The following is a 57,671-nucleotide window of genomic DNA, read 5'->3' on the forward strand; positions in this document are numbered from 1 at the left end:
AGTTCAACTCCTGTGACAACATTGCCTGTTTTCACTTCAAATAGTTGGTTTCCATCTGCGTCATACATTAAAGCTTGATTACTGTGCGTACCAATTGCCAGACGCTTGCCATCCTCCGCTACTGATATGGAGGTAATATTCCCTGCTCCTTCGATGGACCAATTGTCTTTAGCCAAAGCAGCCTGCGGGATAACGCCTAGCAGCAGTAGTAATGCCAAAAACATCCATGCGCTTTTTCTCATGATGGTCCTCCCTTTCTTTCCGTCCTTGTGACGGCAAATGCCATATTCTTATCAATAATGGTAAATCTGCACAGGCTAGTCGCCTGTGCAGATTGAAGCTAACGCATTAACGTTCTGGCGGTCTGCGTTCTGGGTTTTCTATGTCGGACAATTCTCGTTTCATTTCTTTCATAGCAGGTTCCATATACTTATCAATATTAGCTTGAAGCTGTTCCAAATATTGATCCGTTGTTACTTGGCCAGCAAAGAAACGTTGCACTAAACCTACCCAATCTTGAATGGATGGCTGATGATCCCACATTCCGCGAGCAAGATTGTTAGCTGCACTGCTATAACCCTCGGTATTACCGATCGGCTCAAAGTCAGCGAACGCAGATTTCATTTCATCAGGAAGCACAATGTCTTTAAGGGCTGGTGCACCAGACAGAGCTGCATCAGAACTATTCTGAGTAGCCTCAGCATATACGAGGTAACCTTCAGGACTAGTCATATACATCATGAAGTCCATATTCAACTCATTTTGTTTCGCATCCTTATTCACGATACCGTAGAAGCCAACCGGAATTTGAATGGTGCGAGCAGGCGCCATTACCTCTGGGCCTTCCATAGATGGCATATTGAAGAATCCATATTCAAACGGCTTCACGCCGCCTTTCGCACCTGTCTTCGCCTCATCAGCAAAGTCTTTAGGCAATTGCCAGTAAGATCCCGGCGTACCTACCATTGTTGCTGCCTTTCCAGTTAAGAAGAGGTTATAAGCTTGCTCCTCTTTAACACCGAAGAAGCCTTCAGGAACATAGTTAAACAATGTTTTCAAGTTCTCTGAATAAGCTTTCCATTGTGGATTTCCAGCGATTTTGAATGGACCCTCTTTATCTTTAATCGCTTTCCATAGTCTCATTTCGTTTTTCGTTACATTGCTGTTTGAGTCATTAAAAGGATCAGTTAGATCATAAGTATAGGTGTCATCTATACCAGGCACGAATGAGAAGTCTTGTTCCTGGGAACGAGTTACATTAATATAATCCCGCAAATATTGGTCAGCATAGATACGAACCAACCAGCCTGCTTGACCGCTCCACATCGATTTGGCATCGCCTGCAAGAGCTAGCGGTGTGTATCCCGCTTCTTCTACTTTTTTGAAAGCATCAATCAACTCATTGAACGTTTTAGGCGGTTCAGTAATGCCTACCTTTTGGAAGATCTCTTTATTGTATATCCATACAATTTGTACAGATTCGAAGTTAAGATTGAAGAGAGTATCCTCTGTGCTTACTCCTTCCAAGTTAATGCCCATTGCTTTGAGATCAAAACTTTCACTCCAAGGTTTACCTGTGTAATTGTTCGTTTTATCAAAGTATGGATAGTAATTCGTGAATTTACCGTCATTCACTAATCCGCCTACTTCGTTATTATTCACAATATCCACACTTGGTTCGCCTGCTGCGAATTGAGCCGTCAACCACTCTTTGTAGCCATCAGGCGGTTTATTATCCACATTCACCTTGACACCTGGATTTTTTGCCATATAAGCATTAGCAACCGCATTCCAGACCGAGGACGAAGCATTCATTAAGGAGATGTTAATGTTACCGGTCAACGTGGAAGCTGGCGCTTCGGTACCTGCCGGTGTTTCTGTGTCGGCTGGCGCTTTGGTTGCAGCGGCATTGTTCCCACCGTTCTTCCCTGATGAATCATCTTTGGCGCAAGCCGTCAATATGGACAGCAGCATTACGATGCTCAAGAGAATGGCAAATCCTTTTCTTTTGATCATGTTAGTCTCCCCTTGCCCTTATTTTTTTTGAAAATTAAGCGCTTCCATGCTGATTCTAAAAAAATGCGGCGCTCCGTCGAAAAGTATAGATCTTTTTAATTCGTATACTTTACAATACAAAGTATACTGTTATAGGGAGATTTTTGCAACAACTTTTTCAGTAGTAAATGTATGCTTGGGGATCATTTAACTTCTCGTTATTTTTATTCAAAAAAAGCTCCCGCATATTAGGGAGCCCTGATTATTCACTATTTCACTTGCCTTTTTGCTTGGGAAATCGGAGCTGTACTGTCTCTCAAAACGAGTGTGGGAACGATCTCATCCTTCACCAATCGATTCTCGCCATCCTTAAGATCGAACAAGAGAATCTCTGCGGCACGTTCGCCTAGCTTTCTTGTATTCTGGTTAATAGTCGAAAGTCTTGGGTAAGAATACTCACTTGTCTTCACATCATCAAAGCCTATAATACTAATCTCTTCAGGAATTTTCATCCCCAAGCTTCTAGCACCATTCATGGCGCCAATCGCTTTGTAATCACTTGTGGCAAATACAGCTGTAGGTGGATCCGGAAGCGCCATTAACGCTCTGAAACCTTCTTCTCCCATCAATACTCGTTCATGATCTCCAGCCATAACAGCAATAAGATCAGAATCGAATGGCAACTGATGCTGTGACAAGGCAAGACGATAACCCTGCAGCCTTAGAGAGAACTCTTGGTTTAAATCCACTATAGAATTACCGGTCAATATAACACCAATTCGCTTGTGCCCAAGAGACAGCAAATGCTGAGTAGCCAGATACCCTCCTGTAAGGTTATCCACGATGACATAAGGTATACCCAAATGCGGGTAATAGAAGTGAACCGTTAAAATACGCCGATTCTCTTCCTGCCAGGCTGTAAGCCGTGTCAAATCGAACTCCTCACTCATAGTCAACAAGATAATACCGGCATGGGGATCGTCCGGAAGCTCGTAATTCTCACCCATATCCCATATATAGAACGCGATCTCATTCTCATCACATACTTGTTTGATCCCTTCAAACATATCTGTAAAGAACGGGTGGTTAAACGTGTTCACTTCATAGTTGCGATGTGCGAAATAAATCGTACGAATCTTCTGCGTTCCAGTAGAAGTGGGGTTCTCACTAACGAAGCTCCCCTTGCCCCGAACCCGGTAAACAAAACCTTCCTGCACAAGATCGGATAATGCCCTTCGGGAAGTAATTTCACTCGTATTATACTCCTTCGCTAACTCAATTTGAGTTGGAAGAGGATCATGCGGCTTAAGCTCTCCTGCACTAATCTTGCGTTTAATGTCATTCATTATATATTGATACATCGGAGTCTTGTCCGTCTTGTCTGTCTTATCGATATCCATCAAACCATCACTCCTTACTAAATTGAATTAAGTATACTTTAATGTGAGGGTTTAAGCAAGATAAAAGGCAGCGCCAGACCGAAGCGGTCAGGCACTGCCTTTGCAATTACGGGTACAATTCCGCCCCATTCATACAAGTATTTAGTTCAAGCATTCCACTCTTTCAATTACAGCTAGAATACCCGTAACTCGAACTCTCTCTTCATCCGTTACTACTGATATTTCCTCTAGTCCAGGCGCTGTCCACGAGATCCCCTTCGGCAAGGTTACATTATACTTGATCACGCCGTCCTTACCGATTCTCCACTCGGCTTGTATATCACCATGTCGAGTTGGAATATTTCCTTCTACCCATTCAATGCCTGTTACGACTATTGGCTGCAGTTTAATGGCACCAATACCAAGCTCAGATACATCAACCCCAAGCAATTGTTCACTTAGCAAATACGTAGGTGATGCTCCCCATCCATGACATAAACTAACAGGTATAGAGTCATGTAAGTAAGTAGGCGTATGACCTAAGTAAGGACTAGGCGTCGTAACGAATGGCAGGGAAGGATCGAATGTTTCCCACCAAGTTGTAGCCCCTCTATCCAGCATGGATCCCCAATAATTACGAACTTGAGTAATGGCAGCCTCCGCGAATCCGTAGCGGAATAACGTCTCCAATACGATATGGTAGAAGAACGCGCCGCGAATTCGAGGCAATCTCTCCTGCAAATAATAGTCCTGAACAAAGGCCGCCACTTCTGCCTCTTCCATAATGCCTGACCACGCCGCAGCGAAATTAGTCTGTGCAGTCACACTTGCCGATAAACCTTCACTAGTTAGACAGTCCGCATAGATTGTTTCACCTGGTACTCGAAGCAGATTGCGAATGGCTTCACGCAGAATAAGCGCTTTTTCCCGGAAACCTGCACCAGCTTCGCCTTCACCCAACTCTTCAGCCATTAAAGCTGAGGTCATTAGAAATTTATAATAGAAGCAAGAAATGGCTGTCACGCGATCTTTTCGTTCAATATCATCTGACCAGTCGATGAAACACCACCAGCCTTCGCGGTCCGCACTTGCGAACAACCCCGATGCATCCTCCTGTTCAGCAAACCAATCAATGAGTCTATTCACATAAGGCCATACCTCATGCAGAAATCCAGTGTCTTTCGTGTAGGTATAATACTCCCATACACCAAAGAGCCAATGTGCACAAAAATCAGGCAACAGGAATGAATTATGCTGTGGACCCGTTCCCGGTATAGAGCCGTCCTCATTTTGAATTCGTGCTGCTTGCAATAATGACTTGCGAACGAGCGCTGGATCATCGAAAGTTTGATAGACTACCTTGGCCATGACCACCGAATCAGCTACCCACAACGCTCCCTCACGGTGCGGGCAATCTTCAAAATGATTCTGACTGTTAACAATTGTCGTATAACGACCCGTCTCCCAAATTTGGTTCAGTCTTTCATCGCTGCAACGGAAGCTACCCCTGTCAACGAATGGATAATGGACGAACCGAACTTGCAAGCTTTTCACTTCAATCGGAATAGGCGTAGCCATTACAGCAACTTTCATATAACGGAACGCCCGTCTCCCGAACGGAGACAATCGATTATTTCCCTTGCGAAGAAGGTAAGTGTCCATCAGCGCTAATTCCAGTGATTCCCCGTAGAATAATTGCAAAACACCGCCTTCTTCTGCGAACACTTCCAGTTCTGGATAACCTACGATTTCAGCACCAAAGTCATAAGTGATTTGCGGAATAGAACCTGGTACGGACGCATCCATCATGACGAACTCTGTCGTTCCGCGCTGCTCCTTCGCCAACGGCACTTTTGGTGTTCGTATTGCCCCTGTAAAAGGCTCGGAGGACACAACGGAAACAGGTGATACAAGCGTCTCCTTGAGGAAAGGGAGCTCACGCGGCAATAGCCTAGGCCATGGAGAATCAGATTGCTCAGCTTCTGCCACTGTAATAGCAAATGGCCATGAACCATCCTCATAATCCAGTTGCTCCCATCCATCCTCTTGGGAGAGATCCATCATTTCGCGGTAACCACCCCAGTAATGGAGACGGCTCACTTCCGGCTTCCATCGCGGCGAACGTCTGCATTTCCAGTCCGAACTACTCGCAATTGTCCGTATGCTGCTGCCTGCTACCGCATCCTCCTCATATAAGTCTAGCTGACAAATTACACCGCCTGGCCCCTGCAATTGTCCAGTTACAATCATATCCTTGCCGAAGTTATGTGCGAGAACAGCTATGACATTGCTTCCCTCTCGCACATAATCGGATACGTCATACGTATCGAATGAAATCCAGGAAAGATCCGCAGGAGTCGGTCCCCTTCCAACCTCAACGCCATTCACATATAACTTATAGAACTGATTAGCCGAAACTCTCAGCTTCGCTTGGTTGACTGCCGAGTGTATATCAAAACTTTTACGAGCTTCTACATAAACATTGTTATCGAGAGCGGTTCCTGCTGCCCAGATCCACTCCGCCTGCCAGCTTTCCTGTATCATGACGTTCCCCCCCGTAATTAAGCATAAAGATTAGTTGTTAACTGACTCTTTGTTTATTTAACAAGTTTATATATATAGTTCAATCTTCCTTCGGGCGCTACATCGCCATATTGAAAGAAATCTGTAATTTCACCCTCATTCTGCATATAATCTACCCATTTGAACTCTAACCAAAGCCCCTCGGTCGTCTCATCCATTCCCAACAAAATGCGCGGAAGCTCAAGATGCAATTCATTCCCTTTGCAGGCGTACCGCAGTTCTCCCATTGGCTGCCAATTCCAACCGCCTGTGCTCCGCTCTAGCCAAGTTGTTGTATCACTTATAACGTTCCTATTAATGATATATTGATAGCCTTCCCATCCCTTGCTGCTCTCCGTTCTAACACGGATCAGAAGCATCATCCAGTGCCGATCTGTGAATGGTGAAATCGGTTCCTTCGTTTGTGCATAAAAGTAGATACTTTCCTCGGTATGTGCCGCTTTTAGTGTTACAAAGTCATTTCTCCCCGTATCATTCGTATAATGAAGGTCTCCATAGCCGGGATGATCGCGAAGCACTGTGTCTCCGGCAAAATCTCGGTACTGCTGAGTAACTTGCTGCCATGCGCTGAAATCTGGTCCTATCAAGAGTGGCTTATTCAGTTGGAAGTGGTCTTTGCCTTGCTCCGACATTCCCTTGAACCGGCGTATATAACCGATTAATTGCATGTAGTAAAGGTCACCGTACCCGCCCTTCATGGGCTCGATGTCTCTACTGAAGTTCAACGTCGCCTGATCGACGAACATCACAGGACGCTCCTCAGTTCCCGTTAATCGCATAGCGATCCACTCATTCCATCCTGTGACGGATACAATCTGTGGATCTTCCTTAAGCGCGAACTCCCACTGCTCTGCGATATTCATCCCTTGATTTATCATATCAAACGACGAGCCCGCTTCCCCTGACTCAATTCCATCATGATAATCTCTGCCCCAATTATCACCATATCCATAAAAAGGCGTATCACTCATCGCGACGCTTGGATGCTGCGCGACAGAGACATTAATGATTTCCTTCTGACCCTCATCGTTATAAAAAACACGTTGCGGACGTTGAAATTCAATCCATGGGAAACCATTCGTCTTCGCGCCTTCATTAGGCCATTGATTCAAACGGAATGTGAAAAATTGCTGTTGTTCTTCATCACATTCATCAGGATTGCCGATAATTAGAGGCTTTCCTTTCCACCGAAACCATAAATGCTCGTAATGACCTGGCTTATAAATATCCTCATAAATTTCCGAGACGGTCTTGCCGGATTCCGTATTGGTGTAAAAAACAAATTGAGGCACTTTGAAACCCTGTCTATAAATATCATCCATGATCTGGAACAGGACATCATAGACTTCCTTGTAAATGACTTGATTTGTAGTATCAAACACAAGAAAATCGATACCGGAACTCGTCAGCATTTGTACATGCTTGCGAAGCACCCATGCATCATCATTTAAGTAATAGCCATACAAGGGTTCACCCCAAAAGTGAAATGAGCTCGGAGGACCCCAAGCCGGATGTTCCGGATCATGTACAGCCTCTGGCCAATTAGCAATGATATGGGTGTTGTCATAAGGGCCTGATGTCCCATGCTGTCCCAACCAAAGAAAATAAAATAGACCTACGTAACGATCAGGGCGTACCGGGCCTGCTTCCTCCCTTGACGGAAGCTCTCTTCCAAGACCGTCAATCCCTCCCCATTGATCGACTAAATGGAGATCATCTCTATTGTACATCTTGATTTCCTCCCCTCAATTTAGATGCAAGCTCACTTCTTATAACAACAGTTCTACAATCCATGAATTAAGTTACTATTTTTTAGCTCCATTTTTCATTCAACAAAGTATTCTTTACTTAATTAATAATATACTTAATTTAATTTAATTTCAACTAAATATACTCGAGTTAATACCAGTATATTTATCAAGAGGTTACCTTTTCGACAAAAAAAGGACAGCCTGCCCTAGTCTAGGCGCAGCAGTCCTTTTCGTTGCCTGTCGCAGTATGCACGCTGCCAGAACGATTAATGAATATAAAATTCAGTCGTTATGTCCCTTGCTGGTAAAGCCGATGGTCCCAATACCGCCTCGTATGTTCCTGCATCAACATCCTTCTGCATAGCTATACCAAATATATTGCTCCCTGTTTGATTAAACAGTCTGTATTGAACCGTTACGCCGGTTGCGGTCGTTCTAAGTACTAATGCATATCCGTTCACAGGATCATCATTACCGATCAGCAGCTCATAAGCGTAATTTGAACTACTTGGTGAAGCTCCCCAATGCCGGTCCGCACCCAGATATTTCGTCCAAGAACCGGATGCGGTCGTACGGTAGTAAATATCATCCAGACTAGCATCTAAAGGTCTATTCATAAAAAATACTGGCAACTGAACAAAATCGCCTTGAATCGGACGTGCTACACTCGAGAGGTTGTATACTTTGCTATTCTTGCTTGATCAGTGTCAGTAAGCAGAACGCGATGAGTGCGATCCAGACTTGATTCATCACTGCGTTTTCACTAGTGCCGTAGAAGGTTTTATGTGCTGCTTCATCCACTTGAAGAACGTTTCGATGGCCCAGCGACTGCGATACATCTCACCGATTTCATCGGCGGATAGATCAAAGCGATTCGTGATTAGAAATAGCATATTGCCTTCCGAATCCTCTGTTTGAATCATACGCAGTGGATGCTTCATGCGTTTTTGCTGCGTTCCAATTTGAACTTTTTCATCGAGTGAAACCTTGCTGCCTTGTGGCAAATCATACGTATGTAACGGCTCAATTACGGCATTTTTCTTCAGACGCATAACGAAGGAAATGTCATTCTCACAATTGCGGTCATAGGCGGCGTAATCGACGTATCCTCGTTCAAACACATACGTGACGCTTTCTTCGTCAATGAGCGCGTCCATTTGGGTTCTGTCGTTGTCTTTCGCTGGCGTTATCGTGACCTTATCTGGATAAACGTCTTGCTCATTCACAAAGGCGATACGCGTGTGAACCTTAATGCCAGCCTTTGTCTTGCGAAATTTTGCCCACTTGAATTTTTGCAAACAAAGCAGAATCGTTGTGGAATCAATGATTTTGAAATCCCTTCGAATAGCAGAAAGACGCGATTGCGAGTGAATACGCTCGACCAATGACACAAAAACCTGTTCGAGCAAGGCGGGGTCGACTTGATTATGTTTCCGACAAATTTGCGCGACCGATATCGATTTCAGTCCAAGCTCTTTCTGTAATTCTTCGCATAAAACGTCGTCTGCAATGTCCCGAAGTCCGTCGCGTCCTTGCAGTTTTGCATGAAGAATGAGTTTGAAGTATGCCAGTGTTGTGAGCTTTTTGACGTATTTATCTTGAGCGGTTTCGGTCACTCGATCTATGAACATTTTCGTACAAATAGGCGCTAGCCATTTACCAAATGAAGAAAATAGGGTATCCTTGTCCATGCGTGTAATCCTTTCGGTGGATTATGGACAGGAGCTACCTGCCATTCCATTGTAAAGGATTTTCTGGCTACCATGACTTACACTTGTATATACATAATTACTATATCCTAAAGAAGATGACACCCCGATAGCTGCCGCATTTGTGGTCCCTCCATAAAATCTCGCTCCCATGATCCGATGCTATTTGTACATATACAAGAAATCGCCGCTCATCTTCCGTCAGCGGAAGCGAGCGGCGACAGTAACGCCGGATACGCCTATCGAGTCATAAAAGGCTGTGATGGGGAAAGCTCTAAAGAGCGCAGCCGGGACCGGGAAGCCACTCTAGCGAAGCGGCTTTCCTTATCTAAACCGGATCAGGTTGCATCGGCAGCCGGTCGATCAGGCCCACCGCGTTAGTTTGCCCAACTTTGAATCAAGCAATAAATTCAACTATGCCTGGCTTCCATCTCCGCTGTCGCTTCGGAACCACTCGCTCGCCTCACCGTGGGGAGGCCCGTTGCCGCTGGCGTTCCAGGCTGCGGTGACCGATCCGTTCCGGACGGTTGGCCGAAATCAGCTTTACTTTTTCTCCAAACGCCTATTCAAAGGACGCCTGTCCCTCTAGCTTCTCGTTCTCCGGAAGATTGCCTTCGCCCGTGTTTTTAACGGTATCCAATATTTTTGAGATTGTCCGTTCTTGATAAGTGAATACCGCTTTGACCGCGCCTTCGGATGGAGGCGTGTACGAGTTCACGGTGAGTACGAACGTCTTGCTCTCCCCGGTTCTGATGCCGCCCGTTTGAAGCGCGGACCGGTCGAAGACGATGTTCCCTTCGCCCGAAACGGCAATTTCACCGTTTATCGCAATCTCGTCATGATTGGTGACTTTCACTTCGATCTGCGCTCCGGCTTCCAGTTTCGAAGATAACAGCTTCGCATCGATGGCGATATTCCTGTAACCGCCGACCGGCGCAACGGTTTTATGGAATCCGACGTCGTCGATCAGGAACGATCCCGTCCAGCCTGTCGGAGACGTCGACCTTACCCATACTTTGATCCGGTCGATGGCGCCTGCGCCGCTCCAATCTGTCAAGTTCAAGGAGACGTGATTCCAGTTCAGGGGATCAAGGACCGCCGTGCCTTCCGTAATGTTCTTCCCGCTGTATACCTTCACTTTGGCATAGTAGGTTTTGTTCGCATCGGCATCCGGAACCTTGACGGTCATCGTCAGATTCGGCGCGCCTACCGCATTGAGCGGCTGCGGGAATCTCACATCCGCCCCCTTCCATTTCAGCGCGGAGTAATCGCTGAACTTCACCTTGAGCGAATGGTTGCCCGAATAGGCGTCCTGATCCGTAGTCTCGATCGATTGCGCATTGTCCGCGGCATACCAGCCGCCCGTTCCGTTCTCGAAGCCTTCCAGCTGCAGAGGATTATTGCCCTTCTTCACTAAGGAAACGCCGTTGACGGCCGGCACGTTCCGGTCGGCCAGCTTCGAAGGATCGAAACCGGGTATGACATCCTCCCAATTCGCAATACCGATGACCGACTTCGCGAAGTCCGTTACCGCGAGCGATTGATCGGTATCGATATATTTGAAGACATCGTACACCTTCTTATGCTCGAGCGGGTTAGCGATGCTGCCCGGCAAGACCCTCCACAGCCCCAGATTCAATCCGCCCTCCTGCTCATGATCGACATGACGGTGCAGGATGAACGAATCGATGCCGTCGAGGAACTTGATCTTATAATAGGCGTATGCGTAGGCAGCCGCTTGAATAAGCTGATCCGGCTGAGAGTCGGTCATGCTGTTCAAGCCCTGCTCGGACAAAATGATCCGGCGCATATTCCCTTCGTACTGATAGTCTTGCTGCTGCAAGTATTGCACGAGCACCTGCAGGTTCTTGAATGTAATCCGAACGGTGTTAAAGTCGTTCGTAGGAGTAGAATCATTCCAGAATCTCGCATCGAACAGATTCTCTGGATACGGATGGAAGGCCATGTTCCAATTGAAATTGCCTTCTTCCTTCGCCAGCTTGTTCAGCATATCGACAATGACTTTATTGTCGTACTTCCAGAGCGCTTCCATAGAAATTTCTTCGTTCCAAAAATGGTCCAGAGAGATATACGACCGCGCATTCGCATAACGGCTCTTCACGATCGTATCGATCAGACGCAGCGTCTGCGTATATTCACGCACATACTTATCGACCGTCTTGGGCCCCATGTTGTTCCACACTTGGTTCTGGCCGACCTCATTACCAACGATGAAACCGACTGCCTGGCCATAAGCTTCATCCGGCCGTGAATAGCGCTCGGCAAGGAACGTCGTGATGGCCTTGACGTATTTGACGCCAACCTCGTTCTGCGTATTTAACGCATACACAATTCCGCCCGGCTGGGAATCCGGATGAATGAGCTGCGCGTTAGGCGTATCCGCCGGCAGGTCGCGGTACATGATCAGAATCAAGTTGACAATCGTATCATTGTCAGACAAGCTCTTGATTTGCGAATCCAAGCCATTGACCGCGCTCTTCTTGAAATAGAACGTCTCGCCATCGACCACATACGGAATGGTATTGCTAGGATTGCTGTTCGCAGCATAGAGCATGGCATTATAAGAGACGTTGATGGCCGCATGGCTGACGCCAAGCTCCTCGGCGTCGTCCGTCATCTGCACTTGAAGACCTTTAATGCTCTTCGCTTCCGGGAACGGCTCCTGATTCGGTGCCAGCTTCTCGGCATTCGTAATATAGTGCGGTGCATCAACCAAGGTGTACTCTCCCGCCGCGTTGCGCGAAGCGACAGCGAACTTGGAGTAGAGCCGGTTATGGCTGCCGTCCTTAAGGTCCAGATCGAAGGAGAACTCCGCTGCGATATCCTGATCGGCAAGCGGGGCATAGCCCGTCAGGTTAGCAGCATCAGCATACGTAGGAAGCTCGAAGATCGCGAGCTTGTCTTCCGCATGTGCGGCCAAGAACTCCGGCTTCACCGTGCCGGCAATCGTAATGCCGCCGCCGTCATTGATAACGGAAGCCGTAATTTTACCTTCGTATGGCTTCTGGGCAGGCGGGAACTTCTTAAAGCGGATTTCATCGAACGCAACCGAACCGCTGTCAGCCGGAGCAGAGATACGGAACTGCTTGATCATGCCTGACCAGCCCGCCATGTCCGACATATTGAAGTCGATCGTCTGCGTGCTTGCGTTCGGTTCAATGTCGAATTCCTTGGACTTCGCATCGTCCCATGACGGATCGCTTTCGGTAATCCAGGACATCTTCACCTTGGATCCGGCAGTATGGTTGTCCAGGTTGACCGACACGCCGTTCCGGGTTTCCGTATCGATATGCAGTACGGGGGATTCAACATATGCGCCTGCGCCGCCGATTCCGAAGGTTGCTTTGCCTCCGGCGGTGGATAACGTTCCTTCGCTGGCGATGAATCCTTCTGAATCACCGTCACGGGAAAATCTCATATCCATCGTTTTGGTCGCCATAATGTAATCAATCTGGAACTTGCCGTCCCAGAAATCATAGCCGGGCGCGCCTGGGCTGAGTCCTTCCAGATCGAAGTTCAGCACGAAGGAGATTTCCATCTTCGTAATTGCATTGCGTTGCTCCCAAGGTGATATGTCGATAAAGACGCGGGACCACCGGTCGCTGTTTGTCTTGGCAATGGATTCATAGACGTCTTCCCCGCTGTAGAGACGCACCTTCATAAAGTATCCCGTTGCCTGCCATCCCCAAGAGTCGGCTGCAAAGGCGAGATACCGTTGGGCGGACAGATCGAGCGGCGTGGAGAAGTCGCGGTAAATTGTTCTCCATTCGTAGGCCTTCACTTTCTCCGGTGTCTGCTCCAACGTTCCTGACCCTTCGAATGGTCCGCCAGGGCCGTTCAGAAGGAAGGTCGTATAATCAATCGCTTTGGTGTTGACGCCTTTCTGCCACATCGCCACCTGAGATGCCGTATTGAAATCATTGATAATCACATCAGGGTAAAATTCCGATCCGACAGATACATGGCTGGACTGCTGCAAATCCGGGTCATAAGGACCTGCGAAAGCGGTTGCAGCAGTGAATAGAAGCTGGAGCAAAAGCGCGGCGGCAATTGCCCCCGAGGTAAACTTCACGCGTCTTCTCATTCTTGACTGACCTCCATTACATGCATTTTTCACTTCGTCAATTGCTTGGTGTCTTACGCAAACTGATAAAGAATTCTTAATTGTTACAAAGATCATAATTAAGATGATTATACTTTTAACCACCCCCAAACCATCAAATATTCATTGTAACGTATACATTATACAATAATTGGTATACTAGAACAACCCTAATCTTGTGCAGATTGAGAAATTATTCCTTCACCTTCCCCTTATAAACGCAAATAAAAACGCACAGCCCAGCCAGCGAGGCTGTGCGTTATTCACATAGACCGACTTATCGCGCGCGAATAGCTGTGACCGCTCACTTTCATCGCACTCGGCTCCGCTTCTCTTCATTGGCGAACGAGATCGTGAATGCCGTTCCTTTCCCCGGCTCGCTCTTGGTTTCGACATCGCCCCGCATGGTCCGAAGGATCGAGAAGAATACCATGGTGCCGAGCCCGGTCCCTTTCTCTTTCGTGAAGAAGAAGAGCGTCCCTAACCGGCTCAGCTGTTCCTTGGTCATGCCGATGCCGGTGTCTCGAATGCAGATGACCTGGCCTCCTGCGTGCAGCTTCGTCTCTATCGTCAGCATCCCGCCATTCGGAATGGCTTCAATGCTGTTTTTGCACAGGTTGATCAAGGCTTGGCGGAACTTCGCCCGATCCCCGGTTACCTGCAGGTCGTCCCCGCATCGTTCCTCGACGATCTGCACGTTCTGCATATGGGGTCCCGCCACATTCCCATCAAGCTAAAATATTCGAATACCCCCAAAACGAAAAAAGCTATTCTTTTTAATAATAAAGGATAGCTTTTTTCGTTTTGGGGGTGTATTAATTTACTTAGATTGATGGGCAGTGGTGTGACCCCAATAAGCGGGGATGTGTTTTCACCGATTAGACTGGGGTCCTGCCAACCAAGTGCCGTAAACCCATGCTATGACATTAATTACGTATGCTCCATTTGCCATGCCGAGGACAAAAGCAAAAAACAAAGGAGTGTTTTTTAGAGGGGGCTTTCATCCAATCCCGTTAAAAATTCCGAATGGAATCCGGTGGTTTTCCGGGGTGTAAAAAAGGCCGCGGGGCGATCCCGCGGCCATTAAGTTTCCGTAAACATAGCAATATCTTCAGTGATTGTCATATTTGATGCTCACATAGACGAAAACCTTCTTATCCCGACTATAATCATTGCCAGTATGTCCCTTAACTCTCCACTCTGCTCTGTAACCTCCGGGCACCTCGGTAGCACTGTATTCGGTAACATTTGTGAGTAACGTCGTATCTTCCGGCAATCGGTTACCATCGACCACGGTCTCCAGACTAAGGTCATAATCTTCCCCTTCCGGGGAAGCCATGGAGACCTTAACGACTCCATGGAAACCTTCAGGGGGGCTCCAAGATCCACTCAACTCTTGTCCTGAGGACGAAATGTACCCGTAATATAACAAAAACTCATAATTGGATCCGCCGTAGGAATAAGTTTTGGAATCGGAAAGCTGAAAAGGAGCCGTATATGCGGTAGTGACCGTCACTTCTTGTTTCACACTTTGGTTGTCATAGGCATCGATGGCGACTAGAGAAAAGAGGTAGGACGAATTTGGAGACAGCCCCTTCACTTCATAGCTGTTCACGTCCCCGTTCAGGGTATCAAGCAGCGTATTATCTTGGTATACCAAGTACTTGTCTACACCCGTTTCATCCGTGGCCGGAAGCCAATTCAGCTTTACGCTGTTATAGGTCACGTCGGTAACCGTTAGCACTTCGCCTGCAGGCCACTGTGGCGCTTCAGGATTGGCAACTTGTACGGGAATATAACGGTCTGTCGTTGTTCCATCGCCAAGTTGTCCCTGGCGATTCCATCCCCATGCCCAGGCGGTTCCGTCGCTTTTGACTGCCAAACTATGACCAGAGCCCGCAGCGATGGCTGCCACCGAACTGAGACCTTGCACTTGAACGGGAGTGTAACTGTATGTCGTTCCATCGCCAATCCCACTGCTAAAGCCCCACGCCCAGGCAGTTCCATCTTTTTTGAACGCTAAACTATGCGAATAGCCTGCTTCAATAGCGACTACCGAACTGAGACTCTCCACTTGAACGGGAGTGTTGTAAGAAGAGTATGTCTTATTTCCATCGCCGAGTTGACCACTGCTATTGTCTCCCCACGCCCAAACGGTTCCATCGCTTTTGACTGCCAAACTATGGTAATATCCCGCAGCTACGGCTACTACCGAACCGAGATCCTTCACCTGAACGGGATTCAAACGATACTGGTCCCAATCGGTACTTCCATCACCGAGTTGACCATCGTGATTGGCTCCCCACGCCCAAACCGTCCCGTCACTTTTGACTGCCAAACTATGGCTATAACCCGCAGCTACGGCGACTACCGAATCGAGACCCTGCACCTGAACGGGAATCGAACCTTGATATGTTGGCTCGTCATTGAGTCCCCACGCCCAAACCGTCCCGTCACTTTTGAGTGCCAAATTATGCCAAGATCCCGCTGCAATCGCCACTACCGAACTGAGACCTTTCACCTGATCGGGAGTTAATCGATCATTTGTGGTTCCATCGCCGAGTTGGCCAAATTTATTGCTTCCCCATGCCCAGACGGTTCCGTCGCTTTTGAGTGCCAAACTATGCTCACTACCCGCAGTGATGGCGACAACCGATTCGAGACCCTGCACTTGAACCGGAGTATAACCGTCTGTCGTACTTCCATCGCCGAGTTGGCCATATACATTGTTTCCCCACGCCCAAACCGTTCCGTCCTGTTTTAGAGCGAGAGTATGATGCCCTCCTCCTGCAACCATCGTTACACCCGATTTCATATTCTCTGTTGCCACCGCGGAACCGGCCTCAGCGGCTGCTGCCTGAAAGGGAACAAGCAGCGTTAGCATCAGAAACCCGTAAACCAAAAGCATAAACCGCCGTTTCATCAATCTTCACTCCTATCTTTGATCTACATTAAATCTACCATATTACGGAAACCTATTGATCTGCCCGTTGCACTATTAATCTGGTGCAATTATCATAACAGAGGGTAAAGATAAAAGACTAAAGATTGTCCCAACAGCACTTTATTATCAATAATTTTGGACGCATGGAAATTGGCAGTCTTGAAAATAGCTTGCGATAAATGATACTACTGGATAATGTTTGTTGTTATTAAGTTATACTGTAAGTACATGTGTATGTCATGTTTAACAACGCAACGAAACAAATAACGGGTGAAACTTATGAACAAGGAGCGATTTCTTAACTCGCAATTACTCGCCCGATCATTTTTCTCTGCCGTCTATCCTTGATTTTCCATATATCTCCCCGCTGGTAATCACCGATGCACAATTCGAAATACAACGAGGTTATAAATAAATTCCCAATTTAATCCATACATTTGCCCCTGGTGTCAGCGACGCTGGTATTACCCCATGCCCATCAAGCTAAGAAGAATCTATACCCCAAAATGGGAAAATAGGCTATCCTTTCTATATCAAGCATAATTCCATAGAAAGGATGGTTTTCCATGAATTATATTCCACTTTCTATCAGCGAAGAAATGCATTTACTAGCTCAACAGCTTCAACATCATTTTTCTTCTACCCAACTTGAGGAGCTCGCAAGAAAAGCTGGATTCGTCCAACGAAAAAGCAAATATACCGCGCAGGATTTGGTTTCCTTATGTGTCTTTTTAAATGATCATGTATCGATGACTCCCCTCGCAAGATTATGTAGCCAACTGGATGCCTCCAATCATCTTTCGATGAGCGCAGAAGGATTGAACCAGCGGTTCAATCCTTCTGCAGTTGCCTTCCTTCAATCCCTTTTTTCAACGCTTCTCCAAGAAAAAATCTCGACTTCCTTCTCGCTGCCTTGTGAATGCAACTCCTATTTTCATCGAATCCGTATTCTGGATTCGACTGTTTTTCAACTACCAGATCCCTATGCCGACCGTTACCAGGGTTCCGGAGGAAGTTATCATACGGCTGGTATGAAAATTCAACTCGAATACGAGCTAAAAACCGGAGAATTCTTACAAGTGGATGTTGGCCCCGGAAAAAACAACGATGGTTTATATGGTTCAAAACGAGCGAAAACGGTGGAAATGAACGATCTTTGTATTCGAGATTTGGGCTACTTTTGTTTAGAAGACTTCGAAGAAATGGAGCAGCGTGGAGCTTTTTATGTTTCGCGGTTAAAATTGAATGTCCGCGTATATGAACAAAATAAGGAAGTTGAACAATTCAAAGATGGCAAGGTAAAAAAGCAATCGTTGTACAAAGAAATCGTTTTGGAAGCTATTATGAATCGTCTTCAATCCGGAGAAATAGTAGAACTTCCCGAAGTGTATCTGGGTCTCTATAAAAAATTTCGCACGCGGCTTCTCATTTGCAAACTTACAGAAGAACAGACTCAAAAGCGGCTCCTGATGCGTGCTAAACAGGAGAAAAAGAAAAACATAACCTATAAAGAACGAACAAAGCGTTTAAGTGCCATCAATATCTACATGACCAATGCCCCTGATATCTACTTAAAAAAAGAGCAAGTCCATGACCTGTATTCCCTACGCTGGCAAATCGAGATTTTATTTAAAACGTGGAAATCCATCTTCCATATTGACCGGTGTAAGCCAATCAAAACTGAACGATTTGAATGTCATGTATATGGGCAGTTGATCGCCATTTTGCTTAGTTCTACTCTCATGTTTCAGATGCGCAGGCTTTTGCTAATGAAAAAAAAGAAAGAAGCCAGTGAATTTAAAGTAATCTGTATCTTAAAAGAATATTTACTTTCTCTACGTGATGCCATGAAAAAACAAGCGGATGATGTCCAGCGAGTGCTCCTCCAACTCTTTCGGATGATTGAAATGAATGGACGTAAATCACATCGGTATGAGAAGAAAACCGTATTTGACATTCTAGGTGTAGTCTATGAGTGTAGACAGAAATCACGATCTGCTGCCTAGAAATTTTAAATTTCAAAAAATGAAACGGCGAAGGCTTGTTTAAGTCTGTACAAAATCCAGTACTAAGCTAATTGATTTGGATCAAGTGACGGACAGTAGCATCCGTTCCTTTTTCTTTGTTCTTAGCTTGATGGGCATGTGGCTGGACCCCTTTTAGAAGTTTAAATATCCAATTTATTACGATAGGAAGGCTCAAGATCACCACAGCAAATAATTTGTCCTCCCACCCCTTTATTGTTCCAGAAAACAATGCCATAGCAATCATCCCATAAATCGCAAATCTTGTGGGCATACCAACTGCGGGAAGCCAGTTTACGCATGCCGAAAGCGATCGCACAGTCGGTTTCCATCGTAGGAACGCTGGTTATCGGTACAGCAGCAGTCGAGGCCGAAATTGTATCCGCGTCGCATTACAAATGCCCCCTCGCAGGCAAGCGATTCGGCTCGATGGATAAACTAATTCGCGCTGCCATCCCGTATCTAATAAAAAGCTCGACCAACGGCAAGAAGCAAAAAGACGAACTGGATGCGATCCGGAAGCGCGAGAAAGAGCCTAAGTATTTCCTGTGAATTAATGTTACCTAACTTTCCCCTTAAACATTAATATCCGGTCCCAAAAAAAGAACCGGACAATGCTACTTTTTGAACTACAAACAGATCAATCAAATTACCGTAACCATAGAGTCCTGATGACTTACAAATGGGATCCTCCACTAGCATCAATCAATTGCCCGGTTACCCAGCGGCTGTCAGGAGAGGCTAGAAAAGCAGCGACATCTGCGACATCTTCTGGTTGTCCCCATCTTCCAAAGATAGAAAAATCAGCACCGAATTTCCTTCCCGCAGGATCCTGCAGCATAGCAGCATTCATGTCCGTGGCAACGAATCCCGGTTGGATTGCATTGATCGTAATCCCTCGTGGGCCGAGTTGGTTGGATAAGGCGAGCGTTAGTGTATTGATTGCTCCCTTGGTCATGCTATACGCGGGAATGGCGGGCAGGGAAATTCTAGTTATAGAGGACGACAGATTAATAATACGACCTTCGTCTCGTAAACGTGGCAGAGCTTGTTGAGTCAGGAAAAACGGTGCTTTCACATTTATTGTCATGATTTCGTCGAAGGCTTCTTCCGTAGTCTCTTCGATGGATGCTGCTAGGGCGATCCCCGCGTTGTTTACTAGAATGTCAAAGTAAGTGTCACCCGTGCGTTCTTTCAATGCTTCATCCAATGCTTCAAAAAGAACCTTTACACCATTTGATGAACCCAGTTCCGTACCGAGCGTGAACGCGGACCCTCCGCTCCGCTCAATCTCACGAACTACTTCTTCTGCATTATCCCGGTTCTTGCCATAATGAACGGCTACTAATGCACCTTCTTGCGCCAAGCGTATCGCAACAGCACGTCCAATACCTCGGCTTGCGCCCGTAACTAATGCAACCTTGCCCTTCAACTTACTCATATTCCCATCTCCTCTTGTTTAATAGGTACTTCCCTATTTGATAATAGTTATAACACAAGGTTTATTTTGTAATGTTGCTCTCTAATTCTTGGAACCAAAAATTCGGATCAATAACAAAGTATCCCTTCCAGTTCTGCATATGCCTCTTCAAGTGAATCTTCTTGTCTGAATAGATTTCCTTTGCTAGGAGTACCGCTAAGGAAAAATCTTATGTTATTGGCTATACGCTCCATTTGCTGGGCATTGATTAGATCTCACTCTTTTTGAACTATAAAGCGAAATTCTTAGCGCAATGGACACTAGATCAAACACCAGGAATAATAAGCCGCCCCAAATAACATAATGAGTCCCCATGCCTGCTATAAATGACCCGCCAATTAACGTACCGACCGTTACGCCTAGATTCGCAAAGGCAACAAACAACCCGTTAGCAAAGTCAGGTGCTTCTGGAGCTGCAGAAGTAATCCAGTATTGAGATATATTGAGTCCGAGAGTGAAAAGAACGCCCCATACCGCGATAATAAGCACCATTGGAATTGAGAAATTCCCCAAGTAATACACAAGCAGATAAATCGCTCCGAAGACAAATGGATACACGAGCGCTGTTTGCATCGCTTTATTGCTAAGCAATTTACCAGCCAGCAGATTGCCTGCAATACCGGTTACACCGAATAAAACCAACATGAGACTGATTTGTTTTCCATACATGTGAGTGATTGTATCTAGATACTCGGCGAAGAAACTATAAACGGCATACATCACTGATTTAATAAAAACGACAGTCAAAATGCTTAACCAGACTAGAGGTTTTTTCAGGACGCTTAACTGTGCCCCGTAGGATAGTTTTTCCTTTACTGGCATAGTCGGAACAAAAATGAGAATGGCTAAAAATGCAATTGCATTGACCACTGCAAAGAACCAGAGCGAAGCTAAGGCGATCTTCATCTATTTCATACCTCAATCCACTCATTTTACTGCCTACTCTACGAAACAAAGCCCCGGAACCGGGGCTTTGTCAACAGTCTGAAGACAGTATGGTTGCCCATACTGACTTTCAGTGCATTGCGATGCTGTTACGTTACTTCGTTACGCCGCCTCTTAGATAAGCGATGTCATCGAGCAGCAGCTGTGCGAATTCCGCGCTGATATGCTTGCCAGACTGCGCTCTGACCTCATTCTCGAGGGCGTTCCATGCATTCAATTGCTGCTTGCCTTCATCCGTCTGCTTCTGCGCTTGCTCCACTTTGGACTGCAAGCTGCGGAGGATACCCTGGTTGTCGATCCATCCTTTGGCGGCTCCTATTCGCAATGCTTCAACCAAATGGTCTGCATCGAGCAGGACGTTCAGTACGTATTCGGTCTTCGCCTCATTGCCGGCGGCGTCCGCTGCGACAACACGGATCGTATGCGCACCGGCTCGAAGAGACAGCGGATCGAGCACAGTCGGGTTAACGACTGCAACTCCGTCTATTTCGATCGCCGCGCTTGCAACGCCGCTCAACGCATCAGAGATGTCGAAGCGCACGTTGATCGCTTCCGTCTGGTATACCGCCAGCGATACCGTCGGTGTGATGACCGGCGCGGTCATATCGATGTTAACGCCGGTCGTCTTGACGGCTTCCTCATTCCCCGCTCTGTCAACGCTGTAATACTGCAAGGTATGGCGACCTTCGCTGCTTACCGTTACCGCCGTTCCTTCCGCCATAAGGCCGTCATCCAAGCTGTATAACGTCCGGGTAACACCGGCGCCGGTGTCGGTAGCGGTCAGCTGTACCGTCTGCGCGGTCCGCTGCCAGCCGGTCCCGGCATCGTCCGTCGTTAAGGGAGCAATGGTGTCGACAACAACGCTGACGGTATCTTGAAAGCCTCCATCCTTTGTTGTTACAGTTACGATAGCCGTTCCGTCTCCAACCGCCTTCACGATTCCCGCTTGATCGACCGTTGCAACCCCGGGGTTGGAGGACGTCCATGTGACGGCTTTATTCGTGGCCGATTCGGGAAGCACGGAAGCCATTAATTGCAGCTCACCGCCCGCCTTCAGCACGACCTCCTTCGGTAAAGCTTGCACCCCGCTTACGAAGATAACGTTCACATCCTGTAGCAGCAGCTCTTTATTTAGACCTTTGACCTTTACTTTTACCTTAACTGTATAGCCGCTGGCCTGCGGCAACCCGGCAAAGATGATGCTGCCGTTCAGGTTGCGCGTTACTTGTGTGGCGGTGTCAAGCCCCCCTAGGGCAATTGACGCTTCGATCTTTTCCACCGCATTGGCAACGCCTGCCGCAGCAACTATGGAAGGAACATCAATCGCGATCGTGTTGGTCTCGACAGTCGCCGTTGGCATAGCGTTTAGCGTCTCAACCGCAGGTACCGCCGTCACATACCGCAGATTGGCGATATAGCTGTTCGGATCGTACAAAGCCATCGACTTAAATACTACGGTCGCCATCTGCGCGGTACCGATGAAATTAGGATGAATATTGTCGTTTAACCAAATGCTCTTAATATGACTTACGTCCTTCTCCGCTTCCGTCCAATATTTGTAGTGATCGACAAGCAGCACTTGTTTGTCCTGTGCCACTTTTCTGATCGTATCGACGTAAGCAGGAAGATTCGAATATCTGCTCGTATCAGCCGATTTGATCGTATTGATCGTTTGAAGGATCGGGATTGCCCCAAGCGCCCTTACTTTATCCACTGCCGTCCGCAGATTGGCTTCGAACTCGCTGAGCGGTACCAGCTTATTGCTGCTGTCGTTCATGCCAAAAGCAATAAATACGACATCAGGGTTATTTCTGGCAATCCATCTGTCAAAATTATCCAACAGGTCGCGAGTTGTCATACTCGACACTCCCGTGTTAAGGACATGATCGCGTGCCCTTGCCGGAACTTCTGCAGCAAGCTCCCCTTTTACCCGCTCTGCGAATAGCTCCGCAAAAGATTTGTAGCCTTTCGTATGCAAGGCGCCATGAGTAATGCTGTCTCCGCTGAAAAGCCAGGTCAAAGGCTTGTCGCTATGAATGAGTGCAGCCAGATCAACAGGAATGTCGATTTGGGATGGCGCTTCCGAATGAATATATGCCGGATTGACCTTCACGTACTTCTGTTCGCCGGACAGTTTGGCTTTTACGGTTAACACGTAGGGTTTAACCTCATCGATGCTGCCCAAATTCACAATTCCCGTTACATCGGCAGTCTCCCTTCGGTATTCCCCGTCCCCCGCGTCTAACGTAACGACCGCTTGTTCGATTTGGGTCATGCCCCGCAATGTTTCGCCAAGGTTTACCGTAAGCGCGCCTCCCGTTACCGTATAGACGATATCGCGATCCACGACCTGCTCGAAAGGCTCCTTAACATCCATAAAGCTGTTTATGCTCCATGTGTACCCGTTGCCGCCTATATCGAACAAGGTCATCAGATCCTTGGCAAGCTTCAGGTGCCCCAGCTCATTCGGCATCGTACCGCCCGGTCCAAGTAATGAGGACAGGTTCGGATTCGTTTTCCAGGCATCGAAATGGTTGGCAAGCACGACGCTGTCTTCGGATGAAACCGCCTTAACCGCGTCGACATACGGGGCAATCTTTGCCGCAAACGCCGGATCTGTCGAATACGGAGTCGTTTGCAGCGCAGGGACCGCTCCGGCCTTTCTGATCTCGGCCACTATCGCTTTCAAATTTGTCTTAAACTCGCTCAAAGGCGTTTGGTTTGCGGCGTCTCCCCCGCCAAGCATAACAAACACGGTCTTCGGCTTCAGATCGCTGACCAGACGGGAGAAATCCGTCAACAGCTCCGCCGCCGTGAGGCCCTTCATCCCCGTGTCAAAAACGAAATCTTGCCGCATGACGGCGCCTGATGACCCTGCAGTTCCTGTCATTTCCCAGCGAATTCGTTCCTCAAAGTGCTGCATGTAATTTCGGTACCCGCCGGCTTGTCCCACTGCAAAAGCAATATCGTCGCCGGTAAATACGAACGTTGACGGCTCGCTTGTCGGCTGGATATACGCCTTTATTCGGGCAAGATCCGCATTCACAGAAGGGATGACGACATTTGCAGTGAGGGAAGCCAGCTCCTTGTCATCGAGCTTTCCGTCATATACCTCGACTGTCTCAATGTCGCCTTTGTAATACCACTCCGGAACGCTCTTGAAATCGCGGTTGGCGCCGATCAGGAATGTATTCATGCCAGGGATGGCGCTCGCAAAATCGAAGCCGGGAGCAGTTCCGATCTTGTTCCCATCCGCATAAATGATGGTCGATGAACCATTTATGCTTACCGCCACCTTATGCCAGGCCCCGTCGTTGTAGATCGTTCCTTCCGGACTCGTAAATTGGGCGAGATAAGAACGGTTTGACGTATAGGCCGTCGTTTCTCTCGACTCTATATACAGCTTGCCGCTGTTTATTGCAACGGTCAAGTTAGAAGCGTCTGCGGCAGCGTTCGAAAGGCTCATGATCGTTCTCGCATTGCCACCATCCGTCAGCTTAAATTTGGCAAATATCGTGCCTTGCTTCAGGTCTTTGACCTTTGCCAGCTCACCGGTCATATCGACAAAATCGCTGGTCCCGTTAAAGGAGCGGTTTATATTGCTCGAAATGACGCGCTTCGCTATCGATGTTGCCGACAAAGCCTGATTCTCGGTCATATAGCCGCTGTAAAAGTCTGCATAAGCGATATCGCCCGCCTGATAATAATCATGACCGGATGTCGTATTGGATGCGATGGACCTACCGATATTCGCACGGTTCGCTCCGGTTAGATGTTTTAGAAAAACCGTGTTTGTGTTCGTGAGAAGCTTTTTGCCGTCAAGGTAGATGGCCGTGCCGTCTTGATTCATGACAACGGCGACAATATGCCACTGTCCATCGTTAATCAATTCCGTTTGCGGCACTTGCTGATCGCTGACAAACGGACTTACGGTGTTGCTGGTTACCGAGAAGAACAGCCTTCCGTTCTTGGCAGCAAGTGTTGCATGGGTGTTATATTTCGTCTTCGTGCTGTCGGTCAGGGCAAATATCGTGTTGATGCCGACGGCATCCGTCGTTTTGAATTTGGCGACTATCGCTCCGGCCGATATCCCTTTGATCGTATTTACATCCGAGCTCACATCGGTGTAAACAAGATTTCCGTTCATTCCATTATCATTCGGATAGGCCTGGTTCGCCTGATAGCTTAATACACGCTCCGCCGCATCCGCGTTTTCAGCAGCTATTACCGTTTGCGACAGCTTGTTCTCATCAGCTTGTCTGGAAAGCGCATTCCCATAAGCGTTATAAATGTTGAGGCTCGCAGAGAAAGCGGCCTCCAGCTCATATGAGCCGACGGCGAGCTCCGGGAACGAGCCTTCGAAGACGAATTCCGTGCCGGCTTGATTCTGGCTCACGAGCTGAAAACTGACGTCCTTGTCGCCGATTGAGCCCTTCAAGCTTCTGTCGCCGCTTAGCATGATGTAGCTGTCGAACGCAGCTCGAATCCGCAGCTTTTCTTCTAACGCATATCCATCAGGCTTGAGAGCTTCGACCGCAATGGATGTAAGCTTCGGCGTAGGCTTGACTCCCTCGCGCTGCCATTTCAGGTAGTCGACGTTAAACTTGATAAAGCTCATGTCGGTGTTAGCAGTACCTTCATAGAAAAGGCCAATATCGCCGTTCCCCAAATTCGCGAGACTCGAATAAGCATACGTGCCTAGTTTGACGAGCTGCGAGTATTTCCAATCGAATTTGTATTTAGTTCTGCCGTTCGGGAGCGTGCCGTCCGCTTCGATCAAACCGACTTTGACCGTTCCGTTAATCCGCTGGGATGAATTGGCGGGGCTTGCGAATATAACGGCTTCTTTTCCGTCAATTTGACCGTTGTAACGAATGGCCGTCATCTGGCAGTAAGCAGCGACCAAATCCCTTTCCGTTACAACCGCGGGATCCCACGTCTGGCCGCCGTCAAAGCTGGTGGCGATTTGGGCGTAGCCGGAATAGTTCCTCATAAACAGCTTCAATTGTCCATCCGGCATCTCTACGACTTGAGATTCCGTAATTTCGAAAGAAGAGCTGGTGAACGTTTTTTCATAGATGACGGCGTCATTGCCGACATCGCGTCCCTCGTTCGGAGACTCGCCGCGATGCCATGTCGCGCCATTATCGTCGCTGTAGATCACGGCGCTCGCCTGTTTGTTGTTGTCGTTCAAGAAGTATACAGGGAATACAAGCCTTCCGGCATGCTCGCCTTGCGTCAACTGAATGCCGTTGCCCGGACCCGTTCCGAGGAATATCATCCAATCTTCCTTCACTTCATCGTTGAGATCGATTGGTCCACTCCAGGTTCCCCCTTCGTCGTCGCTGTAATAGAGCTCCAAATATGACGTTTTATAAGGCTTGAGCGGAGATGTGGAGCTGAAAATGTTATTGATCTTCATGCCGTTCTGATAAAGGTTTCTTCGTGTATCGACCGTATAGCTCGTTACGGTTCCTGCCGCATTGAACACTTCGCCGTTCTCGCGAATGGTATATTCGTTGCCCGAAGAATCTTTGAGAAACATATATTTTTTCCCGTTAATCGTTTTGAATCCCGTGCCTTTATAGGCGTTGTTGCCGAAACCGCCCAATAGGCCGCCGCCATGTGGGAATGCGTCAACCAAAGCAAATATGCGGTCGGTACTCTGATCTTGCAGCAGCTCCAAATCGATATTGGAAGCCGAATCCGGATAATCGTTCACTACGATCCCGCTGCTTTCCCACGTGTCGCCCTGATCGAAGCTTCTTCTTATTACGGCGTCTATATTGTTGGGCGAATCGCCACCATGAGGAACTCTGCGGTCGATGCCTGCAATCAATGTCCCCTTCTTCGTATAGAGAAGCGAGGGAATCCGGTAGTTGTTCGACCCCATGAAGCCGGGATAAAAAATGTTTATTGGATCTGTAATTTGGGCCCCTGCCGGCATCGGATTCGTGACGGAGTCAACCCTCGTTACCCCTGTGACGTCAATCAAGGTCTGATCAGCCAGCGGCTTGCCGTACACCTCGGCAAAGTCAATCTGCCCGTTGAACGAATACTGGTTGTAGCCTGCCGGCCTTTCGGTGCGCCCTAATTGCGCACTGTTCGGAGCATAAATGTTGCTCAGAAACTTCCTTGGTGACGTCGTATCCTGTTTGACCAGCTTCCCGTCCAGGAAATATTTATAGCCCTGCGCCTTGTCCATAACCATAGCGACGGTGTGAACTTCATTTTCCTTCAAAACAAAGGCGTCGGTCTTGACGTGCGTGTTTACCTTCGTCTTGCCTGGCTCTTGATAACGGTTCTCGCTACCTATCGCCGACGGAGTAATGTACAGTTGAAAGTGTCCGTCGGGGAGTGTATTATTGCTGAGAGAAAATAAGGACATGATGGAGGAGCCAGAATAACGGAACCTTACGATGATCGTCCCTTCGTCCAGCGCTTTCAGCGCATCGACCTTATCGTTCAGGTTTGTAAAGCCGCTGTTGTGAATGATTTGATTTTCCACTCTCAGCACAAGGCTTGGGTCAAGCCCGGCTACCGTCTGTTCGCTTGCCCTGGCATACGGCGGTACCATCATAAGAAGAATTGCGATAGCTAATAACATGGAAGTGACTTTCCTCAACAAATTCATCTCCTCTGCCTCTGTTCTATTTATAAAGCGCTTTCACGCTTTCTCTAATAATAGAGCTTACGGACGACTAGAAACATCCCTCACATTTTACATTTAGGGTCGAATCTTTACCTGTCTCGTTCAAGGCCTTCGCCAGCGTTTCGGTGCAAACAGTTCAGAGCCGGAACAATGCCGATAGGGGATCGCCGATTTCAGCATGTATATGAGCTGATGATCGCAGCGCCGGATATTTTGAATGAGTGGTCCTTCGCTCCCATTCCAGTGACGCGCCGAGAAGATGGTACTGTTGTCAGATGGGCAGCGGGAAATAATTCAACCAGTGCCATGCTGTTCAATGATAATCCGGAGATGAAAAGGGATCTCGCCTGGAAATTCCTTCAGTGGTTGGTTGAGGGTTCGCTACACATAGGCTCAGTCTCCTTTTTTATGAAGAATTTGGATCACGATAGAAGTGAACCACCGGCTTCGGTGGTTCTGCCCTTCGCATTGGTTGGCGGCCGAGGAAACGATGGAGCGGAATGTAATCTCCAGCTTTTCCTCTGCTCCACACGGAGCATGCGGTAGAGTAGGTAGCCAGCGAGTTACCATCCGAAAATGACACTTTTCCAACTACCCCTCCCAGAACGGAGCATGCAAGTTTCCTATGCACTCCGCTCGCCAGTAATTATCAGTCAGCGATTTTCTTTCCTTGGTATTTACCTGAATGGATTAAAAGATGGCATGTATTGCAAACTGCAAGAGTTTTCCGACTCATTGCAATCATACGTTTCATCCATTCCGGTTTATCTTTTCTACCATTCTGGGCTAGGTCTTTAAGTTTTCGAATATGATGTATCTCAATGTCCCCTTTTGAACCACAAAGCTCGCAGCGACGGTATGACCATTCCCAGCGTAGACATGATCGCCCCGCCAAGTCCCGCTGTCTTATAGCCGACTAAGGTCGCGCTATTCGTTGCGATAGGCCCCGGAGCCATCCCGGCAATCGATATTGTTTCTTGGTATTCAGCAGACTCTAACCAACCGCGGGACGCTACTTCGTACTGAATAAGAGGAATGACCGCGTATCCGCCGCCAAACGAAACGATACCAATTTTCAAAAAGGTAATAAATAATTCCCATAGCACGGCGTTAGCCCCCGTTCATTAGATGAAACATTCGGTCTCAAGCAGGCGGGCACAATTCTCAGCGCCTTTACGCTCGGTGCGAACCTCTATGCCAAACCATTGCTTCCCCTTTACCAGAACAATCCCAACAGCCGAGCCTAGTAAAATGACATAAAAAGGATTAATATCAGTCAGCAGCAAGACGAGCAAAGCCGCAACCGTCACACAGCTAGTGGCGATATCGAAAATGGCCGCCTTTGCCATACGGTAAGCAGCCATCAGAATAAGCGCGATAACGGCGGAATGAATACCTTTGAGCTCTGCCTCGACCTTCGGTTCATCCCGCCACGAAAGATAGGCCAAGCTGAATAACCGCCGCCGAAGCTGGATGGTCCGACCTTGAGGAAGGTCCAAAAGAGCCGGCCAAGCTCCTTGATTTTGTCGATAGGAAAAAATACGTGATCGCCCCTCCCAAACGGCAACAAGCCATTCAAACGGGGGTCCCGCCATGAATGGCCTGCTCGCCGAATCTATTCGATGCCTTGCTCTTTCGCCTTCGTGTTCACTTCTTCGATCATCTTGTCGAGGCCCTTGGACTTGTAGCCGTCAACGATCTTCTGCCACGATTGCTCCACAGGATCCTTCGACAACATCACATTCAACAAATCGTCGTGATCGAACACCGTAAAGCTGTCCTTGGTCGGAGTCGACATGTATGTCAGGCGGATGTCGTATTCCGGCACTTTCGTGTTATTCAGAACCCAATCGATGTAGTCCACCGCATCTTGTCTGAGACCTTCGTCACCAATGGACGGGTTGCTTAGGTCGTAACGGTCTGCCGTTTCATAGGCAACCAAGTCTCTCAGGAAGGCGATTGCAGGATACTTCTCGTTCAACGTTTTCGTTTCCAGCATGACCTTCTTATCGCCTTCTAGCTTGTAATCGACACCTTCGATACCGTAGGTGAGCAAGGTTTTTCCTTCAGGAGACAGCACGTAATCATAGAGCGCAAGGATACGGTCAAGCTTCTTCGGATCGATCTTGCCGCTGAAGTAGCTCTCCGACCAGAATGTTTTGAAGATAGCGTGATGCCGTTCTCCGCCAGGTCCTGCTAGCGGATTCAATACTTTCACGGTTTCCGAGACATCCTTATCCGGGTAGCTGTTCGCCCAACGTTTGCGATAGATGTTCGCATCGAGGTTGATGAATCCGCCGCCGGAAAGCATTGCCGCGGATTTGCCCGAAGCAAATTTGTCGTAAGCGATTTCCGGGCTTGTAAGCGCAATGTCCGGATCGATCAGATTTTTGTCATACATATCTTTCATGTTCTGAAGAGCAGGCAGAGCGTTCTTGGAGAATACGGCCGGAATGAACTTGCCGTCTTCCTTGATCCATTTGAAATCCGCGCCGCTGCCGTCGCTTGTAGCAACCGGGTTGCCATACAGCCAGAACAATCCGCCCAGCATCTTCACTTGGGCCGACGTCAGACCTGTAATCTTCTTGCCTTCCGGATCGGCCTTCACGATCACTTCAAGCATCGCCTTGAACTCTTCCCAAGTCTCCGGCTCTTTCGTAATGCCGGCAGCTTGCGCCAAATCCCAACGGTAGTAGACTACGCGGTCAAGCGCGCTCCAGTCTACGCTTGGGAACATCCTTCTCGGAATCGTGTAATGCTTGCCATCGACAGCCAATCCCTCAATGTCCGGCGCTTCAAAATATTTCTCTAGATTCGGAAATTTCGCCAGGTCAGGCAGCGGGGCGACGACGCCTTGCTCGACCCACTTCCGCTGATATTGCGTGCCGATCGCGTCGATCGCGAATACGTCCGGCAGTTGTCCGGACGCGGCCCACATCTGGATCTTCTGGCCATAGTCGTCCCAAGTCGTATTGACCGGCTTAATGGAAATATTGAATTTTTTCAGAATATCCTGCACGATCGGGTCATTCTCGATCTTTGCGACTTCCGCTTCTACATCCCAGTAAGCAACGGAAATTTCCATCGGGTCCTTATAAGGGTTGTCCTCTCCTCCCGTACCCGAATTCGTCGCTGCGGGCTTCTCGTTCTCGGACGGCTTCTCGTTGTCGTTGCCGCTGCAAGCCGCGAGCAATCCTACGAACATAGCCATACATGCCAAGATGATGCCAAACTTCTTAAATCCTTTCATCGTTGAATCCTCCCTTTTTGTCATTGTGAAGCTTTTGTTAGGATAGGACAAGCATCTATATGAATTTCCTTATCCTTTAATGGAACCTACAAGTATCCCTTTGGCGAAGTGCTTCTGCAGGAAGGGATATACCAAAAGGATGGGTACGCTTGAGATGACGATCGTCGCCATCTGCAAAGCCGGTGTGTACACCTTGCTGGAGTCGCTATCCGCCGCTTGCTGAGCCAGCGTGTTCAGCAGCCCATTGCTCGTGATGAGCGTCTCCCGTAAGTAAATCTGGAGCGGCGTTTTGGCGGAGTCACTGATGAAGATGAGCGCGTACCACCACTCATTCCACCGCTCCACCGCGTAGAATAAGCCGAAGGTGGCGATGAACGGCGCGGAGATGGGCAGAATGATTTTGAGCAAAATGTACAGGTCGTTGGCTCCGTCCAGCTTCGCGGATTCTTCTAAGCTTTCCGGCAGCGTGCCGAAGTAGTTTTTCATAATAATCAAGTAGAACGTGTTCAAGCCTGCCGGGATAATCATGACGAGTATACTGTTGACGAGCCCCAGCGATTTGATGATGAGATAAAACGGAATAAGCCCGCCGTTGAAAAACATCGTGAACAGGATTAACGTCAGCATCGCGTTCCGGCCCGGCATCCCTTTCTTGGAGAGCGCATAAGCGCCCGTAACCGATATCGTCATGCTGAACAATACGCCGACGACGGTTACGATGACCGTATTGACCGTAGAGCTCCAGAACTTCGTGTCGGACAGGATTACTTTGTAAGCCGTTAAATCGAAGGACAAGGGCAGCAAGTAGAGATTGAACTGGCTGATGACTTCGAATTTGGCGAACGAAATGATAAGTACGTTATAGAACGGGAAAAACGTGATGAGAGACAGCAGTCCGAGCACGATATAGACGGCGATGTCGAAGGCGCTCAGCCTTGTCCTCTTCTTCGTATGCGTTAGCTTCATCTGTCGAATACCTCCAAGCCGTAGTTTAATAGAGTCCTTCCTCGCCCATTCGCTTCACGATTGTGTTCGCCAAGACGAGAAGCACCAAGCTGATGACGGACTTGATGAGTCCTGCCGCCGTCATATAACCGAAGTCTCCGCCTATCTGGAACGACGTCCGGTAAATATACGTATCGATGACATCTGCCACGGAATAGACCGGCGAGCTGTACAGATTGAAGATTTGATCGAAGCTTGCGCCTTGTGTCAGAAGTTGGCCTACATGAAGAATGAGTAGGATCGCCACTGTACTTTTAATGCCCGGCCACGCGATGTGGAGCAGTCTCTTGAACCGGTTAGCTCCGTCCATCTCGGCCGCTTCGTACAGCTCGGGATTAATGCCCGCAAGCGCGGCCAGGTAGATGATCGAATCCCAGCCGACTTCCCGCCACATATGCGTGAGATACAGAAGAGGCCGGAAGGACGCACTGTCCGTTAGCAGCGAGACGGACTCGAATCCGAGAAACATGATGATTTGGTTCACAACGCCGTCGCGGCTGAGGATGTTCGTAATAATACCCGCCAGCACGACCCAAGAGATGAAGTGAGGGAACGTAAGAACCGTCTGGAAAAATCGTTTGGCTGTCTTCCTCGAGAATTCGTTAAGTAGTATGGCCAGGATGATCGGCATAGGGAAATTGATAAGCAGCTTCATCAAGCTGATAATGATCGTATTCTTGAATGCCATATGGAAATCCGCGTCGGTCCATATTTTTTGGAAATGCTCGAGTCCGATCCAGGGACTGCCCAGAATGCCACCGCTGTAATCGAACGTCTTAAACGCCAGCGTCACGCCGTACATCGGCGCATATGCGAACAGCGCGTACCATATGAGAACCGGCAAAACCATCAGATAAAAATATTTGTGCTGAAGCATCGTCGTCCAAAGCTTCTTCGTTGTTCCAACGCTCGCCCCGCTGCGCATCAGAAGTCACTCCTTGCTTTTCTAAATTTGTGAATCCAGGGAACATTGCCCGCTTTTTTAGTATAGAAGGGACGGCGAGAGCGGAGTATGGACATAATCAGCCTTCTATGTGGACTACTTAATGAAAGTGCTTTCAATCATTTTCAATCACATAATCCGACATAAGCGCCATAAATATGTACATAGTGCATGAAAAAAAGAAGGCCGGCGCATAACACGCCGACCTTCTACTCAGCTATTGGTCCCTCCAGCTCCGGTACTCCTCGGCATGCAGCGGCCCGCCTTCCTTCATGACCGTCCATAACGGATCGGTGTCGCAGTCCATTGTCGCCATCATGTCGTCATGCCATTCGTTAAGCAGGTAGACGGCTTCCTTGCACACGTCCCGCCGCTCCTCCGCCAGATTGCGTTGCTCGTAAGGATCGTCCTTCAGATCGAACAGCATTTCCTTCGGAAAACCGTGATAGCCGTCGTGATAGAATCGAATGTAGAGCCAATCCCCGAATCGGACGCTCCGCTGGCAGACATGTGCGCATTGCGTCAATACGAGGTAGTCTCTGCCCTGGTCGGATGCGCCGGATATGCCGTCCGCATAGCTGATGCCGTCCCAGCGCTCCGGATGTTTCGCGCCAACAAGATCGGCCAGCGTCGGAGCCAGATCCAGATGGTAATGCAGTCCCTCGTTCCTCACGCCTCGCGCGCCGCCCGGCCAGCGGAAGATCATCGGGATGCGGCAGGTACCTTGGTCAGCCGTGCCGTGCTCGGAATAGATGCCAAGCTCTCCCAAGTTCTCCCCATGGTCCGCGCTGACGAGAATAGCCGTCTCCTCCAAGACGCCGAGCCGCTCCAGCAGCGACAGCACTTGTCCGATATGGTCATCCATGTAGCGGATCGCGCAGTCGTAATTGTCGATAATCTGACGGATATCTTCATAGGATTCGATCTCCCGGCCGTGCCTGCTCCACTTGCCGTAATGCGACTTCGCCAGCGCGTTCATATCCGTAATGCTGTGCTGTCCTTCCTTCTGCAGATGGGACCGGAACACCTCCTCCGTCAGCCACTCCGGCAACGGTTCTTCCGCGAACGGATGACCGTAGTGATCCGGCACCCGGTAAGGCGTATGGGGATCCCAGAAGTTCAGATGCAGGAACCATTGGTCCGATCGCCCATTGTCCTCCAACCACTTCAGCGCAGTTGGGAGCACTTGATGCGCCGATTCCAACCCGTTCTCCCCGATGTTATGAACCTCATGGAAGCCGGCGTTGAAGGTCCATGCGGAATGCCGGTCGGCGAACGTGCTGATCGTCGCCGTCTTATAGCCCGCTTCCCGCAATACGAAGGGGAGGCTCTCCCGCTTCAGCCGGTCCTCGAAGCCCCGGGTCGCTCCGTCCCGTCGCATATCCGCCGCGGTGCCGCCATGGCCCGCAACGCCGGTATGAATCCCAAATCTGCCCGACATAAGAGCAGTTCGGGAAGGCATGCACGGCGCATCGGAGCAATAATAGTTGGTGAAGACGGCGCCTTCTCCCGCTATGCGGTCAATGTTAGGCGACGTATTGCGATGATAGCCGTAGCAGCCCAGATGGTCGGGACGAAGAGAGTCCAGGTCCAAATAAAGTATTCTCATATTGAATCAATCTCCTTCTCATAGATAGTGGTTTGCCTGTCGGTCTATATCCCCGCAAGGACCGAAGGCGTGGCAATCGAATGCCACAAGGCGACGCTAATGACCTTCGTCTCGCCCTCTTCCCTCGCGTCGAACGACAGGATCGGCTCATCCAGCTCCTCCAAATGCGAGACCTCGCCTCGTACGTACTGGCTAATGCGAACGATCGCCGTATCGATCCGTTGCAAGAGTCCACCCATGCGCAGATCGAATACATCCAGCCCGAATATTTTGTTCTCATGCATCCATTGCTTCTTATAAGCGTTCATGAGCTGCTCGGCTCTCACCTTTATTTCCGGCAGCAACGTCTCCGCGTATTTCCCGAGCTGCTCTTTATTGCCGCTGAGGTACGCCTCACGAATCTCAATGCCGACAGACGCCTTCAGCGCAAGTAGACTGCAAAGCGTGGCCTGCGTCTCGAAGAGGGGGCTCCATTCTGGATTGCGTCCCGCCGCGGCACCCAGCAACGCTGCGCTTCTGCCATAATGCTCCTTTTAGGCTTCCGGCAGCACATGCTTGTCGAACAGTCCGTATAACACGTCCTGATACAATAAATATTTGCTTGGATTAACCTGATTGCCCATGCTTCGGCCGGGCGAAGGATTATCGGGCACGAGGTTGGCGAGATCCAAGGAGATGAAATCTCCGTAGTCGCCGCCCGCGCATGTCGCGAAGCGCTCCCGCAGCACGGCTTCGTCTCCCGTTTTCTTATAGCAGAGCTCCGCCCACAGCTGCAAGGTCGGGAGGACAGCGTAGAAGGAGCATTCCACCCCGTTGTCTCCCCATGCCGTGACGAGCGTCTCGCGTATCCCGCTTGCGACGCAGCTCTCATGCGCCATTATTCCGATATGGCGGCTGAACGCGTTGTTCGGGGCGAATCCCATCCACTTCCAGGCGCCGCCGGCGAATACGATGTTGTCGCTTAGCTGCTTGTGCTTCCTCATCATGCCGTCATATTTCGCTCGATCTTCCGTGTAATAATCCCAATAAACCAGCCTCAGATCCTCCGGTATCAGGGATGCGATATCCGCCCTGATCGGACTTTCGGGGTCGTAATATTCGCCTCCGCTCGCAAGCCTGAAGAACATGTCGCTCCACATCATCGGCTTGTAGCCGTACGAGCGGGCTATGTCCATGACTTTGGCGAAATGCTTCATCATCAGCGCGGATCGGTCATGATATCCGTGCTTGACCAAATATTTGCCCAGCCCCATCATATGCGCCTCGTCCATCCCGATGTTGATGCTTCGGCTGCTCAGATTGCCCGCCATCGTTCGGAACATCTCATTGATCAACTCGTACGTCTTCGGCTCGTCGATCAGCAATATATCGTTGCAATCAACCAGATCGGCATGCGCCGCCCACTTCAGCGCAGGGCCGAGATGCGCAAGCGTCTGTATGCAAGGAACCAGCTCGATGCCGAATAGCGCCGCGTAACGGTCCATACTCTTCCATTGCTCCGACGTATAGCGTCCTCTCATATAGCCGAAGTACGGATAAGCCTCCATCTCGTAAGTGTCTTCCGTATACAGCTGCACCGTCGTATAGCCCATAAGCGCCAGGCGCCGAATGATATTTTTGAACGCGTCCATATGTAGGACGGCGTTGCGGGAGCAATCGATCATGACACCCAGACTGTCGTACCACGGCGTCTCTAGCACACTGAATGGCTTGCCTTTCCTGATACCCTCCACGGTCAGTCCGAGCGCTCGAACAAACTGGGAACCTCCGCCGCAACAGACGACAGCCGCTTGTCCGTCATACTGAACGGCGATCCCGCCGCTGCCCTCTTTGAATTGCACGGGAATGCCCGCCTCCGACAACGATACGCGCAAGCAGCTTACCGCTTCAGATAACACCTGCCGTTGATTCTCCGTCAAACCTGTTACATGAATCTTCATATCTCTATACTCCCCACTCGTAGTTAATCGTTCTGTCTCAAACAGCATGGCAATTAGAAATGAAGAGGCATCCCCCGATAGACCGAGAAATGCCATTCACTTAGTAGAAACTTAACTCATCTTGTCTGCGCTTAACTTCGCCAGCGCCTCCGCATGGACGGTCACAGCCGCTTCGCGCGCGGCTTCGACCAGCCACTGTTCGTACTTGAGATCCAGCAGGCGATACAGGATTTCCTCCGTTACTTCGTCAAGCGGGTAATAGCCGCCCTCTTCCCGCTCCAGGCATTCCAAGACGGCATAGCCGTCCGGCAAAGCGACGACTTCGCTGATTCCGCCGACCGCAAGCCCTTCCGCCGCCTGCAGGATCTCCGCAAAGGTTTTGCGGTCGTTTCTTTCGGAGTCTGCGCCGAACCGCTGCTCCGTCAGCGCAAGCTTCCTCTCGTCGGCCGCCGCTTCGAGGGAGCCGGCCCGCTCGGCCGCAGCTCTGGCGGATTCCGCCGCCGCCCGCGCTTCCTCTTGCGAAGACTCCGAATAAGGAATGAACAGCTTGAGGATCGTTATGGCGTCCGGTTTCTTGAACATGGCGTCTTGGTTCGCTTCGTAATACGCTTCGATCTCGGACGGCTTAGGACTAAGTCCGCCAAGCGCAAGCTTCTCCTTCAGAGCTATCGCCAAGTTGCTGAGCATATGGCGGTAATAGTCTTCTTCGCCGTATGCCACAGGTCCGTAGATGACTTCGCCAGCCAGCACCGCTTTCTTCCGGCGCTCGTTCTCCTTCTCCCATTGCGTCAGGAACTGTTCGTAAGAGACTGGCGTATCGATCCCTTGCCGGAGCGACTCCGCCTGCTGAACTTTGACGCGCGCAATACGGTTCAGCGCTTTATCCTTCAGCGCGTCCAGCGGCGTCGTGCCGTCAAACTCCGCCTGCCAGAAGCCCTCCCCGTACTCTGCGCCATATCGGGATTGAAAGAATTGAATGACAGTCGTTCTCTCCTGCGCCATCGCCGCTTCGAACTCCGACGCCGATACATCCAGTCCATTGATGATTGCAACGGGAGCCTCAGGGTATACTGGCACCGCGCAGCTGCCTCCGAAGACCCATCCAATGCCCGCCAGCAGACAGACCATTCCCGCTGCTATCGCGAGCTTCTTCATTCCGCTCACCCTTCCTTAGGGCGTACCCATAACCTGTGCTTCCACGAGATGATTCCAGGCATTCACGGAGCTGCCGTTCGACCAGACCCTTACGTAGCGCGCCTGGGCGGGGGCGAAGCTAATCGACTTGCCCGAAGCCGTCTCCGCATACTCCGCATCCGTTCCCGCTCCGAATACGGCGCTGTTATTTGCGTCGTTATTGAACACGGTCATCACGCCGCTTGCGAAGTCGGAGACGTTCGACAACTGGACGATGACATCCTTGTACGTTCTGCCGCCGTCATAATAACGCCACAGCTTGACCGCGCTCACGTTGTAGACGGCTCCCAAGTCGATCTGCGTCCATTGTAGCCCTTGGTCCAAGCCGGCGTAGCTGCTTGCGGGGCTTGTTACTCCGTCCGTCACGCGTTCCGGATTGTTGATAAAGCTGCTCGAAGTCGCCGTCTTGCCGGCCGCAACGTTCGTCAGCGCAACCGCTCCCGCCGGATGCTCGTGCACGCCCCGATCCGGGCTGCCCGCATACAGCGTATTGCCCCAGAAGTCGCGTCCGCCGTTGCCGGCAATCGCTACGCCGCTGTTGATGGAAGGCGAACCGCTCTGCAGCTGATAGCCCGCCAGCGTATTGCGTCCGATTCCCCCTGATCCGGGACTGGCAAACATCGGATCCGTCGTCAGCTTCAGCGGATCGTTAGGCGTCGAAGAGAAATTGCCGAAGAACGTATTGTTGCTGTAGGTGTAGGAAGCTCCCCAGCTATTCGTGGTTGTATTGCCCATGTAGTAGAAAATATTGTTTTTGAACGAAGCCGTTCCGCTGTTCGTATTGAACATCCTCGCCGTTATGCCGCTTTTTACGTAAAACACATTATTATATAAGCTCGCGTTAATCGGATTGGTCGCCGTAATCAGATAGTTGCGGTCGTTCTGGCTAATGTTGTAACGGAAGACCGCGTCGCGCGAATATTCCGTGCCGTAGCTGATGAAGAGCATGGCGCCGCCTTCGTTGTCATGGCTGTAATTGTATTGGAATAACGTCCGGTTCGTTCTCGCATCGGCGTCCCATGCCATACCGTCCTTCGTCGTCTTCCCGTTATACGCCTCGTTGAATTGGAATACGGCGTCATCCGCGGAGTAGGCCCACATACCAGCATTGTAGCTGACGTTGTAATTACGGGAGCCAAAGCCATCGATCGTGTTGTATTCGATGAGCGGCGATTGGAGCCCCTGCGCCACGATGCCGTCTCCGCCGATATTGGACATGAAGTTGTTCCGAATCACCACGTTCGTGCTGCCCGTCCATGGGCCCTGTCCGCCCGTCTCTCCGGCACGGTTCGACCAGGAAGTCCACGTCAGCGTAATGGCTTCGCGGTCCAAATCGCGAATCGTGTTGTTCTCGATCAGAATGTCGTTGAACTTTGTTACCGTCGTTCCGCCCTCGATATGGAAGAACATGCCGCCGGTATCCTTGGCCGTATTGTTGTTCGTGTGCGGAATGTTCGGCCATACGTCGTGAATGACGAGATTGCGGAAATACAGGTGATCCACCGTACCGTAATCATTGGCGTGGATAAAGATGCCGCGCCGCGTGAACGAATCGCTGTAATTGGCGGAAATATCGAGATTGTTGATCTCCCAATACTCCTGATTGGACAGCTTGAGCGTCTGATTGGATGTCTGGCTGCCGACAAACGCAGGTTTGCTGCCGGTTCCGTACATATCGATGACGATCGGATTGCCGCTTGCTCCGGAGCCCTTCGGCCATAGCTCTCCGTTCCACACGCCTCCGGCCTTGAACAAAATCCTGTCGCCCGGGCCGAATACCGTCTCGTTCACATTCGCGAGCGTCTTCCATGCCGAGACTCCGGACAATCCGTTGTTGCCGTCGTTCCCGCTCACGGAATCGACATAATACGTCGTGTTCTGGGCATGAACTTTGGCAACGCTTACAGGTAATACAGTCATAACCAGGATGCATGCGAGCATGGCGTATAGTCCTCGTTTTACATGTATAAACATCTTTCCTACAACCCCTTCCATCATGTATTCAGCCATATTATAATGAACACTTAGAATGACTTAGTATAGATAAAAGCGTTATATTCACTGTTAATTATTATGAAAGTGCTTACTTTCAATCGAATTCTTGGTTTTGTACATATTTATCTTATTTTTTTCTATACGAATCCGCGAGGATGCTCGATACGATTGCTGTAAAGGGGGCGTTGCTGTGTACAAAGCAATTATCGTCGATGATGAACGATGGATTGTGGAAGGGATAAAAGCAGGCGTGCGCTGGGAGAAATACGGCTTTCAAGTTGCGGGGGAGGCGATGAACGGACAGGAAGGGCTAGCGCTGATCGAGAAGTTGCGGCCGGACTTCGTGCTGACCGATATTAAGATGCCGCTCGTTAACGGCCTTGAGTTGATCAAGCGGGGCAAGGAAACTTCCCCGCACACGATCTTCGCCGTGCTGAGCGGGCATGCAGAATTCGCTTACGCCCAGAAGGCGTTGAACTACGGGACCTTCGGCTATTGCCTGAAGCCGTTCGAGATCGAGGAAATCGAGAGCATGCTGGGCAAGCTCTCGCAATGGCTGAAACACCGGGCCCAACAGGAGCCGGAGCGTGACGCCCAAGAGCTGTACGAGGTATTGTGTTCCGGAAACGAGCAGTTGCTGGCGGAGAAGCTGTCGTCTGCCGGCATGCCGCTAAGCGCAAGCATGCCCGTCACGCCGATCGTCGTACAGGGCTATGTGCCCGCGCCGTACTGGGAAGACATTCATCATATCCGCTTCCGCATGAACAAGAGGCGGGTCGGCCTCCTCGTCTACAGCCATCTGGTCGAAAGCTTCCTGAGCCCGCTCGACTTGTCCGGCAACGCCATAGATTACAGCATCGGCATTGGCCCTTCTTCCGCCACTCCTGCCGAGCTGGAATCATCGCTGGAGGCGGCATCCGTGGCGGCATACGGCTCCTTCTCAACGGGAAAGGGCGGCGTCTATCGGCAGGTCACACCTTCGGAATCGACGATTGACGATCTGCTGTCGGAGCTGGTCGGCGCGCTCGCACTGAAGGACCGCATGCAGTTCGTGTCGGTCATGGAGTCCTGCAGGCCGTTGTTCCAGCGTTATGTATTAACGATCAAGGACGCTTATCTGATCTTCAATACGGTTATGTATCTATTCACGAGGGAAGGCGTAAAGGAGCATGCCCGGTTTTTGGAAGGCTATGACCAGCTATATTATGACTACGGCCATTCCGACGCGATGATAGACTATTTGGTCAAGCATACGCTGAGTCATCTATCCGACGAGTTGTCCTCCCGGCTCGCCGGCGTGACGCATAACCGCATCAAGGAAATCCTTACGTATATCCATCATCATTTTAATCAGGAAATATCGATCCAGAGCTTGTCCGAAAAGTTTTACCTAAGCCCCACATACTTATCTCAGCTGTTCAAGAAAGAAGTCGGGGAAAACTTCGTGGAATACTTGTCCCGTCAGCGAATCCAGTACGCCTGCAAGCTGCTGGCCGAGACGGATATGACGGTGAGCCAGATCGGCGAAAAATGCGGCTTCAACGATTACTTCTACTTCACTCGTATCTTTAAGCGACTGAACGGCATGACGCCAACGCAGTACAGGGAGGCGCGATGAAAGCATTCAGCAAGCTTTCCATTCGGACGCAGGTGCTCGCGATCGGCGCCGTGCTCCTTGCCGTTATCCCGCTGGTCAGCATTATGGCGTTCCGACAATCCAGCGAGGTAATTGTGAATCAGAACACGCAATACAATATGGAGCTCGTGTCCAATCTGAAGCAGCGTGTATCTGACAACTACGTCAAAATTTCGGGCGTTATGATCAACCTGGGCTATGATACGACGGTTCAGGACTTTCTGGCGGAGAACGATAATTTACAAACGTACGAGCTGTCGAAAAAAGTGCAAAGCTTAATGGGGGTCATCAAAAGCACCAACCCCGATATCGAAGATATCATTATTGTGAACGCTTCCGGCAAGCACACCTCCCTGAACGGCAAAATCAGAATGGCGCAGAGGATGATGGACAAGCTCGACGAACGGGAAGGCAAAGTCCAAGTCCAATACGGCGGTTTTGTAAATGATGATCCCTTGCTTGTCAATGATACGTTTCTCTTCGGTATGAACCTGTTCGCATCGCGCGACACGTACCGGTACGGAGAAAAAATCGGCTTTATCGCGGTCGTTTTGGACGCCAAATCCATTCAATCGGAGATCGAAAAGTTTCCCAGATTATCAGGCACGAGCTTCTATCTCAGAACGAACGGAATGCTGGTGTACGCGAACGCAAGCGGACTGGATCTAAATCTGGACGAGGGACGTCTGGCCCTGTACTCCCACTACGGCGAAAGCGCCGTAATCGAAAAGGTCGGCGGGAAATCATATGCGATTCAATCCTTCGACTTGCCTGAGATCAACGGCAACATCGTATCGGCGGTGCCTATCGGCAATCTCATCAAGGAGCTGGAAGGACTGAAGCGAACCAGCTATGTGATGCTGTTCGTTACGCTCCTTCTCGTTACGATACCGTATTCCGTCCTCATTATGAATATATTGAAGCCGCTCGGGAAGCTGATTGCGTTCATGAAGCGGCTGAAGAGCGGCAATCTAGAGGTGCTGCATTCGAAGGTCGAACTGGAGGGCTACGCCGAGATCGAGGTCATCTCGACCCAATTCAACACGATGCTGAACCGGATCAACGATCTTACGCAGCAGTTGCTGGAGACGACAGGCGAGCTCTATCAAGCCGATATCGAACGGCAGCGTGCGGAGATGTCGTTCCTCCAGAGTCAAATCAATCCGCATTTTCTCAGCAATACGCTGGATGCGATCAAAGGCATTGCCATTGTGAAGGGAAATCAAGAAATTTACGAAATGACCGCCGCCTTAAGTCGGATGCTGCGCTACAGCATTAAGGGGGCGAACGAAGTAAGGCTGGAGGAAGAACTGATGATCGTCGGCTCCTATATTACGATTCATCAAGGAAGATTCCCGGGAAGAATCCAGTTCGAGCAGTATACCTCGGAGGAGCTGAATGGCGTCCTTATACCGAAGATGATCGTTCAGCCCCTTGTCGAGAATGCGCTGACCCACGGCCTCGAGCCGCATCCGAGCGGCGGCAAGGTCGTCATTCAAGCAGAGCTCCGGGAAGATCGGCATATGGAAATTATCGTGACGGACAACGGCGTCGGCATGGAGCCGGAACGATTGGCACAGCTCAGGAGCACCCTTCTCTCCAGAGACCGCGCAGCCTATCAACATATCGGCATGAAAAACGTGAACGACCGGATTCGCCTCCATTACGAGGAAGGCTACGGCATCGAAATCAACAGCAGGCTCGGAAGCGGCACCGTCGTACGGATACGCCTGCCGCTCTCGCCGGCTTGAGTCTCGTGTCCGGTGCGGTGCGGGGCTAGCACGATTACCAAGAAATAAGGGACATCCCGTCGATCATCGACAGGATGTCCCTCTTTCGTTATCTCGTAATGATGATGTCGTCGACGTAGGCGCTAGTTGCCCCTGACGGTTTGTACGCATAGATCGTTGCGCTTGTATTGGTGCTTCCTGTTGTAAAGGTAACGCTCCCCTGGGTATAAGACGTACTCGATATGCTTACGAATTGCTCCGTTCCTCCAAAATTTTTGACTCCGATATGAACGGGTGGGCTCGAATTTCCGGTCTTTGCATATCCGGTCAGGGTATACGTTGTATTCGGGCTTAATGTGACGACTTGCTCAGCCGACACGGACCCCCCGGCCAATTGCAAAGCATATGAGCCCGTTCTTGCCTGAGCATTCACGACCGTAGCCGCATTCCAGCCATACCATGGGCTTAAGCTGCCGTTCTCGAATCCGCCGTTGCTCGCCGGACTTCTCAAAATCGTGAAGTCATCCCCGTAAGCTATAGTCGTACCGGATGGCTTATACAAGTATATCGTTGCTGTAGTATTGGCAGCGCCGGTTGTGAATGTAACCGTGCCCTTCGTTTTTTTAGAAGTCTGTTTGGTATCTTTCACAATAGTCGATTTAAACAAGGATAGTATTTTATTAAACATAGTGAACCTCCTCTGCCTAGAATGTCTTGCGCGGTATGTATTAAGTTTGCCTCGAGTTACGAATAAGGCTAAATATTACATCGGAATACAAGTTTGTATTCTTTAGGTAATATTTTTAACTCGCCATGTTAACTGTCAGTCCCATAGAAAAGCAGCCGATCGTCATGATTGGCTGTCGGGGTATAACGGCGAAAATTCTTTACTACGGCCCCAACAACAAAGGTTCCTCCGAACGCAAGTTATAGAAATGCTGAAGTCAACTTTCCCCCGGATGAAACAGCGAAATAATGTTTGAAGCATCATGGCTTGTGACAAGACTTTTATCCTCGAATCGCGTGGAGAGAACAACGAGAGTTGATGAAAATCCGAAAGCGTTGCAAGTTTCAAGGAAGGTTTCTAAGGTTTCGCTTGTTGCGGTAACAACCTTCAATAAATAATTGTACTCTCCACTGGTTCTGTAGAAATCGACTATCTCGGAAGCCCCTTCTACGAAAGCTTCGAACTCCTTGCAGTTATTCGATTTAAACAGGACAAAAGCGGTTGTATACTTACCAAGCTTAGATGGGGAAAGCACTGCCCGATAGCCCGTAATGACCCCCTGATCCTCCAGCTTCCGAAGTCGTTCCGTTACAGCCGGCTGCGACATCGTGATGATTCGACTCATCTCGGAAATTGTAATTCTGGCATTTCCGTGAATAATTTCCAATATTTTTCGATCTATGTGATCCATGATCAGTGCACCTCATTTTTTAAAGTGAGAGTCGAAAACAACGATAGAATTAAGTTTTTAGACCCCAAACTTCTTAATAATCTTATTTAAATAATAAGCACATCCCATTAAAATGTCACTAATAACCAGTAAGGGAGATCGAGAATATGACGATGACATTAAACGGAACCAAAGCGACTGATGGATTAAACTTTTACACGACCGGAGATGGAGTTCGAATTGCTTATCGAATCGAAGGAGCAGCCAGCAAGCCGGTATTAATGCTAGCAAACTCGATCGCCACCACGATGAACATGTGGGATGGCCAGCTGGCTGAATTATCTCAGTATTTCCGAGTTCTTCGCTACGACTATCGGGGGCATGGTGACTCGGATACGCCTGACGGTCCATATTCTTTCGACAGGTTGGGACGGGATGTAATCGAACTGCTCGACGCGCTTCACATCGACCGCGTGCATTTCCTTGGGTTATCATTAGGCGGCGTCGTCGGACAATGGCTCGGCATTTATGCTCCAGAGCGGATCGACCGGCTCATTTTGAGTAATACTTCCTCCTACCTGGGACCACCTGAGCAATGGGAGAGACTAATCGCCTCTGTGCTGCAACCAGAGAACCTTTCCGAATTCGCCGATGTGTTCATGAAAAACTGGTTTCCTTCGCATATGCTAGAATCGGAGGACGTTCTAGTCACGTCTTTTCGCAAGATGGTGCTCGCTACCCGTTCGCAGGGGATTGCAGGAAGCTGGGCTGCTATCCGAGACATGGATATGCGTCGGACGGCCTCCCTTATCAACAGCCCGGCACTAGTCATTGCCGGTCAGTATGATACAGTGACGCTTCCCAGCCACGGCGAATTGATTGCCGAGACGGTGCCGAACGCGAAGTTCGTCTTGCTGCCCGCAGTTCACCTATCTAACATTGAGTATCAAGACGAATTCCTGAGTGTCGTGATCGAATTCTTGCAATCGAGTTAATGGAGTAAACCGAAATAGCTTTAATTTCTTTGACATAGATGATTTGATCGAGAACTATGCCAAAAATGTAAAAGTGACGGTGCAGAGGGTTAACTCTGCGCCGCCATATCTCGATTTCGGGCCATGAAAGAGCCCTCTTACGGTACCATGAAACCGACAAGGACCTTAATTCGCCGTCATTTATGGTACGGTTCACCGGAATTAATATTCAACTATCCTGCCCGTTAGCGTAGCGATGGGCTGCCATGTGGCAGCCCTTCAGGGGTGGAACTATCGTGTCCCGTTAGCATTCCTGTAGAGCGTTAAATTTCCGTTTTTCATAAAAACGAGCGCCTCGGTACGATGGAAGTACGCAACGTCTACGCTTCGCCTCTTCCCTACTCGAGCGGAGCTAAGTAAGCTGCAGCCTCAGAACCTGATTCAGGGATGGAAAACCATCATGAAACGGCACTGTGGTGCTAGAAAAGCAAAAGCACTCATCGAGCTGGCCAACCATTCTGTAGGATCTCAGTCAGCCACTCATTACTACAAGCTCCACTTGGAACAATTGCTCGCCGAGTACGACCTTGCTTGCGAACAGCTAGAGGTTGTGGAGAAGGTGATCGTTCCGATCAAAATAATACCAATCATATGTTAAGAGGTCCGGTTTTGCAGCTCGTGTGTAAGCCCTCAATTGTTCGGTGTTCCATTGACCTGCATATTGATTGGAATGCGCGATCACATTCGGATATAATTTTCGGCATAAATCAAACCAACCCTTAAAGGATTTAACAACAGATACGCTAAAATCTTCTTCATCTCCAAATTGCATGCTGACAAGATTGGGCAGATTCGCCCTTTGGCGAGGATGGTACGGAGACGTTAGAAGAAACACGCTTGACTTTGTAGAGCCAGTACTTGAGTTGATTAATTGAACAGTGATTAGCGGCGCACCAGGCTGCGATCGTAAGACCGCTTGCCCGAAAGTCTGTGATTCGTGCACTCCATTCGAGTCTGCGTCGTTCTTAGGTCATCGTGAGGCAACCTCCAGATTCAAGAAAGCCTTATGATCTCATAGCTGCGGAGGATTTGACGCCTACGTTAATGACACGAAAAAAGGCTGACCCCATTAAGGATCAACCGAATTGAAGGCTACTGTTTATTTTCCTTACTCTCATATACGCGGACATAATCGACGACCATTTGTGCCGGGAGGACTGCGTTCCCAATATTTCCGCCCCATTTCCCGACTTCAGCCGTAATTTGCACGAAAGCGGGCACCTCGGAAACTCCGCCTGCAGACGATCTCCATGTTTCGTTACCGTCGATATAGTAAATGTATTCGTCTTTATTCCACTCTAATGCAAAGGTATGGAATCCTTCGTAAATACCCGGGACAACCGGATAGGCCGCCGCACTTTTGTGATCCGCCTCATATCCGTCCCAGTGCATCGCATGGACAACCGTGTCATTATCCATATACGCAAAAGGCGTTTCCACAATATCGATTTCCGTTCCGTCTTTGCCCTCGTTGCCTACCGTATGCGCCCCGTCCGTCATTAGCCAAAACGCAGTCCAAAAGCCTTCTACTTTCGGTATTTTTGCGCGCATCTCATAATAGCCGTATGCCTGCTCGAATATTCCACTGGTTGTAACCGCCCCAGAGTAATATTTGCCGTCCCTTTCGCTCACTTGAATGATTAAATTGCCCTTGCCATCAAGGAAGGCCTCTTCGTCCGACCAATAGCCGTCCTTTCGTTGCCATTCCGGCGCATGGTCCCATTTCGTCGGATCCAGAAGTTCCCCTTCGAAATTATCCAAGAACGTAATGTTCCACCCCGCCTTCTTCATTTCCTGAATCTCCCGCTTTTCGCGCATCCTCTTTTCTTTAGCTTCCTTCTTCACCATGATTTCTTCTTTCATGACTCTCTCTGCTTCCGCCCCCCCTAGGGCCGCCACATTCGAAGCGGCACCCGCATAACCAACCATAATCGTGATTGATAAAACGCATGCGGCGGCACCCAGCCACTTCTTCCCGATCCATTTCTCCATTCTGATCATCCTCCCATTCGATTGAATTCGCTTTCAAATCCATCTTTTATGCTAATGGTTCCACCATAACCGGACAATGTAAGATCGAGTCCTCTTTTTGTATAATCGATACTACTTTCGAGACTTTCCCGGTATTCGCTGGGCAGGAGTTGGTACGTTTCGTAGAACGTGCGGGTAAAATGAGCTTGATCGTAAAAACCGCACTGCTCGGCAATTAGACTTATCGTCAGATTTGGATGTTCAAGAAGCGTCTTCGCGCGCCGCAATCGCAGCTTTTTTAACATAGCGACCGGCGTATTTCCGTAAATTTTATGAAAATCGCGGCTAAAGTAAACCGGGTGCATATGTACGAGCTCAGCGAGCGTTTCTCTCGTTATTTTTTCGTGCAAATGTTCATGCATATACTGAATCACATGACGGAAGCGGTCCTTCCCCTTCAGCAAATCGAGCGGCGCAATATCCAGATTCGTGCGAGCGCTGCTTAGAACCTCGCTTAATAGCATAAGCATGAGGAAGGTGCAATGCGCTTCCCGGAATGAATGATCTTGCTGCCAATGCTGATATAATTCATAGAAATATTCTTCATAGCGCGCCGGATCCCGCAACCTAATAATATTTTTCAATGGATACAATTGAAAAAAGTCCACGTCGCCCAATACCTTAAGATCGATATTCATGAACAAGTGAACGCCTTCATGTTCATTAATGACGCGAATTTCGACGCCCGGGCGGTGGATCATCACGTCGCCGGACGTTGCATGATGGGTTCGGTCCTCCACATAGACGGTAACATTCCCTCTCTTTATATAGGAAACGGTGCAATACGATTGGTGAATATGCAGGTTACGAGAGTCATAAGTCGACTCTTCCATGTAATGCAGCGAAGCTTGCAATTGGTCCCGAATGCTTTGGTTTGTCATTTATTTCCCCTCTCACTATAAGTTTAATTTTCTCCTGTTTTCTCGTTCATTCTCAATATTTCAACTTTGACAACATAAAAGGTTAGGCGGGAACAGAGCTTAGGATCATTTCGTTCCAAAACTGTGGATAGATGATTATGATCGCACAGTGGATCTCCATATTCGCCCTTGGGGTTTACCCTCCAATGGCACGCTGGGTCCATGCCATTACATTCCTTCGTTCTACCTCTCAAGGGGTGGATTCCGATTCTTGCTTCCTCTACGGGGTCGTTGCCCTTATGGAATGTTAAACTTCGGCTTCTCCGGTGCTTCCGTTGTCGTAGTTGCTCACTTGTGAATAACGCGAGATTGCAGGTGTTTGCCTCTTTGTTTTAAGCAGCCTCTTTCAATTAGGGCAGTGAATGTGTCGCATTCCAAGACCCAGCATACAGGAGGCGCTTTTTCTTTTCAAAGTGCAAATTACTTCATTATAGGAATGGCTCCTCTAAGGACAACAAGCAGCGGTGATTCATCCCCCGGCTGCTCATCTTCGTTGTTCTTATTCACATTTTTACTTCATCTTGTCATAATAGGTTTGACAAAAAGCTGGGGCATCCCAAGGCTCGTACGTGCCGCCAAAACATCAGAACAAGCAGCGGATTTTGGAATATTCCTATAACCGCTGCTTGCACTTTGATCAAATCGTTTCGTATAAAAGTTTCAGATTGTTATACCTCACTTCACACCTGAAATCCCTTAAGTCCTATCGATTGTATACTATATTAGATCATAAACAACAAGAGGTAATGACTGTTCACTTATCCGAAGCTTATTTGAACTACTTCCAGAAGAACAAATCTGCCTTGCCTCCGCCAAGCATGATGTCCAACCGATATTGATTTCCTTTGACGTGAGTCAACTGAACGCGCTCCGTTTCCCCTGTCTCTTTATTGACACGGTACAGTGAGTTTGGACCTTCCCCTTTAACGTCTAGTTCGAACGTTATCTTCTGACTCGTAATTTCGGATGACCCCGCGTCTCCGCTCGCTGTCAGTCCATTCATAATCATAAAGTATTTCGAATGCGGAGCCGGAAGGAATTTTTCGTCTTCCTTCGTTAATCCATTAAGCGGTTCGAAATAGCCGATCAGCACATCCCCTTTCAACCCATGATTCGCATTTCCGATATTCTGAACAGCAATACTCCGAATGCGGGCATCGGCCGAAGGATCCCATAAAGGAATGGAATTCGGTTTGCTATTTGCAACAACATTGCCGTTTGACATATGTTCTCCCGGAATTATTCGCACATCCGAACTGTTCAAGCGTACGAGATAATCTCCAAGAGTGTTTCCCTGTTTTACCATTTCGGCATAGTGATCATAACTTGGCGTCAAATTACCGTTATTATTGTGGAATATATACGGATTAATATCATCTTTTCCATCGTCCTTCTCCCAACGGAACAAGTTCAACCATTTCCCTCCCATTGTCCAGGTAGCAAAAGAAACGATATTGAGCTCGGACTCGGAAGGAACGTAATCTTCCCCGGATTTAAAGCCTTGTGTGTATTGTCCAAAAGCAATCGGCGAACGTTCTGTCCCATCATAACCCTCCAAAGCAATGGTTCGAAACATATTAATATCATCATACAATTTTTTGACGCTTCCACCTGGATGCTGATCGTTCCGATCAAAATAATACCAATCATAAGTTAAGAGGTCCGGTTTTGCAGCTCGTGTGTAAGCCCTCAATTGTTCGGTGTTCCATTGATCTGCATATTGATTGGAATGCACGATCACATCCGGATATAATGTTCGGCTTAAATCAAACCAACCCTTAAAGGATTTAACGACAGATGCGCTAAAATCTTCTTCGTCTCCAAATTGCATGCTGACAAGATTGGTCAGATTCGCCCTTTGCTGTTCATTTAGAAAATGCTCTTGCGATGTCGGTCCTGCAACTAAATGCTCAGCGAATGGAGCTTTCGCTAAAGACCACTGGGAGGCGGGGAGCGCATCATGAAACGCTTGGTTATACATGGGAGCTTCATAGTACGTTGGTGCCGTAAAGTGAATATTCCTCCATTCCTCGGCCGTAGGGAAATAACGACCAGTCTGATCCGTAGAGATCCATGCTTGTTGCTGCAGTCCTTTATCGATCAACACCCGCTGTCCTCGGGACAATCCCGGATCCGCATTCGTGTTATAGACTTCAAGCTCTGAAAGACCTATTCCGGAAACGCCGGATCTTACATTGAATTGTAATCTTAATTTACTGCTGGTTACGGTCTTGAACTCAACACTTTCTTTGGTCGAAGATGATGTGCCTTGAAACGCCGCTTTCCACTTCGAACCATCCCAATATTGAATGATATACTTACCAATCTTTTCATTAGGCTGCGAGAAATCTACCCTGTTCAACGGAATGCTATTACCAAAATCCAAATCGAGCGTCGCAGACTTGATGCTATCCTCGGTTTTCCAATAGGATCCCGGGTCTGCATCTACTGCTTTGGGGCCATCATATAAAGGATCTGTTACAGGTTCAGCCGGGATGTCCGCTGTGTTATACAACCCGATATCCCAAAAACTCGGTTCGACTTTATACGCTTTAATAATTAACCGCATCTTACTGCCTGTCACGGGAGAAAATTCTGCAATTTCCGGTTGAAAATGATTCCTTTCGGTTACATTCGTATAGCCTGCTTTAACTTTTCCACCTGAATATGCATCATGCCAAGCACTGTCTGTCCAGTATTGTATTTTATAACTCTCAACCCTGTCGTGAAATTGCATCAGCTCCACTCTGTCAAAAGTAGTCTCGCTTCCCAAATCAATATCTAATGTATGAGTCATATCAGCATCTGTCGTTGCCCAACGCGTATCGGGATCACCATCCACAACCATCTCTCCGCTATATTTATCGCTTTGAATATTGCTTGCCACTACTGGTTTATGGAGTGCGAGATTATTCCTGGGAACCACTTTACTCACATTACTTACAACCACGGTCTTGTTATAGGCCAGATTACCGAGTGAATCCGCAATCTGCGCATAAGACTTTCCATCCGTAGGTATACCCTTAGCAAATGCCATCGCAGGCGACAGCATTAATGCCAAGGTTAACGGGAATACGATCAACTTTTTCAAGTTAAGCCCTCCTCATATTAATGGTTTAGGTGACAATCTTTCGAATTATCTTTGATTTCAAGCTGAGTACCTTCCCAAAGACACTGACTCTTCACTATGTCCCTCCTTTCGTGGCCTCACATCGTTTTGAGCAGCTTGTCTGATCTAGGCTGATATGATGTGCGGAAAGTATAATATGCAGATGTAAATGCTTACAACAAACTGTTTTCTCTAACTAAACTTATTTCCCTATAAGGGGCAGTTCGGGAGTTATAACCCCAAAACTTGTATACTTAACACAAAAAACCAGATAATACTTGTCAAGCATTACAACTTGGATAAATAATAGAACACTTATATACTTTTCTAAACAACACAAATAACCTTCATTGGCGTGGAGGTTATGGATATGGTTTTTCAGGATTTGTAGGGCGCGCTTTTACGGAGGATGGCATAAATGTGATGGAGAAGTTTGTTGGCGCAAGCGATTTCGACCACCTTGTAATTCCCCGCCAGGCGGTTAATAACGAGCCAGTTCAGTATCGATTGGGCCTAAATGCACGGAGAATGCAGGGATACCGTCGCGAAGCAAGGAAGTGTTGGGCTCGCTCATACGTTGCACCATTAATGCTCTTCACGCCTCCCCTGATCCTACACGCGAACCGCTTGACGAATTGAATGGCCATCCACATTAACACCAAACGATAAGCTTTCGAGATAATTCAGTTGCCTTTTTTCGTACGCTTTGTCCTGCTTCACGATTTGGTTGTCTTTTATGATAAAGGGTTCGAATCCCATATCGAGTCCCTTAACGTAATCTGGAAAAAGGAAATTTCCGATGGAATACGCTATCGGTTTTCCCCGGTCAAATTCCTGCAGGACGTGAGGATGGCTCCCAATAACGGCATCTGCCCCGGCGTCTATCATATCTCTGGCCAATACCCACTTTTGTTATTCCCCCCACGTTGCCTTATGAAAAACTCGCCCTCATTATGAAGGCAAAGGAAGCGATTTGAATTGAAGTAACCAGAGTATTTTGAGGCGACTTTTCGTAGATGATACAGGTTGCGCTCCAATCTTGTGACATTCTAAGCCGATTTTCGGCATATCCAGAAATTGCAACGTTCGCTGACATAGCCACCGAATATTTCGTGTTCGAAAACAAATTAAAACGTAACAAACCGCGAAACATCAAAGATCGGGCGATAAGGATCAGAATATGCAAGGTTGCCCGCTGCGGGAATTTCACTACATGACTTACTTACATTTGGTTAGAATCAGTGACGTCAATATGAGCATTCGCTACCCAATATGCGAAATTGTTCTATTGTGGAGCGGTGTAGTTACTACCTGCCCAAGAGAATGATTATCAAATACTTATTGTCTCATCTAACCAGCCTTTAACAAATGCCTTTAGTGATGAACTTAACTTTTCTCTACTATCATCTTCATGATTCCAAACATAAACTTCTTCGGAATCAACCTTTCTACCATAATCAGCAAACGATGACTTCGTTAAATTCCTGCTGGGCATTGGTGATTACAAGCTTTGAATAAACGTAAGCGTCAAACAGCCCTCATCATGGCCGCATGGTGGGGGCTGTTTGACGCTTACGATGGAAAGATTCGTTTGCAATGTGTCGTAACAACAGAAACAAGGGGCGTCCCAGAAGATCTTAGATCTTCTGGGACATCCCCTCAGCATTCTGATCTATTATATTATCCGCAGTACACTTCAAAGGCTGAAATCGTCGGACACCATCTGGATTCTGTAATCTTAAGGCGAATATACCGTGAAGTCACATTGTCGAACCGGCATATGCGCTTGTAGCCAACAACGGTTCCACTCCAGAGCGGCTTCCATTCACCATTCTGCTGAACTTCCAGCTCGAAATTCTCGATCCGTTGACTATATCGATACTCCTGCAGAACAACATGGTTGAATTCAGTCTCATCCTTCAGGTCAACTTCAATTGTTACCTGCTCCGTCCCCTCTTCAGGACACCAGTAGGTATCAGGATTCCCGTCAAAGATATAGTTAACATTATGACCGCTCATGGTCTCTGATGCCTGAGCCGAAGCTCCTTCGACCAGATTCGTTCTGAACGTGTTCCGAATCGCTTCACCCAACTCGTGCAGACGAGCCCGGTCATTCTCATGAATAAGGCCGCGCTTATCCGGCGGTAAGTTCAGCAAAAAGGTCGAATTTCCGCCAACAGAGCCGTAATACACTTGAAGCAGCTCTTCCAGCGATTTAACCTTATCATCTTCCGAAGCGTGATAGAACCAGCCTGGGCGAATCGATGTATTCACTTCCGCTGGATACCAGACTAGCTCACGCTCCTTACGAATGATCTCTCTGCTTCCAAGATCACGATCCGTTGAATCGTATCGCTTAGCGAATTCGCCATCATCCACCTGCTGGGATTTCTCTTGTATTTGCTCATTCGAGCGAAGGGAAGCCGGTACAACACTCCATTCAGACTCCCGGCAATAGCCCGCTTCATTCCCACACCACCGAATATCCGGTCCACACACATTGATAACCGCATTCGGTTGCAGCTCACGAATTAGAGCATAGTAAGCATCCCAATCGTACTCTTGCCGCTTACCATTCGGACCCTCTCCGCAAGCACCGTCGAACCATACACAGAAAATATCTCCGTAATTCGTTAGCAGCTCTCTTAACTGATTCAGAAAGTACTCATTGTACTTAGGGGAATCTCCGTAAGTCTGCTCATGACGATCCCATGGAGACAAATAGACTCCGAATTTAATTCCACCGATGCGGCAGGCATCAGCGACTTCCATCACAATATCCCCCTGACCATTTTTCCAAGGGCTGCTCTTAACTGAATGATCCGTATACTGGCTCGGCCATAAGCAGAATCCATCGTGATGTTTACAAGTAAGGATAAGTCCCTTCATCCCGGTGTCACGGCACGCATCTACCCACTGATTAGCATCAAATTCTACAGGGTTAAAGATAGCTGGGTCTTCATCTCCATGTCCCCATTCTTTATCCGTGTACGTGTTGATCGTAAAGTGAATAAAAGAATAAAACTCCATTTCCTGCACAGCTACCTGTCGTTCTGAAGGCTTCACTTGAGCAGCGTACTTAATCAAACCATCCATCTCATTTTCCTCCGTAGCCCTAAGTTTGAAGAACATGGTCATTCTTTAGGCAGTGCTTTCTGGTAAGCCGCTAGATAAGAATCCAATTGCATTCCTTTAAATCCATTTACATAGCTATCCCAATCTTTATCAATGTCTTTATTCCCTGTTACAAATTGAGCGAGATTCGATTTCACGTAATCCGTTAATGTCTTCGACATTTGTGTAACGATTAATGCATCCGCCGGATCGATAAACACATCGGTTGGATATACGATTTCCGGCTTGGCGAATGGCTCATACTCTTTCGCAGCCAGCCAGAGGCGATAATCAATTGCACCTTTACCTAGTGGATCTGCCGGAGCTACGAACGATTCGCGGATCGAGTTAAGCATCTGCATCGTTCCTAATTGCCACCACGTATTTGCGAGAGGTGTCTGTCCACTTGCCGACTGCTCTGTCGCAACGACATCATACTTCGCTGGATTACCGTTATAGTCGAGCTCGCCGCTTTCCGCCTTTTTATAACCTTCTCCTTCAAATCCCCACGTTGTCATAACCGTTCCTTCTTCAGAGAATAGATAATCTGCCAGGCGGATTGCTGCAATCTGTTCTTCCTTCGTCGCTTTATTCGTAATAACAAACTGTCCTGCACCAGCACCTACTGTATATCCTGCTAATTGGACACCTTCTGGTCCCTTCAATGGTGAAACAACATCGTAAGCCTTATGACGTGTGTTGTTCTCATCATTAACTTCAAACACGCCTCCAATATTCGCAGTACCTACACTACCTACAACCACATCAGGTTTGTTGGCCAGTTGTTTAACAGCGTCAACATTTTGCGTAAAGGCGGCTTTATCCATTAACCCTTCTTGGAATAGCTTATTTAAATACTTCACGCCCTCTTTCCATTCCGGCTGCGTAGGAGCATAGATTACCTGTCCATCTTTAATCAATAAACCGGTTCCATCATTATAGATAAAAGCGTTCATTAGGAAGGTTTCTACACCGCCGCCCCAGTCATTATTGGAGGTCGTTAAAGGAATCTCATCTGCCTTACCATTACCATTCGGGTCTTTCTCCTTAAAAGCCTTCATAACTTGATAAAATTCTTCAGTTGTTGTTGGCATTTCTAAGTTCAGCTCTTCAAGCCAATCTGTATTAATCCACAATCTCTGGAAATACGTACAATGCAGACATTCATTAATTTTAGGAAGTGCATAGATGTTACCGTCGGGGGCGACCATACCTGCCTTTAAATAAGGCACATCCGTCATCGCTTTCTTAATATTCGGCGCATACTGATCGATTAAATCATTCAGTGGAATAAAAGCACCTTGCTGACCATACTTCACCTGATCCGCCTTCGACATTCCCGCACCAAGAATGACGGCCGGGTAATCGCCACTAGCTAACAATAATAGCTTCTTATCATTAAAAGCAGCATCTGGGGAAGTGCTCCAGTTGAATTTAATATTAAGCGTTTCTTCCAAATGCTTGGAAAATTTATTTACATCCAAATTCTCGATGCCAACCGTTTGCGGGGCAAATACAGACAATTCAACCGGCTTATTCGGATCTTGAGGCGTATCTGCGGAGCTATCGTCTTTACCTTTAGAAGCGCATGCGGATAAAACCATGGTAAGAACCAACATCAGACTCATTACATGGATCAAATTTCTTTTCACTTGAACAGCCTCCTTATATTTAGAAACTTCTAGTATAACCGTTAATATCACCAATTGCCGAACTATCACTTCTCTTAGGTGAACACCCGTTATCCCTTCAAGGAACCGATCATAACCCCTTTAACAAAGTGCTTCTGAACAAACGGGTAAATGATCAGAACAGGGGCGCTGGATACAACAATCAATGAATATTTCAATAAATCCTTGAGTCCCTGCTGCATCAGAACATTATTAACATCCTTGTACATATCGGAATTTTCAGAATTCAGAATAAGAAGATTCCGCAGGAAGATCTGCAGCGGAAACATGTGACTCTCTTTCAAATAAATCAAAGCATTAAAGTAGGCATTCCAGTGACCGACCGCGTACATCAGGAACAATACGGCTATAATCGGCTTGGATAAAGGAATAACCATCTGAAGGAAGAACTTCATATCACTACATCCATCAATTTGCGCAGCTTCATGAAGCTCATCGGGAAGCGACTGAAAGAACGTTCTCGCTATGATGACCTGGAAGACGGCAAAGGCTCCCGGCAGGATCATAGCCCATCTCGTATCCAAAATGCCAAGCGACTTCACAAGCAGGTAATTCGGAATCAGTCCTCCATCGAAAAACATCGTAAAAACAAGAAGCAGCATCATAATGTTACGACCATAAAATGTTCTTCGTGCGAGCGGATAGGCCATCATGATGGTGAAAGAAACATTCAGTAGCGTACCGAACACCGTATAAAAGAGCGAGTTACCGAACCCAATCCAAATATCCGAATTCTGAAATACAGCCTTGTAGCCAATGATCGTAAAATCAACAGGCCATAACCAGACTTTACCGGACGTAACCGCAGCCGGCGAACTGAAGGAAGCGCTCATAATGTGTAATAGCGGAAACAAAATAATAATGAAGACTACTGCTAGAAACAAATACACCAAGCCAATAAATATACGATCTGTCACCGATTCTTTTATGCTGGTACCACCCAGGGTCATCGCCTCCTACCACAAGCTATTGGAAGATATTTTTTTCGCCACGAAATTCACGATAATGAGCAGCGTAAAGTTGATTACGGAGTTAAACAATCCAATCGCCGTCGAGAAGCTAAAGTTCGCGCCGAGCAGCCCGACTTTATATACATAGGTAGAAATGACTTCCGATGTATTTTGATTGAGCGGATTTTGCATTAAATATATCTTTTCGAACCCAAGGCTCATAATTTGACCAAGGCTTAGTATCAGCATGATCACAATGACCGGAATCAAGCTTGGGATATCAATATTCCAGATCTTTTGGAACCGGGTCGCACCGTCTACCTTGGCCGCTTCGTACAATTCGGGGTTCACACCGGATAATGCAGCAATGTAGATGATCGCCCCATAACCCATGTTCTGCCACACATCCGACCATACATATATGGACTTAAACAGCTCCGACTTTCCGAGGAAATCGACCGGCTCAAGGCCCAGTGCTCTGGAAATATTACTTAGGAGCCCCACATTCGGTGATAAGTTCACAATGAGGATCGATACA

36 protein-coding genes and 4 pseudogenes (1 of these 40 running past the window's edge) are annotated in these 57,671 nt (G+C 48.4%); 6 read left to right on the forward strand and 34 right to left on the reverse strand.

Annotated features, from left to right (window positions below):
- The 10 genes and pseudogenes from RCO25_RS26360 to RCO25_RS26405 form a co-directional block, all read right to left on the reverse strand.
- Window positions 1–242 (reverse strand): annotated as a pseudogene (locus RCO25_RS26360) (ABC transporter permease); the annotation flags it as partial.
- 106 nt (window positions 243–348) lie between these two features.
- Entirely contained in the window at window positions 349–2,016 is a 1,668-nt protein-coding gene (locus RCO25_RS26365) for an ABC transporter substrate-binding protein (protein WP_308999058.1), read from the reverse strand.
- A 248-nt stretch (window positions 2,017–2,264) separates the two neighbouring features.
- Complete coding sequence (locus tag RCO25_RS26370) at window positions 2,265–3,395, reverse strand: GntR family transcriptional regulator (protein WP_308999059.1); 1,131 nt, start codon at window positions 3,393–3,395, stop codon at window positions 2,265–2,267.
- Between the two features lie 141 nt (window positions 3,396–3,536).
- A complete protein-coding gene (locus RCO25_RS26375) occupies window positions 3,537–5,918 on the reverse strand; it encodes an alpha-L-rhamnosidase-related protein (RefSeq protein WP_308999060.1) in 2,382 nt (793 codons plus the stop codon).
- 53 nt (window positions 5,919–5,971) lie between these two features.
- A complete protein-coding gene (locus RCO25_RS26380) occupies window positions 5,972–7,687 on the reverse strand; it encodes a hypothetical protein (protein ID WP_308999061.1) in 1,716 nt (571 codons plus the stop codon).
- Between the two features lie 287 nt (window positions 7,688–7,974).
- Entirely contained in the window at window positions 7,975–8,325 is a 351-nt protein-coding gene (locus RCO25_RS26385) for a hypothetical protein (RefSeq protein ID WP_308999062.1), read from the reverse strand.
- Between the two features lie 132 nt (window positions 8,326–8,457).
- The gene (locus RCO25_RS26390; protein WP_308999063.1) at window positions 8,458–9,399 is read right to left on the reverse strand and encodes an IS4 family transposase; all 942 of its coding nucleotides are present in this window, start codon (window positions 9,397–9,399) and stop codon (window positions 8,458–8,460) included.
- A gap of 580 nt (window positions 9,400–9,979) precedes the next feature.
- Window positions 9,980–13,522 carry a DUF5722 domain-containing protein gene (locus RCO25_RS26395; protein ID WP_308999064.1) on the reverse strand — a complete coding sequence of 1,181 codons (3,543 nt, stop codon included), beginning with the start codon at window positions 13,520–13,522 and terminating at the stop codon, window positions 9,980–9,982.
- A gap of 328 nt (window positions 13,523–13,850) precedes the next feature.
- A complete protein-coding gene (locus RCO25_RS26400) occupies window positions 13,851–14,246 on the reverse strand; it encodes an ATP-binding protein (protein ID WP_308999065.1) in 396 nt (131 codons plus the stop codon).
- A gap of 405 nt (window positions 14,247–14,651) precedes the next feature.
- Window positions 14,652–16,463 (reverse strand): RCC1 domain-containing protein, encoded by a 1,812-nt coding sequence (locus RCO25_RS26405; protein ID WP_308999066.1) that lies wholly within the window; start codon window positions 16,461–16,463, stop codon window positions 14,652–14,654.
- Between the two features lie 596 nt (window positions 16,464–17,059).
- Between RCO25_RS26405 and RCO25_RS26410 the strand changes: the two genes are divergently transcribed.
- Together RCO25_RS26410 and RCO25_RS26415 are read left to right on the forward strand one after the other, a co-directional pair.
- Window positions 17,060–18,490: an IS4 family transposase gene (locus RCO25_RS26410; RefSeq protein WP_308999090.1), complete on the forward strand. Its 1,431-nt coding sequence runs from the start codon at window positions 17,060–17,062 to the stop codon at window positions 18,488–18,490.
- Between the two features lie 297 nt (window positions 18,491–18,787).
- Window positions 18,788–18,898: pseudogene (locus RCO25_RS26415) on the forward strand (spore germination protein); the annotation flags it as partial.
- 286 nt (window positions 18,899–19,184) lie between these two features.
- Here the strand turns inward: RCO25_RS26415 and RCO25_RS26420 are convergent.
- From RCO25_RS26420 to RCO25_RS26480, 13 genes and pseudogenes are all read right to left on the reverse strand, one after another.
- Window positions 19,185–19,949, reverse strand: coding sequence for an SDR family oxidoreductase (locus RCO25_RS26420; RefSeq protein ID WP_308999067.1), 765 nt, complete (start codon window positions 19,947–19,949; stop codon window positions 19,185–19,187).
- 213 nt (window positions 19,950–20,162) lie between these two features.
- Window positions 20,163–20,894, reverse strand: coding sequence for an MFS transporter (locus tag RCO25_RS26425; protein ID WP_308999068.1), 732 nt, complete (start codon window positions 20,892–20,894; stop codon window positions 20,163–20,165).
- 133 nt (window positions 20,895–21,027) lie between these two features.
- Window positions 21,028–27,558, reverse strand: coding sequence for a GDSL-type esterase/lipase family protein (locus RCO25_RS26430; protein WP_308999069.1), 6,531 nt, complete (start codon window positions 27,556–27,558; stop codon window positions 21,028–21,030).
- Between the two features lie 676 nt (window positions 27,559–28,234).
- The gene (locus RCO25_RS26435) at window positions 28,235–28,480 is read right to left on the reverse strand and encodes an HNH endonuclease (RefSeq protein WP_374992166.1); all 246 of its coding nucleotides are present in this window, start codon (window positions 28,478–28,480) and stop codon (window positions 28,235–28,237) included.
- Window positions 28,404–28,691, reverse strand: coding sequence for a chromate transporter (locus RCO25_RS26440; RefSeq protein WP_308999070.1), 288 nt, complete (start codon window positions 28,689–28,691; stop codon window positions 28,404–28,406). The genes RCO25_RS26435 and RCO25_RS26440 overlap by 77 nt, the downstream gene beginning before the upstream one ends.
- An 18-nt stretch (window positions 28,692–28,709) precedes the next feature.
- A complete protein-coding gene (locus tag RCO25_RS26445) occupies window positions 28,710–29,180 on the reverse strand; it encodes a chromate transporter (RefSeq protein WP_308999071.1) in 471 nt (156 codons plus the stop codon).
- A gap of 20 nt (window positions 29,181–29,200) precedes the next feature.
- Entirely contained in the window at window positions 29,201–30,835 is a 1,635-nt protein-coding gene (locus RCO25_RS26450) for an extracellular solute-binding protein (protein WP_308999072.1), read from the reverse strand.
- Window positions 30,836–30,904: 69 nt separating this feature from the next.
- Window positions 30,905–31,801: a carbohydrate ABC transporter permease gene (locus RCO25_RS26455; RefSeq protein WP_308999073.1), complete on the reverse strand. Its 897-nt coding sequence runs from the start codon at window positions 31,799–31,801 to the stop codon at window positions 30,905–30,907.
- A 25-nt stretch (window positions 31,802–31,826) separates the two neighbouring features.
- Window positions 31,827–32,765 carry an ABC transporter permease gene (locus RCO25_RS26460; protein WP_308999074.1) on the reverse strand — a complete coding sequence of 313 codons (939 nt, stop codon included), beginning with the start codon at window positions 32,763–32,765 and terminating at the stop codon, window positions 31,827–31,829.
- A 235-nt stretch (window positions 32,766–33,000) separates the two neighbouring features.
- Window positions 33,001–34,392, reverse strand: a complete 1,392-nt coding sequence (locus RCO25_RS26465; protein ID WP_308999075.1) for a sulfatase family protein — start codon at window positions 34,390–34,392, stop codon at window positions 33,001–33,003.
- Between the two features lie 44 nt (window positions 34,393–34,436).
- Window positions 34,437–36,428: pseudogene (locus RCO25_RS26470) on the reverse strand (family 20 glycosylhydrolase).
- A 15-nt stretch (window positions 36,429–36,443) separates the two neighbouring features.
- Complete coding sequence (locus tag RCO25_RS26475; protein WP_308999076.1) at window positions 36,444–37,487, reverse strand: peptidylprolyl isomerase; 1,044 nt, start codon at window positions 37,485–37,487, stop codon at window positions 36,444–36,446.
- A gap of 15 nt (window positions 37,488–37,502) precedes the next feature.
- A complete protein-coding gene (locus RCO25_RS26480; protein ID WP_308999077.1) occupies window positions 37,503–39,500 on the reverse strand; it encodes a galactose-binding domain-containing protein in 1,998 nt (665 codons plus the stop codon).
- Window positions 39,501–39,711: 211 nt separating this feature from the next.
- Here RCO25_RS26480 and RCO25_RS26485 point away from each other — a divergent pair, with 211 nt between their 5' ends.
- Complete coding sequence (locus RCO25_RS26485; RefSeq protein ID WP_308999078.1) at window positions 39,712–41,139, forward strand: response regulator transcription factor; 1,428 nt, start codon at window positions 39,712–39,714, stop codon at window positions 41,137–41,139.
- Window positions 41,136–42,908 (forward strand): sensor histidine kinase, encoded by a 1,773-nt coding sequence (locus RCO25_RS26490; RefSeq protein ID WP_308999079.1) that lies wholly within the window; start codon window positions 41,136–41,138, stop codon window positions 42,906–42,908. Before RCO25_RS26485 ends, RCO25_RS26490 begins: the two co-directional genes overlap by 4 nt.
- A gap of 88 nt (window positions 42,909–42,996) precedes the next feature.
- Here the strand turns inward: RCO25_RS26490 and RCO25_RS26495 are convergent, their stop codons facing one another.
- Both RCO25_RS26495 and RCO25_RS26500 read right to left on the reverse strand, forming a co-directional pair.
- Window positions 42,997–43,575 carry a carbohydrate binding domain-containing protein gene (locus RCO25_RS26495; RefSeq protein ID WP_308999080.1) on the reverse strand — a complete coding sequence of 193 codons (579 nt, stop codon included), beginning with the start codon at window positions 43,573–43,575 and terminating at the stop codon, window positions 42,997–42,999.
- Window positions 43,576–43,831: 256 nt separating this feature from the next.
- The gene (locus tag RCO25_RS26500; protein ID WP_308999081.1) at window positions 43,832–44,305 is read right to left on the reverse strand and encodes an Lrp/AsnC family transcriptional regulator; all 474 of its coding nucleotides are present in this window, start codon (window positions 44,303–44,305) and stop codon (window positions 43,832–43,834) included.
- Window positions 44,306–44,451: 146 nt separating this feature from the next.
- On the opposite strand from RCO25_RS26500, the gene RCO25_RS26505 reads away from it, so the two are divergent.
- Both RCO25_RS26505 and RCO25_RS26510 read left to right on the forward strand, forming a co-directional pair.
- On the forward strand, window positions 44,452–45,279 hold the full coding sequence (locus tag RCO25_RS26505) for an alpha/beta fold hydrolase (RefSeq protein WP_308999082.1): 828 nt from the start codon (window positions 44,452–44,454) through the stop codon (window positions 45,277–45,279).
- Window positions 45,280–45,718: 439 nt separating this feature from the next.
- Window positions 45,719–45,916: a hypothetical protein gene (locus RCO25_RS26510; RefSeq protein WP_308999083.1), complete on the forward strand. Its 198-nt coding sequence runs from the start codon at window positions 45,719–45,721 to the stop codon at window positions 45,914–45,916.
- A 157-nt stretch (window positions 45,917–46,073) separates the two neighbouring features.
- Here RCO25_RS26510 and tnpA read toward each other — a convergent pair.
- The 9 genes and pseudogenes from tnpA to RCO25_RS26550 form a co-directional block, all read right to left on the reverse strand.
- Window positions 46,074–46,265: pseudogene (tnpA, locus tag RCO25_RS35155) on the reverse strand (IS66 family insertion sequence element accessory protein TnpA); the annotation flags it as partial.
- 145 nt (window positions 46,266–46,410) lie between these two features.
- Window positions 46,411–47,310 carry a glycoside hydrolase family 16 protein gene (locus RCO25_RS26515; protein WP_308999084.1) on the reverse strand — a complete coding sequence of 300 codons (900 nt, stop codon included), beginning with the start codon at window positions 47,308–47,310 and terminating at the stop codon, window positions 46,411–46,413.
- Window positions 47,311–47,315: 5 nt separating this feature from the next.
- Window positions 47,316–48,230, reverse strand: a complete 915-nt coding sequence (locus RCO25_RS26520; RefSeq protein WP_308999085.1) for an AraC family transcriptional regulator — start codon at window positions 48,228–48,230, stop codon at window positions 47,316–47,318.
- A gap of 817 nt (window positions 48,231–49,047) precedes the next feature.
- Window positions 49,048–51,360 (reverse strand): discoidin domain-containing protein, encoded by a 2,313-nt coding sequence (locus tag RCO25_RS26525; RefSeq protein ID WP_308999086.1) that lies wholly within the window; start codon window positions 51,358–51,360, stop codon window positions 49,048–49,050.
- Window positions 51,361–51,990: 630 nt separating this feature from the next.
- The gene (locus RCO25_RS26530; protein WP_308999087.1) at window positions 51,991–52,278 is read right to left on the reverse strand and encodes a CapA family protein; all 288 of its coding nucleotides are present in this window, start codon (window positions 52,276–52,278) and stop codon (window positions 51,991–51,993) included.
- A 780-nt stretch (window positions 52,279–53,058) separates the two neighbouring features.
- Entirely contained in the window at window positions 53,059–54,474 is a 1,416-nt protein-coding gene (locus RCO25_RS26535; protein WP_308999088.1) for an alpha-L-fucosidase, read from the reverse strand.
- A gap of 38 nt (window positions 54,475–54,512) precedes the next feature.
- Window positions 54,513–56,144 carry an ABC transporter substrate-binding protein gene (locus RCO25_RS26540; RefSeq protein ID WP_374992167.1) on the reverse strand — a complete coding sequence of 544 codons (1,632 nt, stop codon included), beginning with the start codon at window positions 56,142–56,144 and terminating at the stop codon, window positions 54,513–54,515.
- Window positions 56,145–56,233: 89 nt separating this feature from the next.
- A complete protein-coding gene (locus tag RCO25_RS26545; RefSeq protein WP_374992168.1) occupies window positions 56,234–57,133 on the reverse strand; it encodes a carbohydrate ABC transporter permease in 900 nt (299 codons plus the stop codon).
- A gap of 6 nt (window positions 57,134–57,139) precedes the next feature.
- Window positions 57,140–57,671: the 3' portion of an ABC transporter permease gene (locus RCO25_RS26550; protein ID WP_374992169.1), read on the reverse strand. 353 nt of this gene lie beyond the right edge of the window; the window shows 532 of its 885 coding nt (coding positions 354–885); its start codon lies beyond the right edge, outside the window; the stop codon is at window positions 57,140–57,142.

The sequence above is a fragment of the Paenibacillus sp. LHD-38 genome (genome assembly GCF_031157315.1).
In the GTDB taxonomy this organism is placed as follows: Bacteria; Bacillota; Bacilli; order Paenibacillales; family Paenibacillaceae; genus Pristimantibacillus.

Excerpts from the sequence above, each read along its gene's own strand:
- RCO25_RS26365 (WP_308999058.1), bottom strand. The coding sequence starts at position 2,016 with ATGATCAAAAGAAAAGGATTTGCCATTCTCTTGAGCATCGTAATGCTG.
- RCO25_RS26490 (WP_308999079.1), top strand. The coding sequence starts at position 41,136 with ATGAAAGCATTCAGCAAGCTTTCCATTCGGACGCAGGTGCTCGCGATC.
- RCO25_RS26370 (WP_308999059.1), bottom strand. The coding sequence starts at position 3,395 with ATGGATATCGATAAGACAGACAAGACGGACAAGACTCCGATGTATCAA.
- RCO25_RS26475 (WP_308999076.1), bottom strand. The coding sequence starts at position 37,487 with ATGAAGAAGCTCGCGATAGCAGCGGGAATGGTCTGTCTGCTGGCGGGC.
- RCO25_RS26495 (WP_308999080.1), bottom strand. The coding sequence starts at position 43,575 with ATGTTTAATAAAATACTATCCTTGTTTAAATCGACTATTGTGAAAGAT.
- RCO25_RS26510 (WP_308999083.1), top strand. The coding sequence starts at position 45,719 with ATGAAACGGCACTGTGGTGCTAGAAAAGCAAAAGCACTCATCGAGCTG.
- RCO25_RS26445 (WP_308999071.1), bottom strand. The coding sequence starts at position 29,180 with ATGGCGGGACCCCCGTTTGAATGGCTTGTTGCCGTTTGGGAGGGGCGA.
- RCO25_RS26455 (WP_308999073.1), bottom strand. The coding sequence starts at position 31,801 with ATGAAGCTAACGCATACGAAGAAGAGGACAAGGCTGAGCGCCTTCGAC.
- RCO25_RS26505 (WP_308999082.1), top strand. The coding sequence starts at position 44,452 with ATGACGATGACATTAAACGGAACCAAAGCGACTGATGGATTAAACTTT.
- RCO25_RS26500 (WP_308999081.1), bottom strand. The coding sequence starts at position 44,305 with ATGGATCACATAGATCGAAAAATATTGGAAATTATTCACGGAAATGCC.
- RCO25_RS26465 (WP_308999075.1), bottom strand. The coding sequence starts at position 34,392 with ATGAGAATACTTTATTTGGACCTGGACTCTCTTCGTCCCGACCATCTG.
- RCO25_RS26425 (WP_308999068.1), bottom strand. The coding sequence starts at position 20,894 with ATGAAGATCGCCTTAGCTTCGCTCTGGTTCTTTGCAGTGGTCAATGCA.
- RCO25_RS26420 (WP_308999067.1), bottom strand. The coding sequence starts at position 19,949 with ATGAGTAAGTTGAAGGGCAAGGTTGCATTAGTTACGGGCGCAAGCCGA.
- RCO25_RS26545 (WP_374992168.1), bottom strand. The coding sequence starts at position 57,133 with ATGACCCTGGGTGGTACCAGCATAAAAGAATCGGTGACAGATCGTATA.
- RCO25_RS26400 (WP_308999065.1), bottom strand. The coding sequence starts at position 14,246 with ATGCAGAACGTGCAGATCGTCGAGGAACGATGCGGGGACGACCTGCAG.
- RCO25_RS26450 (WP_308999072.1), bottom strand. The coding sequence starts at position 30,835 with ATGAAAGGATTTAAGAAGTTTGGCATCATCTTGGCATGTATGGCTATG.
- RCO25_RS26460 (WP_308999074.1), bottom strand. The coding sequence starts at position 32,765 with ATGCGCAGCGGGGCGAGCGTTGGAACAACGAAGAAGCTTTGGACGACG.
- RCO25_RS26515 (WP_308999084.1), bottom strand. The coding sequence starts at position 47,310 with ATGGAGAAATGGATCGGGAAGAAGTGGCTGGGTGCCGCCGCATGCGTT.
- RCO25_RS26480 (WP_308999077.1), bottom strand. The coding sequence starts at position 39,500 with ATGTTTATACATGTAAAACGAGGACTATACGCCATGCTCGCATGCATC.
- RCO25_RS26390 (WP_308999063.1), bottom strand. The coding sequence starts at position 9,399 with ATGGACAAGGATACCCTATTTTCTTCATTTGGTAAATGGCTAGCGCCT.
- RCO25_RS26405 (WP_308999066.1), bottom strand. The coding sequence starts at position 16,463 with ATGAAACGGCGGTTTATGCTTTTGGTTTACGGGTTTCTGATGCTAACG.
- RCO25_RS26375 (WP_308999060.1), bottom strand. The coding sequence starts at position 5,918 with ATGATACAGGAAAGCTGGCAGGCGGAGTGGATCTGGGCAGCAGGAACC.
- RCO25_RS26385 (WP_308999062.1), bottom strand. The coding sequence starts at position 8,325 with ATGAATAGACCTTTAGATGCTAGTCTGGATGATATTTACTACCGTACG.
- RCO25_RS26395 (WP_308999064.1), bottom strand. The coding sequence starts at position 13,522 with ATGAGAAGACGCGTGAAGTTTACCTCGGGGGCAATTGCCGCCGCGCTT.
- RCO25_RS26535 (WP_308999088.1), bottom strand. The coding sequence starts at position 54,474 with ATGGATGGTTTGATTAAGTACGCTGCTCAAGTGAAGCCTTCAGAACGA.
- RCO25_RS26520 (WP_308999085.1), bottom strand. The coding sequence starts at position 48,230 with ATGACAAACCAAAGCATTCGGGACCAATTGCAAGCTTCGCTGCATTAC.
- RCO25_RS26380 (WP_308999061.1), bottom strand. The coding sequence starts at position 7,687 with ATGTACAATAGAGATGATCTCCATTTAGTCGATCAATGGGGAGGGATT.